The 53,839-nt window shown below is 61.5% G+C and carries 61 protein-coding genes (2 of these 61 only partly in view); 32 read left to right on the top strand and 29 right to left on the bottom strand.

Going from position 1 to position 53,839, the window contains the following annotated elements:
- Nucleotides 1–268: the final stretch of a 3-mercaptopyruvate sulfurtransferase gene (gene sseA, locus ACR0EZ_RS16655; protein ID WP_480615170.1), read on the top strand. The gene continues 587 nt to the left of window position 1, outside the view; 268 of the gene's 855 nt are visible here — the last part of the coding sequence; its start codon lies off the left edge, out of view; it ends in the stop codon at nucleotides 266–268.
- The gene (locus ACR0EZ_RS16650; protein WP_480615168.1) at nucleotides 268–1,452 is read left to right on the top strand and encodes an amino acid aminotransferase; all 1,185 of its coding nucleotides are present in this window, start codon (nucleotides 268–270) and stop codon (nucleotides 1,450–1,452) included. The genes sseA and ACR0EZ_RS16650 overlap by 1 nt, the downstream gene beginning before the upstream one ends.
- A 58-nt stretch (nucleotides 1,453–1,510) precedes the next feature.
- On the opposite strand, the gene ACR0EZ_RS16645 is transcribed toward ACR0EZ_RS16650, so the two are convergent.
- The 4 genes from ACR0EZ_RS16645 to ACR0EZ_RS16630 all read right to left on the bottom strand — a co-directional run bounded on the left by ACR0EZ_RS16645 (nucleotide 1,511) and on the right by ACR0EZ_RS16630 (nucleotide 3,923).
- The gene (locus tag ACR0EZ_RS16645) at nucleotides 1,511–1,897 is read right to left on the bottom strand and encodes a type II toxin-antitoxin system death-on-curing family toxin (protein WP_480615166.1); all 387 of its coding nucleotides are present in this window, start codon (nucleotides 1,895–1,897) and stop codon (nucleotides 1,511–1,513) included.
- Nucleotides 1,894–2,118: an AbrB/MazE/SpoVT family DNA-binding domain-containing protein gene (locus ACR0EZ_RS16640; RefSeq protein WP_480615164.1), complete on the bottom strand. Its 225-nt coding sequence runs from the start codon at nucleotides 2,116–2,118 to the stop codon at nucleotides 1,894–1,896. The genes ACR0EZ_RS16645 and ACR0EZ_RS16640 overlap by 4 nt, the downstream gene beginning before the upstream one ends.
- Nucleotides 2,119–2,236: 118 nt before the next feature.
- A complete protein-coding gene (locus tag ACR0EZ_RS16635; protein ID WP_480615162.1) occupies nucleotides 2,237–3,553 on the bottom strand; it encodes an ammonium transporter in 1,317 nt (438 codons plus the stop codon).
- Nucleotides 3,554–3,584: 31 nt separating this feature from the next.
- Entirely contained in the window at nucleotides 3,585–3,923 is a 339-nt protein-coding gene (locus tag ACR0EZ_RS16630; RefSeq protein ID WP_170336579.1) for a P-II family nitrogen regulator, read from the bottom strand.
- Between the two features lie 260 nt (nucleotides 3,924–4,183).
- On the opposite strand from ACR0EZ_RS16630, the gene ACR0EZ_RS16625 reads away from it, so the two are divergent.
- Nucleotides 4,184–6,370, top strand: coding sequence for a transglycosylase domain-containing protein (locus tag ACR0EZ_RS16625; protein WP_480615159.1), 2,187 nt, complete (start codon nucleotides 4,184–4,186; stop codon nucleotides 6,368–6,370).
- Nucleotides 6,371–6,415: 45 nt separating this feature from the next.
- Here ACR0EZ_RS16625 and leuB read toward each other — a convergent pair whose 3' ends face one another.
- Entirely contained in the window at nucleotides 6,416–7,519 is a 1,104-nt protein-coding gene (leuB, locus tag ACR0EZ_RS16620; RefSeq protein ID WP_480615157.1) for a 3-isopropylmalate dehydrogenase, read from the bottom strand.
- 90 nt (nucleotides 7,520–7,609) lie between these two features.
- Between leuB and ACR0EZ_RS16615 the strand changes: the two genes are divergently transcribed.
- Complete coding sequence (locus tag ACR0EZ_RS16615) at nucleotides 7,610–8,137, top strand: redoxin domain-containing protein (protein ID WP_480615155.1); 528 nt, start codon at nucleotides 7,610–7,612, stop codon at nucleotides 8,135–8,137.
- A 100-nt stretch (nucleotides 8,138–8,237) separates the two neighbouring features.
- On the opposite strand, the gene ACR0EZ_RS16610 is transcribed toward ACR0EZ_RS16615, so the two are convergent.
- The 6 genes from ACR0EZ_RS16610 to ACR0EZ_RS16585 all read right to left on the bottom strand — a co-directional run bounded on the left by ACR0EZ_RS16610 (nucleotide 8,238) and on the right by ACR0EZ_RS16585 (nucleotide 13,135).
- Nucleotides 8,238–9,182 (bottom strand): endonuclease/exonuclease/phosphatase family protein, encoded by a 945-nt coding sequence (locus ACR0EZ_RS16610; RefSeq protein WP_480615153.1) that lies wholly within the window; start codon nucleotides 9,180–9,182, stop codon nucleotides 8,238–8,240.
- On the bottom strand, nucleotides 9,179–10,009 hold the full coding sequence (locus ACR0EZ_RS16605; RefSeq protein ID WP_480615151.1) for a hypothetical protein: 831 nt from the start codon (nucleotides 10,007–10,009) through the stop codon (nucleotides 9,179–9,181). The genes ACR0EZ_RS16610 and ACR0EZ_RS16605 overlap by 4 nt, the downstream gene beginning before the upstream one ends.
- 332 nt (nucleotides 10,010–10,341) lie before the next feature.
- Nucleotides 10,342–10,947, bottom strand: coding sequence for a 3-isopropylmalate dehydratase small subunit (gene leuD, locus ACR0EZ_RS16600; RefSeq protein ID WP_480615150.1), 606 nt, complete (start codon nucleotides 10,945–10,947; stop codon nucleotides 10,342–10,344).
- 42 nt (nucleotides 10,948–10,989) lie between these two features.
- Nucleotides 10,990–11,544 carry an HdeD family acid-resistance protein gene (locus ACR0EZ_RS16595; RefSeq protein ID WP_480615148.1) on the bottom strand — a complete coding sequence of 185 codons (555 nt, stop codon included), beginning with the start codon at nucleotides 11,542–11,544 and terminating at the stop codon, nucleotides 10,990–10,992.
- 36 nt (nucleotides 11,545–11,580) lie between these two features.
- Nucleotides 11,581–12,984, bottom strand: coding sequence for a 3-isopropylmalate dehydratase large subunit (gene leuC / locus ACR0EZ_RS16590; RefSeq protein WP_480615146.1), 1,404 nt, complete (start codon nucleotides 12,982–12,984; stop codon nucleotides 11,581–11,583).
- Nucleotides 12,985–13,036: 52 nt separating this feature from the next.
- Entirely contained in the window at nucleotides 13,037–13,135 is a 99-nt protein-coding gene (locus tag ACR0EZ_RS16585) for an isopropylmalate isomerase (RefSeq protein ID WP_170455888.1), read from the bottom strand.
- Between the two features lie 228 nt (nucleotides 13,136–13,363).
- Here ACR0EZ_RS16585 and rsfS point away from each other — a divergent pair, with 228 nt between their 5' ends.
- From rsfS to ACR0EZ_RS16570, 3 genes are read left to right on the top strand one after another with little or no spacing between them, the layout of a single operon-like run.
- Nucleotides 13,364–13,726 carry a ribosome silencing factor gene (rsfS, locus tag ACR0EZ_RS16580; protein ID WP_171097805.1) on the top strand — a complete coding sequence of 121 codons (363 nt, stop codon included), beginning with the start codon at nucleotides 13,364–13,366 and terminating at the stop codon, nucleotides 13,724–13,726.
- A 44-nt stretch (nucleotides 13,727–13,770) separates the two neighbouring features.
- Nucleotides 13,771–14,241, top strand: coding sequence for a 23S rRNA (pseudouridine(1915)-N(3))-methyltransferase RlmH (gene rlmH / locus ACR0EZ_RS16575; RefSeq protein ID WP_480615144.1), 471 nt, complete (start codon nucleotides 13,771–13,773; stop codon nucleotides 14,239–14,241).
- 12 nt (nucleotides 14,242–14,253) lie between these two features.
- Nucleotides 14,254–14,739, top strand: coding sequence for a flavodoxin family protein (locus ACR0EZ_RS16570; protein WP_480615142.1), 486 nt, complete (start codon nucleotides 14,254–14,256; stop codon nucleotides 14,737–14,739).
- A gap of 2 nt (nucleotides 14,740–14,741) precedes the next feature.
- Here the strand turns inward: ACR0EZ_RS16570 and ACR0EZ_RS16565 are convergent, their stop codons facing one another.
- Entirely contained in the window at nucleotides 14,742–15,089 is a 348-nt protein-coding gene (locus ACR0EZ_RS16565; protein ID WP_480615140.1) for a hypothetical protein, read from the bottom strand.
- Between the two features lie 35 nt (nucleotides 15,090–15,124).
- Nucleotides 15,125–15,835, bottom strand: a complete 711-nt coding sequence (locus tag ACR0EZ_RS16560; RefSeq protein WP_480615138.1) for a DUF599 domain-containing protein — start codon at nucleotides 15,833–15,835, stop codon at nucleotides 15,125–15,127.
- An 82-nt stretch (nucleotides 15,836–15,917) separates the two neighbouring features.
- Between ACR0EZ_RS16560 and ACR0EZ_RS16555 the strand changes: the two genes are divergently transcribed.
- The 6 genes from ACR0EZ_RS16555 to ACR0EZ_RS16530 all read left to right on the top strand — a co-directional run bounded on the left by ACR0EZ_RS16555 (nucleotide 15,918) and on the right by ACR0EZ_RS16530 (nucleotide 22,155).
- Nucleotides 15,918–17,357, top strand: a complete 1,440-nt coding sequence (locus tag ACR0EZ_RS16555) for an FAD-linked oxidase C-terminal domain-containing protein (protein ID WP_480615136.1) — start codon at nucleotides 15,918–15,920, stop codon at nucleotides 17,355–17,357.
- Between the two features lie 64 nt (nucleotides 17,358–17,421).
- On the top strand, nucleotides 17,422–18,522 hold the full coding sequence (locus ACR0EZ_RS16550) for an FAD-binding protein (RefSeq protein ID WP_480615134.1): 1,101 nt from the start codon (nucleotides 17,422–17,424) through the stop codon (nucleotides 18,520–18,522).
- 4 nt (nucleotides 18,523–18,526) lie between these two features.
- Nucleotides 18,527–19,849: a glycolate oxidase subunit GlcF gene (gene glcF, locus ACR0EZ_RS16545; RefSeq protein ID WP_480615133.1), complete on the top strand. Its 1,323-nt coding sequence runs from the start codon at nucleotides 18,527–18,529 to the stop codon at nucleotides 19,847–19,849.
- A gap of 110 nt (nucleotides 19,850–19,959) precedes the next feature.
- Nucleotides 19,960–20,751: a trypsin-like serine peptidase gene (locus ACR0EZ_RS16540; protein ID WP_480615132.1), complete on the top strand. Its 792-nt coding sequence runs from the start codon at nucleotides 19,960–19,962 to the stop codon at nucleotides 20,749–20,751.
- Nucleotides 20,748–21,563, top strand: a complete 816-nt coding sequence (locus tag ACR0EZ_RS16535; protein ID WP_480615130.1) for a trypsin-like serine peptidase — start codon at nucleotides 20,748–20,750, stop codon at nucleotides 21,561–21,563. The genes ACR0EZ_RS16540 and ACR0EZ_RS16535 overlap by 4 nt, the downstream gene beginning before the upstream one ends.
- Before the next feature lie 124 nt (nucleotides 21,564–21,687).
- Nucleotides 21,688–22,155 (top strand): Hsp20 family protein, encoded by a 468-nt coding sequence (locus tag ACR0EZ_RS16530; RefSeq protein ID WP_480615128.1) that lies wholly within the window; start codon nucleotides 21,688–21,690, stop codon nucleotides 22,153–22,155.
- A 148-nt stretch (nucleotides 22,156–22,303) separates the two neighbouring features.
- Here the strand turns inward: ACR0EZ_RS16530 and ACR0EZ_RS16525 are convergent, their stop codons facing one another.
- Together ACR0EZ_RS16525 and ACR0EZ_RS16520 are read right to left on the bottom strand one after the other, a co-directional pair.
- Nucleotides 22,304–23,467: an SGNH/GDSL hydrolase family protein gene (locus tag ACR0EZ_RS16525; protein WP_480615126.1), complete on the bottom strand. Its 1,164-nt coding sequence runs from the start codon at nucleotides 23,465–23,467 to the stop codon at nucleotides 22,304–22,306.
- A 301-nt stretch (nucleotides 23,468–23,768) separates the two neighbouring features.
- Nucleotides 23,769–25,952 carry an esterase-like activity of phytase family protein gene (locus ACR0EZ_RS16520; RefSeq protein WP_480615124.1) on the bottom strand — a complete coding sequence of 728 codons (2,184 nt, stop codon included), beginning with the start codon at nucleotides 25,950–25,952 and terminating at the stop codon, nucleotides 23,769–23,771.
- Nucleotides 25,953–26,219: 267 nt separating this feature from the next.
- Between ACR0EZ_RS16520 and ACR0EZ_RS16515 the strand changes: the two genes are divergently transcribed.
- From ACR0EZ_RS16515 to ACR0EZ_RS16480, 8 genes are all read left to right on the top strand, one after another.
- Nucleotides 26,220–27,299, top strand: coding sequence for a hypothetical protein (locus tag ACR0EZ_RS16515; protein WP_480615122.1), 1,080 nt, complete (start codon nucleotides 26,220–26,222; stop codon nucleotides 27,297–27,299).
- Nucleotides 27,299–27,640, top strand: coding sequence for a hypothetical protein (locus ACR0EZ_RS16510; protein ID WP_480615120.1), 342 nt, complete (start codon nucleotides 27,299–27,301; stop codon nucleotides 27,638–27,640). Before ACR0EZ_RS16515 ends, ACR0EZ_RS16510 begins: the two co-directional genes overlap by 1 nt.
- Nucleotides 27,637–28,755, top strand: coding sequence for a hypothetical protein (locus ACR0EZ_RS16505; RefSeq protein WP_480615118.1), 1,119 nt, complete (start codon nucleotides 27,637–27,639; stop codon nucleotides 28,753–28,755). Before ACR0EZ_RS16510 ends, ACR0EZ_RS16505 begins: the two co-directional genes overlap by 4 nt.
- 56 nt (nucleotides 28,756–28,811) lie before the next feature.
- Nucleotides 28,812–30,746 carry an AAA family ATPase gene (locus ACR0EZ_RS16500; RefSeq protein ID WP_480615116.1) on the top strand — a complete coding sequence of 645 codons (1,935 nt, stop codon included), beginning with the start codon at nucleotides 28,812–28,814 and terminating at the stop codon, nucleotides 30,744–30,746.
- 417 nt (nucleotides 30,747–31,163) lie between these two features.
- Nucleotides 31,164–31,532: a hypothetical protein gene (locus tag ACR0EZ_RS16495; protein WP_480615114.1), complete on the top strand. Its 369-nt coding sequence runs from the start codon at nucleotides 31,164–31,166 to the stop codon at nucleotides 31,530–31,532.
- Nucleotides 31,529–32,866, top strand: a complete 1,338-nt coding sequence (locus ACR0EZ_RS16490) for a DUF6638 family protein (protein ID WP_480615112.1) — start codon at nucleotides 31,529–31,531, stop codon at nucleotides 32,864–32,866. Before ACR0EZ_RS16495 ends, ACR0EZ_RS16490 begins: the two co-directional genes overlap by 4 nt.
- A gap of 1 nt (nucleotide 32,867) precedes the next feature.
- Nucleotides 32,868–33,134 (top strand): hypothetical protein, encoded by a 267-nt coding sequence (locus ACR0EZ_RS16485; protein ID WP_480615110.1) that lies wholly within the window; start codon nucleotides 32,868–32,870, stop codon nucleotides 33,132–33,134.
- Nucleotides 33,135–33,144: 10 nt separating this feature from the next.
- Nucleotides 33,145–33,789 (top strand): DUF1523 family protein, encoded by a 645-nt coding sequence (locus ACR0EZ_RS16480; RefSeq protein ID WP_480615108.1) that lies wholly within the window; start codon nucleotides 33,145–33,147, stop codon nucleotides 33,787–33,789.
- A gap of 33 nt (nucleotides 33,790–33,822) precedes the next feature.
- Here ACR0EZ_RS16480 and ACR0EZ_RS16475 read toward each other — a convergent pair whose 3' ends face one another.
- From ACR0EZ_RS16475 to ACR0EZ_RS16450, 6 genes are all read right to left on the bottom strand, one after another.
- Nucleotides 33,823–34,917 (bottom strand): flagellar basal body P-ring protein FlgI, encoded by a 1,095-nt coding sequence (locus ACR0EZ_RS16475; RefSeq protein ID WP_480615106.1) that lies wholly within the window; start codon nucleotides 34,915–34,917, stop codon nucleotides 33,823–33,825.
- Nucleotides 34,914–35,921, bottom strand: a complete 1,008-nt coding sequence (locus tag ACR0EZ_RS16470) for a flagellin (protein ID WP_480615104.1) — start codon at nucleotides 35,919–35,921, stop codon at nucleotides 34,914–34,916. Before ACR0EZ_RS16470 ends, ACR0EZ_RS16475 begins: the two co-directional genes overlap by 4 nt.
- A 2-nt stretch (nucleotides 35,922–35,923) precedes the next feature.
- Nucleotides 35,924–37,375 carry a flagellar hook-associated protein FlgK gene (gene flgK, locus ACR0EZ_RS16465; RefSeq protein ID WP_480615102.1) on the bottom strand — a complete coding sequence of 484 codons (1,452 nt, stop codon included), beginning with the start codon at nucleotides 37,373–37,375 and terminating at the stop codon, nucleotides 35,924–35,926.
- A 33-nt stretch (nucleotides 37,376–37,408) separates the two neighbouring features.
- Nucleotides 37,409–38,704, bottom strand: coding sequence for a flagellar hook protein FlgE (locus ACR0EZ_RS16460; protein WP_480615100.1), 1,296 nt, complete (start codon nucleotides 38,702–38,704; stop codon nucleotides 37,409–37,411).
- Nucleotides 38,705–38,795: 91 nt separating this feature from the next.
- Nucleotides 38,796–39,635: a flagellar motor protein MotB gene (locus ACR0EZ_RS16455; RefSeq protein ID WP_480615098.1), complete on the bottom strand. Its 840-nt coding sequence runs from the start codon at nucleotides 39,633–39,635 to the stop codon at nucleotides 38,796–38,798.
- A gap of 87 nt (nucleotides 39,636–39,722) precedes the next feature.
- Nucleotides 39,723–41,042, bottom strand: coding sequence for a FliI/YscN family ATPase (locus tag ACR0EZ_RS16450; RefSeq protein WP_480615242.1), 1,320 nt, complete (start codon nucleotides 41,040–41,042; stop codon nucleotides 39,723–39,725).
- Nucleotides 41,043–41,148: 106 nt separating this feature from the next.
- Between ACR0EZ_RS16450 and ACR0EZ_RS16445 the strand changes: the two genes are divergently transcribed.
- The 9 genes from ACR0EZ_RS16445 to ACR0EZ_RS16405 are packed head-to-tail and all read left to right on the top strand — an operon-like array spanning nucleotide 41,149 to nucleotide 45,660.
- Entirely contained in the window at nucleotides 41,149–41,532 is a 384-nt protein-coding gene (locus ACR0EZ_RS16445; protein ID WP_480615096.1) for a FlgB family protein, read from the top strand.
- A complete protein-coding gene (flgC, locus tag ACR0EZ_RS16440; protein WP_480615094.1) occupies nucleotides 41,532–41,918 on the top strand; it encodes a flagellar basal body rod protein FlgC in 387 nt (128 codons plus the stop codon). Before ACR0EZ_RS16445 ends, flgC begins: the two co-directional genes overlap by 1 nt.
- A gap of 12 nt (nucleotides 41,919–41,930) precedes the next feature.
- Nucleotides 41,931–42,221, top strand: coding sequence for a flagellar hook-basal body complex protein FliE (gene fliE / locus ACR0EZ_RS16435; RefSeq protein ID WP_480615092.1), 291 nt, complete (start codon nucleotides 41,931–41,933; stop codon nucleotides 42,219–42,221).
- Nucleotides 42,222–42,225: 4 nt separating this feature from the next.
- The gene (locus ACR0EZ_RS16430) at nucleotides 42,226–42,498 is read left to right on the top strand and encodes a flagellar biosynthetic protein FliQ (RefSeq protein WP_480615090.1); all 273 of its coding nucleotides are present in this window, start codon (nucleotides 42,226–42,228) and stop codon (nucleotides 42,496–42,498) included.
- Nucleotides 42,498–43,208, top strand: coding sequence for a flagellar hook-basal body complex protein (locus ACR0EZ_RS16425; protein ID WP_480615088.1), 711 nt, complete (start codon nucleotides 42,498–42,500; stop codon nucleotides 43,206–43,208). The genes ACR0EZ_RS16430 and ACR0EZ_RS16425 overlap by 1 nt, the downstream gene beginning before the upstream one ends.
- Before the next feature lie 24 nt (nucleotides 43,209–43,232).
- The gene (gene flgG / locus ACR0EZ_RS16420; RefSeq protein WP_480615086.1) at nucleotides 43,233–44,018 is read left to right on the top strand and encodes a flagellar basal-body rod protein FlgG; all 786 of its coding nucleotides are present in this window, start codon (nucleotides 43,233–43,235) and stop codon (nucleotides 44,016–44,018) included.
- A complete protein-coding gene (flgA, locus tag ACR0EZ_RS16415; RefSeq protein WP_480615084.1) occupies nucleotides 44,018–44,434 on the top strand; it encodes a flagellar basal body P-ring formation chaperone FlgA in 417 nt (138 codons plus the stop codon). The genes flgG and flgA overlap by 1 nt, the downstream gene beginning before the upstream one ends.
- A complete protein-coding gene (gene flgH, locus ACR0EZ_RS16410; protein WP_480615082.1) occupies nucleotides 44,434–45,165 on the top strand; it encodes a flagellar basal body L-ring protein FlgH in 732 nt (243 codons plus the stop codon). The genes flgA and flgH overlap by 1 nt, the downstream gene beginning before the upstream one ends.
- Before the next feature lie 9 nt (nucleotides 45,166–45,174).
- Nucleotides 45,175–45,660 (top strand): flagellar basal body-associated protein FliL, encoded by a 486-nt coding sequence (locus ACR0EZ_RS16405; RefSeq protein WP_480615080.1) that lies wholly within the window; start codon nucleotides 45,175–45,177, stop codon nucleotides 45,658–45,660.
- Nucleotides 45,661–45,683: 23 nt separating this feature from the next.
- Here ACR0EZ_RS16405 and ACR0EZ_RS16400 read toward each other — a convergent pair whose 3' ends face one another.
- The 8 genes from ACR0EZ_RS16400 to ACR0EZ_RS16365 all read right to left on the bottom strand — a co-directional run bounded on the left by ACR0EZ_RS16400 (nucleotide 45,684) and on the right by ACR0EZ_RS16365 (nucleotide 52,736).
- A complete protein-coding gene (locus tag ACR0EZ_RS16400; RefSeq protein WP_480615078.1) occupies nucleotides 45,684–46,067 on the bottom strand; it encodes a hypothetical protein in 384 nt (127 codons plus the stop codon).
- Entirely contained in the window at nucleotides 46,064–47,152 is a 1,089-nt protein-coding gene (flhB, locus tag ACR0EZ_RS16395) for a flagellar type III secretion system protein FlhB (protein ID WP_480615076.1), read from the bottom strand. The genes ACR0EZ_RS16400 and flhB overlap by 4 nt, the downstream gene beginning before the upstream one ends.
- Nucleotides 47,152–47,922: a flagellar biosynthetic protein FliR gene (locus ACR0EZ_RS16390; protein ID WP_480615074.1), complete on the bottom strand. Its 771-nt coding sequence runs from the start codon at nucleotides 47,920–47,922 to the stop codon at nucleotides 47,152–47,154. The genes flhB and ACR0EZ_RS16390 overlap by 1 nt, the downstream gene beginning before the upstream one ends.
- Nucleotides 47,919–50,006 carry a flagellar biosynthesis protein FlhA gene (gene flhA / locus ACR0EZ_RS16385; RefSeq protein WP_480615072.1) on the bottom strand — a complete coding sequence of 696 codons (2,088 nt, stop codon included), beginning with the start codon at nucleotides 50,004–50,006 and terminating at the stop codon, nucleotides 47,919–47,921. The genes ACR0EZ_RS16390 and flhA overlap by 4 nt, the downstream gene beginning before the upstream one ends.
- Before the next feature lie 9 nt (nucleotides 50,007–50,015).
- Nucleotides 50,016–50,708 carry a transglycosylase SLT domain-containing protein gene (locus ACR0EZ_RS16380; RefSeq protein WP_480615070.1) on the bottom strand — a complete coding sequence of 231 codons (693 nt, stop codon included), beginning with the start codon at nucleotides 50,706–50,708 and terminating at the stop codon, nucleotides 50,016–50,018.
- 72 nt (nucleotides 50,709–50,780) lie between these two features.
- Nucleotides 50,781–51,209 carry an Lrp/AsnC family transcriptional regulator gene (locus ACR0EZ_RS16375; RefSeq protein ID WP_480615069.1) on the bottom strand — a complete coding sequence of 143 codons (429 nt, stop codon included), beginning with the start codon at nucleotides 51,207–51,209 and terminating at the stop codon, nucleotides 50,781–50,783.
- Between the two features lie 51 nt (nucleotides 51,210–51,260).
- On the bottom strand, nucleotides 51,261–52,481 hold the full coding sequence (locus ACR0EZ_RS16370; protein ID WP_480615067.1) for an MFS transporter: 1,221 nt from the start codon (nucleotides 52,479–52,481) through the stop codon (nucleotides 51,261–51,263).
- A gap of 3 nt (nucleotides 52,482–52,484) precedes the next feature.
- A complete protein-coding gene (locus ACR0EZ_RS16365; RefSeq protein ID WP_480615065.1) occupies nucleotides 52,485–52,736 on the bottom strand; it encodes a metal-sensing transcriptional repressor in 252 nt (83 codons plus the stop codon).
- Between the two features lie 132 nt (nucleotides 52,737–52,868).
- On the opposite strand from ACR0EZ_RS16365, the gene ACR0EZ_RS16360 reads away from it, so the two are divergent.
- Nucleotides 52,869–53,483, top strand: a complete 615-nt coding sequence (locus tag ACR0EZ_RS16360; protein ID WP_480615063.1) for a ribonuclease D — start codon at nucleotides 52,869–52,871, stop codon at nucleotides 53,481–53,483.
- On the top strand, nucleotides 53,480–53,839 hold the 5' end (the start) of the coding sequence (locus ACR0EZ_RS16355) for a KpsF/GutQ family sugar-phosphate isomerase (protein ID WP_480615061.1). Its footprint extends 603 nt past the window's final position; the window shows 360 of its 963 coding nt (coding positions 1–360); it begins with the start codon at nucleotides 53,480–53,482; its stop codon lies off the right edge, out of view. Before ACR0EZ_RS16360 ends, ACR0EZ_RS16355 begins: the two co-directional genes overlap by 4 nt.

Here is a 53,839-nt window from a genome sequence, read left to right as displayed (position 1 = left end):
CATCCCCGGTGCGCGCAATGTGCCCTTCGGCGGTTTGCTGAACAAGGATGGCACGATGAAATCGCCCGAGGATTGCCGCGCTGTGTTCGAGGCCGCAGGCGTGGACCTGTCGAAACCGGCGATCACATCCTGCGGGTCGGGTGTGACCGCCGCGATCCTCAGCCTTGCGCTGGAGCGCATGGGCAAGAAAGACCACTCGCTTTATGACGGCTCCTGGGCTGAATGGGGTGCCTTCCCGACCCTGCCCGTCGCAACCGGAGAGACCTGATGTTCGAGAACCTCAAACCGCAGCCCGCCGACAAGATTCTGGCGCTGATGCAGATGTACCGCGACGACCCGCGCGATCAGAAGATCGATCTGGGCGTGGGGGTCTATAAAAACGCCGAGGGCGTGACCCCGGTGATGCGCGCGGTGAAAGCGGCGGAAAAGCGCATTCTGGAAGAGCAGGAGAGCAAGGCCTATACCGGGCTGGCCGGTGATCCGGCCTATGCGGATGCGATGATCGGCCTGATCCTTGGCACGTCGGTGCCGCGCGGCAACATCGCCGCCGTGGCAACCCCAGGCGGCACCGGTGCCTGCCGTCAGGCGTTCGAGATGATCCGCATGGCCAACCCCTCGGCCCGTGTCTTTGTGTCCAACCCGACCTGGCCGAACCACCTGTCGATCCTGAACTATCTGGGGATGGAGATGGTTTCCTATCGCTATTTCGACGGTGAAACCCGTGGCGTCGATTTCGACGGCATGGTCGAGGACCTGAAAACCGCCAAACCGGGCGACGTGGTTCTGCTGCATGGCTGCTGCCACAACCCGACCGGCGCGAACCTGAACCTGGTGCAGTGGCAAGAGGTGGTGAACCTGATCAACGCGCAGGGCCTCGTGGCGATGATCGACATTGCCTATCAGGGCTTTGGCGACGGGCTTGAGGAAGACGCGCAGGCGACCCGTCTGGTGGCCTCGTCCGTCAAGCGCTGCCTGATTGCGGCGTCGTGCTCGAAGAATTTCGGCGTCTATCGTGAACGTACCGGTCTGCTGATGGCAATCAGCGACGATCCGGCGCAAACCGCGCTGAATCAGGCAACCTTGGCCTTCCTGAACCGCCAGAACTATTCCTTCCCGCCGGACCATGGCGCGCGCGTTGTGACCACGATCCTGAACGACGACGCCCTGCGCGCCGATTGGGCGGCAGAACTGGAAGAGGTCCGCTTGTCCATGCTGGGTCTGCGCCAGAACCTGGCCGACGAATTGCAACGCCTGAGCGGGTCCGACCGGTTCGGATTTATCGCCCAGCACCGCGGCATGTTCTCACGCCTCGGGGCCGCGCCGGAACTGGTCGAGCAACTGCGCAACGATCACGGCATCTACATGGTCGGCGACAGCCGGTTGAACATCGCCGGTCTGAACGCCACGACCGTGCCGATCCTGGCCAAGGCGATAGTCGACGTTGGGGTGTGAGCACGCCACGGAACACACGAAAAAGCTGCGCCTCGCAGCGCGGCTTTTTTCTACCCGATCAAATGGGCTGCGCGCCCGCTTTGAGCCACCCGGCAAACCGGGCTTCGGAAATCTCTCCGGCAGCCAGACCTTCCATCATGTGCACGCCTTCGACCGGGTCGGGTCGGAAGGACAGCCCGTTCAGGCGCAGGAAGGTGATCGCGGTCACAAACGCCGTTCGCTTGTTGCCGTCGACAAAGGCATGGGCCTTGGCGATGCCAAAGGCATAGGCTGCGGCAATCTCGGTCAGATCCGCCTCGGAATAGGCGGCAAGATTCATGGCTCTGGCTGCGCCCATCTCGATCAGGGCCTTGTCCCGCAATCCGGGGGCACCCCCGTGGCGGGCGATTTGCCGATCATGAATGATGATGACGGCTGCCAACGGCACCCAGACAACAGCGGTCACGCCAGCGCCTGAAGCAGATCGCGGTTTTCGTCCATCACGATCTCAGCGGCGTCAAGCGCCTCGGCCAGCGACGGATCATGCGCCATGATCTTCAGCGCACCGTCATCGCCGCGCACAACGAACAGGGTATCCCCCTCTTTGGCATCCAGAATGGTCAGCATTTCCGTTGTCAGAGTCATAACAGCCGAATTGCCGACTTTTCGAATTTTGGATGTGATCATCGCCGCGCCTCCGTATACTCATTAGTATATACACCTTTGAGCCCAAGGAACAACAGGGCGGTGTGCAACAAAAAAAGCCGGGCGCGAACGCCCGGCTTTGCGTTGGGGTTCTCAGGTCTTAACCCTTCGAGAATTCCGGATAGGCTTCCATACCCAGTTCCGCCATGTCCAGACCGTTGATCTCGTCCTCTTCGCTGACACGGATGCCGAGGGTTGCTTTCAACACGATCCACAGGATCAGCGCGCCGGCAAAGGTGAAGATGCCGTAGGCGATGATGCCCAGCAGCTGCGTGCCCAGGCTGGCCTCGCCATAGAAGATCACGGCGATGGTGCCCCAAATGCCGGCGAACAGGTGAACCGGGATGGCACCCACGACGTCGTCGATCTTGAACTTGTCCAGCATCGGCACCGCGAAGACCACGATGATGCCGCCAACCGCACCGATCCACAGCGCACCGAACAGGGTCGGGGCCAGCGGTTCGGCGGTGATCGAGACCAGACCGGCCAGCGCGCCGTTCAGCACCATGGTCAGGTCAGGTTTCTTGTACAGGACCTGGGTCATGATCAGCGCAGCAACAGCGCCCGAGGCTGCGGCCATGTTGGTGTTGGCAAAGATGCGCGACACGTCGGATACGTCACCCACGGTGCCCATCGCCAGCTGCGAGCCGCCGTTGAAGCCGAACCAGCCCAGCCACAGGATGAATGTCCCCAGGGTGGCCAGCGCCAGGTTCGAACCGGGCATCGGGTGAACCTTGCCGTCCTTATACTTGCCGATGCGCGGGCCAAGGATCAGACAGCCCGCCAGAGCCGCCCAGCCGCCGACCGAGTGCACAACGGTCGAACCGGCGAAATCCGAGAAGCCGCGCGCGTCCAGCCAGCCGCCGCCCCATTTCCACGACCCCGAGATCGGGTAAAGGATACCGGTCAGCACGATGACGAAGATCAGGAAGGGCCACAGCTTGATCCGCTCGGCCACGGCGCCGGACACGATCGACGCGGTCGCTGCAACGAAGACCAGCTGGAAGAAGAAGTCCGACCCGATCGAGGCGTAATCCAGCGCCGCATCCGCAGGTGCCACACCCACCGGATCCAGAGTGGTGGTCGAAAAGAGCGGACCCAGCCAGCCTGCGATGGACCAGCTGTCGCCGGGATACATCAGGTTGAAGCCGATCAGCCAGTACATGATCGCGGCAAAGGAAAACAGCGCCACGTTCTTGATCATCTGCATGGCCACGTTCTTGGACCGCACCAGCCCGCCTTCGAGCATGGCAAACCCTGCTGCCATGAAGAAGACCAGAAAGCCCGCCATCAGAAACAGCAGCGTCGTGAAGATATAGCCGACATCTTCCATCGAAGACGGCGGGTCATTTGCGAAAGCCGCCGCAGGAAAGGCGATCAGCACGGCGGCTGTGGGTAGAATTCGGTTCAGTTTCATCTGTTGTCAGTCCTCTTGCGGGTGGCGCTGTTTACAGCGCTTCCTCGTTGGTTTCCCCGGTCCGCACGCGCAGCGCCTGCTCGACATCGAGGACGAAAATCTTGCCGTCGCCGATCTTGCCGGTCTTGGCGGTTTTGGTGATGGTTTCGACGATCTGGTCAGCCATCGTTGCTGGCACCACGATCTCGAGCTTGATCTTGGGCACGAAATTCACTGCATATTCGGCGCCGCGATAAATCTCGGTGTGACCGGATTGCGAGCCGAAGCCCTTGATTTCAGTTACCATCATGCCGCGAACGCCCGCATCGGTCAGTGCCTCGCGCACCTCCTCGAGCTTGAACGGCTTGATTGTCGCTATGATCAGTTTCACGCTAGTCCCCTCTGCTTCCCCGGTCGGACCGGTCTACTTTGCACCTGCAGAAAAAAGCGCGATGAACTGACCAAAGGAACGGTTTCGGGGCGGGAACGGGGGGTCAAATAGGTCTATGTTGCATAATTTTTGCACAAATTGCGCGCAACGGCTAAAAAACAGGCAGAATATTATGGGGCAAATACCGGTATTTCACACCTCAACACCGGCGCGTCGCCACGGTATGGTGACGCAAAAGCACAATCGGGCAGAGTTTGAGCATGACTGAGTCCAAGCGCCGCAAACCGACACTGGTCGCGGATAAAAGATACCCGCCGAAGGGGCGCAAGCCTTCGGCGTCGAAACGTGCTGCAAACCCCGCAGGCAATAAATCCACCGCCCGGAAAAAGGCCACGCGCAAGGCCCCGCGGAAAAAGGCGCGCAGGCGTTCGGGCGGCAGTGGCGGGGGCATCTTCCGCCGCCTGTTCCGCTGGATCTGGCGGCTGATCTGGGGCGTGACCTGGCGCGTCGGCGCGGTGGCCGCGCTGCTGATCGCGCTGGCGGTGGGTGTTGTCTACACCTCTCTGCCGGATGTCGATTCGCTGCTGGACGGGCGGGCGCGGGGGTCGGTCACGCTGCTGGATCGCGACGGCAAGGTCTTTGCCTGGCGCGGCGATCAGTTTGGTGGAGTGATCACGGCGGATACCGTCTCACCCCATCTCAAGAACGCCGTGGTCGCGACCGAGGATAAGCGGTTCTACCGCCATTTCGGCGTCAGCCCGCGCGGTGTCGCCAGTGCGGTGCGCATCAACCTGAGTGAAGGGCGCGGGCCGCTGTCGGGCCATGGCGGGTCGACCATCACCCAGCAGACCGCCAAGCTGCTGTGCCTTGGCGTGCCCTATGTGCCCGAGGAGTGGGATTCCGAGGCTGCGTATGAGGCCGATTGCCGTCAGGGCTCGCTGTGGCGCAAGGCCAAGGAAGCGATCTATGCCATGGCGATGGAGGTCAAGTATTCCAAGGATGAGATCCTGACCATCTATCTGAACCGCGCCTATCTGGGATCGGGCACGCGCGGGTTCGAGGCCGCCAGCCAGCGCTATTTTGGCAAATCTGCGGCCGAGGTTTCGCCGGCTGAGTCGGCGATGATGGCGGGGCTTCTGGTGGCCCCCACGCGCTATGCACCCACGAACAGCCTGCAACGCTCGCAGGACCGGGCGCGGCTGGTGGTCGGGTTGATGGAGGATCAGGGCTATCTGACCCCGGCGCAGGCCAGCGAGGCGCGCAGCCGCCCGGCAGTGTTGTCCGAGGCCGCAGCGGCGCGCGCAGGCGGGTATTTTGCCGATTGGGTCATGGCCAGCGGGCCAGAGTTCTTTACCCGCAACACCACCGAGGACGTGGTGATCCGCACCACGCTGGATCAACGCATCCAGCAATCGGCGGAAGAGGCGCTGCAATTCATCTTTCAGGAAAAGGTGCGCGAAGGGTCCAAGGCACAGGCCGCCATTGTGGTGATGTCGGCAGATGGCGCCGTGCGCGGGATGGTCGGCGGGCGCAAAACGCGGGTGTCGGGCGCCTTCAACCGCGCGACGCAGGCTTTGCGGCAGACCGGGTCGTCGTTCAAACCCTTTGTCTATGCGACGGCGCTGGAGCTGGGCTATTCGCCGCTCGATATTGTGGTGGACGAGCCCTATTGCATTAACATCCCGGGATCGGGCCAGTGGTGCCCCAAGAACTACACCAACAAGTTCTACGGGCGCGTGACTTTGGCGGATGCGCTGAAAAACTCGCTGAACATCCCCGCTGTGAAAGTGGCCGAGATGTCGGGTCTGGACAATGTTCGTACGGTGGCCGCCGGGTTCGGCATCGCCAGCGATCTGGCCGAAGGCCCCGCGCTGGCGCTGGGCGCATCTGAGAGCACGCTGATCGAGATGACCGGGGCTTATGCCGGCATCCTGAACGGTGGCTCGGCGGTGGAACCCTATGGGCTGACCGAATTGAAACTGCTGGGCGATGACGCCCCGCTGATGGTGACGACAACCGGCATCGGCGAGCGGGTCATCAACGACCCCGCAGCCCGGCAACTGACCTGGATGATGGAGCGTGTGGTGTCCGAAGGCACCGGCCAGCGCGCAAAACTGCCGGGCTGGCAGGTCGCGGGCAAGACCGGCACGACGCAGGCCGCGCGGGACGCCTGGTTCATCGGCTTTACGGCAGACTACGTGGCGGGCGTGTGGATGGGCTATGACGACAACACGCCGCTCTCGGGTGTGACGGGCGGCGGACTGCCTGCGGAAATCTGGAAGGAAACCATGCTGCGCGTGACCGAGGGGATGACACCCTCGCCCCTGCCCATGGTCGCCCCGGCCCCGCCGGTTCAGGTCGCCCAGCCCAAACGGCAGCAGCGCCGCCGTCAGGGCGGGTTCGAACGGGCGGTGAATCAGCTGATCAAGGATATTTTCGGCAACTGAGGCCGGTCGGTCAGGCGGCGCACGGAACGCCGCCTGATTTCAAATTCAAAGGCTTTCGTCCAGCGCCGCAATGATCGCGTCGCCCATCTCGGTGGTGGACACAGGCTGAACGCCTTCGTCGGCCAGCAGATCGGCGGTGCGGACACCATCGGCCAGCACTTTCTCGATCGCGGCTTCCAGACGGTCGGCCTCTTCCCCCTGATCGAAGCTGTAGCGCAGCGCCATGGCAAAGCTGAGGATACAGGCGATCGGGTTGGCCTTGCCCTGACCCGCGATATCGGGGGCCGAGCCGTGGACCGGTTCGTACATCGCCTTGGGGCGGCCATTGGCCATCGGTGCGCCAAGGCTGGCCGAGGGCAGCATGCCCAGCGACCCGGTCAGCATCGCCGCCGTATCCGACAGGATGTCGCCGAACAGGTTGTCAGTGACGATCACGTCGAACTGTTTCGGTGCGCGGACCAGCTGCATCGCGCCGTTATCGGCATACATGTGGGTCACTTCGACCTCGGGATAATCCTTGGCCACACGGTCCACGACCTCGCGCCACAGGATGCCCGATTCCATCACATTGGCCTTCTCCATCGAGCAGACCTTTTTGTTGCGGCGCATCGCCAGCTCAAAGGCCGAGCGCGCGGCGCGTTCGATCTCGGATTCGGCGTAGCGCTGGGTGTTGATGCCGACGCGCTCGTTGCCTTCTTCGAAGATCCCGCGCGGCTCGCCGAAATAAACGCCCGAGGTCAGCTCGCGCACGATCATGATATCCAGACCGGCGACCACATCCTTTTTCAGCGAAGAAAAATCAGCCAGCGCGTCAAAGCATTGCGCCGGGCGCAGGTTGGAATACAGGTCCATTTCCTTGCGCAGGCGCAGCAACCCGCGTTCGGGCTTTAGGCTGAAATCCAGATCGTCGTATTTCGGGCCGCCCACGGCCCCCAGCAGCACGGCGTCGGCCGCATGTGCCTTTTCCATGGTCTCATCCGACAGCGGCTTGCCATGGGCGTCATAGGCCGCGCCGCCGACCAGATCCTCGCTCACGTCATAGTGAAGACCGCGATTGGTGCCGAACCAATCGATGATTTTGCGCACTTCGGTCATGACTTCTGGGCCAATTCCGTCTCCGGGCAGGATGAGGAGCGAGGGGTTGGACATGAACGGTCTCCTTGCGTTTCGTCGCAAAGGCCCTAGCGTCTGAGCCGCATCGGGTCAATGAGACGAACCCGCCAAATCACGAGGAAACACATGTTGATACCCGGAAACCCCGTCCCCGCGCTGAAAATCGAAACCGTGGCGCATGGCGAATTCGATCTGGACCGCGATGCGGGCGAAAACGGAACGCTGGTGATTCAGTATCGCGGGTTGCATTGCCCGATCTGCGTCAAACAGATGACCGAGGTCGACGCCGCGCTGGACGATTTCGCCGAACTGGGGGTCGAGGTTATCATGATCACCACCGACACGGGCCCGCGCGCGGCAGAGACCGCCGAAAAGGCCGGAGCGTCACGTGTGCGGATCGGCCACAGCTTGCCGCTGTCAGTGGCGCGTGAAGGTTGGGGGCTGAATATCTCAACCGCGCGCGAGGGCAGCGCCGAGCCGGATTTCTTCGCCGAGCCCGGACATTTCTACATCGCGCCGGACCGGACGCTGTATTACGCGTGGCAGCAGACCACCCCGTTTGGCCGCCCCGTAACGTCGGATATCGTTGGTGGTCTGAAATTTACCCTTGGCAACAATTATCCCGCGCGCGGAACCTATACCGGGGCGCTCTGACCCGGCCCGTGCGTCAGTCACCGATCCGAATATCGACCCAGACCAGCCGGTGACGGCTGGCGCGTTCCGCGCTTGGGCGGTGTTCAGACCCGGCGTCGGGCTAGAACACGCCCGACCCGACAACCGGCAAATCCGCCGAGGGCAGCACATAGTCGACGCGCATATCCCCGACCGCTTTCCAGTGAACGGTTGTCACCGAGCCCGCCGCGTCTGCTGGTTGGGGGTCCTGCAGGTTCGGATCGGACAGCAGGGCGTGGATGGCCGCTTTATGCCCCTCGCCCTGCTGCGGGTCCAGATTGGCATCCCCCGCGATCACGAAGGGGCCGGTCGGGGCCGGACCCAACTGGCCGTCCAGCAGCAGCGACCAGAACCGGATTTCGTCCCGGTTGCGCAGCCCGTTCCGATCCTCGGGCCCGTCAAAGACCGGCGGGGCGGCGTGAAAGGTCATCAGGTCCAGTTGCCCGCCCGGGGCCCGGATCGGCACGATCCAATGGGCGGTCGAGGACAGGCGCTGATGGGCCTGCGCCTCAGCCGACGGAAAGGGTGCGCCGTCCTGCGTGGGCAAACTCGCCTCGGGCAGGTCGCGCCACAGCAGTGCGGTATGGTTCTGAACTTCGGGCGTCAGGATTTCGTGGCGCGACAGAACCGCCAGCCCGCCCTGTCCGGTGAACTGCCCCCAGCCCTGCGCATCGCCCGGCCCCTGCGTGCGCTCGTCGCCGTCCAGATCAAGGGTGGTTTCAAGCCCGGAATTGGGCTGCGCGGTATAGCTGTAACGGTAATCCAGCCCCGCGTCGCGCAGCTTGTCTGACAGGGCGGCGACAGCCAGACCGTCATAATCCCAGTCGATGCCCTGCAAGGCGACGATATCGGGCTGCACGGCGGCCAGCACCTCGACCACCGCCTGAACCTGCGCATCGCCGCGCTGGATATCGCGCAGCAGCAGGCCGGGGCCCTTGCGGCTGAGTTCGGTGTTGAATGTGGCAACGCGCAGCACGTCGGCCTGCGCTGCAAAGGGAAGCAGCAGCAGGAAAAGGGTGCGGATCATGCGGTCTGAGTGGACTCGGTTGTGGAGTAGGCCCGGCGCTTTTCGACGATCAGGTTCGCGATCCGCAGGGTCGCCATGCCGCGCATGATCATGCTGGCGGGCAGGAAGGCCCAGGCGCTCATGGCCCAGATCAGGGTTTGCGGATTGTTCAGCGAGATCGGAACGAACACGCTGGCCAGCAGTTTCGTCACCGCCGGGATCAGAAACGGGATGAGGATCCCGATGCAGATATTCAACCGCCCGTCCCGCTGCAGGCGTGCCACAACATCGCCGCCCTTGGTCGGGTCGAACAGCGGCAGGTTGGTCCAGACATTGAACGCGCCGTTGCCGGTCGGCCAGCCGCGCAGCTTCACCGCATAGGCAAAGGTGGCGATTGTCACCAGGGCCGCGACATAGGCGACGCTGGCGGAAATCCGCACCAGTTCGACCAGCGGCGGGCTGGCATCCGCAGGCAGCATCAGCACGATCAGGCGGATCGGCGAATAGGGGAAATCGGCCAGATTCGCGACACCCAGACCCATCGCATAAAACATGGCGGTCAGGTTCGACGGCTCATAGACGTTTTTGCAGATCAGTGTCAGGAAGGTGATCATCGACATCAGACCGACAAAGCGCAGGCGGTTTACCGGTGGCGCGTCGCGGAATTCGATGAAGCTGGGGAAGGCAGAGTTGTATTCGGCAAAGGTCAGGATAAACGCAAAGATCGCGAGGAAGACCACGATCTCGGTCCCGTTCGTCGATGTTACCGGCAGGTACAACGCAGGGGTCAACACCATCAGTGCAACCAGTATTCCGCGTATCGCCGCCCCAGTTGTGCGCGCAATCACTATCCGAACCCTTTTCAAACCGGAGCGGCCGGTTCTGTGCCGACTCGCTTCCAACCTGTGCCCGCCGTGTCTTTTCGTGTGACGGTTGCCTCTGTTACCGCCAAGATGGACGATAAGCGGCATTTCGCTCAAGCCGGGGTGCAGAAAACACGGGATTTCGGGCAAAATGATGGCGCAACTGGTGCGAGATTGCATCATTTTGGACGCAAATTCGACGTGTATCTCAAAATGATACCCAGATGTTGTGGTTTTTAAAAAATCAACCCCAAGAATGCGAACGGGGCCGGAAGGCCGACCCCGTTAGGTTGAGTATCCACAGATTCGTTTGAGAATCACACCCACGGACGGGCTTGACTTGCGTGATCCTCGAACTTGTCGATGTGATGGTCTTTTTCCATCGTCAGCCCGATATCGTCCAGACCGTTCAGCAGGCAGTGCTTGCGATGGGGGTCGATGTCGAACCCGATCACCACTCCATCAGAAGTTGTAATCTGCTGATCTTCCAGATGCACGGTCATGCGGGCGTTTTCGCCCTTGTGCGCGTCTTCCATCAGGATCGTGTGATGTTCTTCTTCAACCACGATGGGCAGGATGCCGTTCTTGAAGCAGTTGTTGAAGAAGATGTCGGCGAAGCTGGTCGAGATAACCACCTTGATGCCGAAATCCTTGATCGCCCAGGGCGCATGTTCGCGCGACGAGCCGCAGCCGAAATTGTCGCCTGCCACCAGAATCTCGGTGTTTCGGTAGGCAGGCTTGTTCAGAACGAAATCCTCGTTCTCGCCGCCATGGTCGTGATAGCGCATCTCGTCAAACAGCACGACGCCAAGGCCGGACCGCTTGATGGTTTTCAGATGCACTTTCGGAATGATCATATCGGTGTCGATATTGATCAGCGGCATCGGGGCAGCCACCCCGTGGACTTTTTCAAACTTTTCCATGTCTACACTCCTGCAGGAGAGGGCTGCGCCCGTGTCCCGCGTTTAAGCCTCTTTGGCCTCTGTTGTTTCGTCCTTGGGTGCGTTCTTGATGAAGAACGCCATGAAGACCAGCCCGAACCCGTTGAACAGCATCTCGATGCCCAGCAGGATACCCAGCAGCTGCAAAAGAACCGCTTTCTCCTCTGCCGCGTAGCTCCAGATGATGCCTGCGAGAATGATCGACAAGATGCCCGAGATCAGCGTGGGCCAGAAGAACTGAGTTCCCCGCATTTGGAACGACAGGATGACCCGCGCAATGCCGCCTGCCATGAACAGGATCAGCATCACAATCGCCAAAGTGATGGTGCCTTCCAAAGGCTGAGACCAGAAGTTCCAGCCCAGGAACAGCATCACCGCACCCATGATCAGTGACAGGACCTTGTTGCCGATGCCTTCAATCGTGAAGCCACCGACGACCTGAAATGCACCCGCGATCAGCAGCAACATACCGGTCACCAGTGTCACCGCAAGCGATGCCGCGATGGCATTGCCAAGCGCAAACACACCAAATGCTATGGACAGAAGCCCCAGCAGCAGCCATTTGACCCAGTCACTCATGTCTTTATCCCTCAAATATCTAGATATGAGGGGAGCTTACATCAATTCACGGACGTCTGTCAGCCGTCCTGTGATTGCCGCTGCGGCAGCCATGGCCGGGCTCAGCAGATGGGTGCGCCCGCCCCGGCCCTGACGGCCCTCGAAGTTGCGGTTCGAGGTCGCGGCACAGCGCTCGCCCGGTTGCAACTGGTCGGGGTTCATCGCCAGACACATCGAACATCCCGCCAGACGCCATTCGAACCCGGCCGCTTTGAAGATATCCGCCAGACCTTCTTCCTCGGCCTGAGCGCGGACCAGACCGGAACCGGGCACGACCATGGCGCGCATGCCGTCCTTGATCTTCTTGCCCTTCAGAATCTCAGCCGCAGCGCGCAGGTCTTCGATCCGGCCATTGGTGCAGGAGCCGATGAAGACGGTGTCAATCTCAACGTCACTCAGCTTCTGACCAGCTTCCAGCCCCATATATTCGATCGAGCGGCGGGCCGCGTCGACCTTTCCGCCTTCGAAGTCTTCGGGGTGGGGCACGGAAGCGGTGATCGGCAGCACATCCTCGGGGCTGGTGCCCCATGTCACGACCGGCGCGATGTCTTCGCCGCGCAGGGTGACGACCTTGTCGAAATGCGCGCCCTCATCGGTATAGAGCGTCTTCCACCAGTCCATCGCGGCCTCCCACTGGGCACCTTTCGGTGCATGGGGGCGGCCTTTGACATATTCGAACGTGGTTTCATCCGGTGCAATCAGACCGGCACGGGCACCGCCCTCGATGGCCATATTGCAGACGGTCATGCGGCCTTCCATCGACAGATCCCGGATCGCTTCGCCGCAATATTCGATGACATAGCCGGTGCCGCCAGCGGTGCCGGTCTCACCAATCACGGCCAGAGTGATATCCTTGGCGGTCACGCCCGGCTGCAATTTGCCGGTGATCTCGACCTTCATGTTTTTGGATTTCTTCTGGATCAGGGTCTGCGTTGCCAGAACGTGCTCGACCTCGGACGTACCAATGCCGTGGGCCAGCGCGCCAAACGCGCCGTGGGTGGCGGTGTGGCTGTCGCCGCAAACCACGGTCATGCCGGGCAGGGTCCAGCCCTGTTCGGGGCCGACAATATGAACGATGCCCTGACGGACGTCATGCACCGGATAGTAATGAATGCCAAAATCCTTGGCGTTTTTGTCCAGCGCTTCGACCTGAATGCGCGATTCGGGGTTTTCGATCCCGTGCACCCGGTCGTCGGTGGTGGGCACGTTGTGGTCCGGCACCGCGATGGTCTTTTCCGGCGCGCGCACCTTGCGGCCCGCCATGCGCAGGCCTTCGAACGCCTGCGGGCTGGTCACTTCGTGGACCAGATGGCGGTCGATATACAGCAGGCAGGTGCCATCGTCGGCTTCATGCGCGACATGAGCATCCCAGATCTTGTCATAGAGTGTTTTGGGGGACATTGGTCCTCTCCCGTATCAAATGAGAAATAGCTGGCGAGTGGCTGGACGCCGCTTATAGGCGGGCCAGAACCGTGCGGGCAGCCCCAAAGAACCGTTCGCGCAGGCGCGCGCGGTCTTGCAGGTCGATATTCGGGGCCGTATGAGGTCTCATAACCGGTCAGATATAGATACTGACCGAGTCTATCAAGGTCCTGTGCGCCCCCGCAGATGCCGTCAGGGCACATTCCTGCGAGCGCTTGGGGGCCTTCATTGAAATGTCATGGGGTGCTTGTTACCTTATAAGTATCCCTGCGCCGGGGATTTGCGGCGCGCAACAAAGGAGGACTATGTCCTGTCTCTACATACCCAGGCGGGTTTGCCCGCCGATGACGGGGCCAAAATGATGGCCCACTCTCAGTCAATCAGCGACAAGCTGCTTGAACGTATCCTTTCCTCACTTTCCGATGACAAGGCCGAAGACGTCGTGCAGATCAACCTGCAGGGCAAATCCTCGGTTGCGGATCACATGGTGATTGCCTCGGGTCGGTCGACCCGTCAGGTCTCGGCCATGGCGGAAAAGCTGACGGATCGAATCAAGCAGGAATTCGGTTTCACCTCGAAGGTCGAAGGCAAGGATGCCGGCGACTGGGTGCTGATCGATACGGGCGACGTGATCGTCCATATCTTCCGCCCCGAAGTGCGCGAATTCTACCAGCTGGAAAAGATGTGGCTGCCTGCGGGCGGCAGCGCCTCGGCGAACTGAGGCACCATCCCGGCCCGTATTGAAGGGCCGGAGGCGAGAGAAATATGCGTATCAGCATAGTTGCGGTCGGGCGATTGCGCGCCGGACCGGAGAAATCCCTGCTTGACGATTACCTGACCCGATTTGACCGGACCGGCCGCGCGCTGGGCCTTGGTCCCGCGCGGGTGATCGAGGTCGAAGACAAGAAAAACGCAGGGATGGGGGCCGAGGCCACGTTGCTGCGCAAGGCGCTGCCCAAGGGGGCTGTTATCTGTACGCTGGATGAGCGCGGGCGGGTGATGTCCTCGCCCGATTTTGCGCAGAAGCTGGGCGGCTGGCGCGATGCGGGGCGGCAGGATCTGGCGCTTATCATCGGAGGGGCGGACGGGATCGACCCTGCTCTGCGGGCCGAGGCGGATTTTTCCATCTCATTCGGATCGATGGTCTGGCCCCATATGCTGGTCCGTGTGATGCTGGCCGAGCAACTCTATCGGGCCGCGACCATCCTGTCGGGTGGCCCTTATCACCGGGTCTGAAACGGGTTTGATATGGCGCAGCTTCTGATCGTTTACCATTCGCGCACCGGCGGGTCCCGGCAGATGGCCGAAGCCGCGGCCGAGGCTGCGCGGGGTGAAACGGAAACGGTTCTGAAGACGGCTGACCAAGCAGGTCCCGACGATCTGCTGGCCGCCGATGGCTATATATTCTGCGCGCCGGAAAACCTTGCGGCGATTTCCGGGGTCATGAAGGATTTCTTCGACCGCAGCTATTACCCCGTGCTGGGCCGGATCGAGGGCCGCCCCTATGCGCAGATGGTCTGCGCCGGGTCCGACGGTGAAAACGCCGCCCGCCAGACCGCGCGGATCGCAACCGGCTGGCGGCTGAAAGAGGTACAGCCGCCGCTGATCCTCTGCACTCATGCGCAAACGCCCGAGGCGATTCTGGCCGCAAAGACCATTCCCGCCGACCAGTTGGAGGCGTGCCGCGAAATCGGGCAGGCGCTGGCCGCCGGGTTGGAACTGGGTGTCTTCTGAGGTCAGTTCAGGGGGACTACAAAGGTCTCTTTGGCCCAGCCATCCGCGTTGGTCCGGGCCTGAACCTGCACCTGAGTTGTACCCGCCGGGATCGCGACGCCACTGAGTGACCGGGTAAAGGGCTGTTCGTTCTCATGCGGGTGATGCAGCACGCGCATCCCCAGTTCCGTCCCATCCATATCCAGCACCCGCCAGCCATCGGCATAGTCGTCCCAACCGGTTTCAGGATGCGAGACCGTCACGTCGAACCGCCACGTATCGCCGCTTTGCCGGGCGGTGACGTTTTCGATCACAGGGTCATCGGCAAGGGCGGGGCTGGCCAGAAGGGCGGCAAGAATCACATATCGCATCTGCCAACCATAGGGGGCGAGGCCGGGGCCCGTCATCACGTGTCTGTGTCGGGCGGCAGGTCCAGCAGCACCGTGCGGGAATGTGAGGCAAATTCGCGCCGATAGAGAACTCCGACGGTGATCGCCGTGCCCAGAAGCAGGGCGACCGGCCCCAATATCCAGCTCAGCGAGGCCAGGGCGAAATAGGTGGCGCGCAAACCGCGATTGAAATTGCGGGCGGCGGTGACGCATATTTCGGCGGCTTGCTTGGCCCGGGGATAGGCCTGCGGATCCTCGGGGTCGTTGGGGACGGCGGCCATCAGCACGGCGCAATAGCCGAACAGGCGATGGGCCCAGACATATTTCAGAAAGGCATTGGCCAGAAACAGGATCACGACCAGTATCTTGACCTCCCACACCAGCGCAGGCGCGCTGCCGATGGCCAGATCGCTGGCCACACCCGCCAGCCGTTCCGTATTTCCCAGCAAGGCAAGCCCGCCGCCGATGGCGATCATCGTGGTCGAGGCGAAGAAGGTGCTGCCCTGCCGCATCGCCGCCACCACCTGCGCGTCGAACATGCGCGGCTGGCGCGTCACCATCTCGCGCATCCAGCTGCGCCGGAAGGCGTCCATCATCATCGCGACGGATTGTCTGCCCGGCGACGGATGTTCGATCTTCCAGCCGATCCCCTGCCAGGCTGCGATCAGCAGCAACAGGGCAGCATAATCCATCGTAGAAAACAGCAGGGCGCGGTCGATCCAGGTCATGGGCCGAACACTAGGGTTAGGAATGGAAACTTGCCAGATCGGAAAATTGGTAATATTATTTTACCAAATTGGAGGATCGATGATGGAAATGCCCCGTCCAAACCCCGCCGTGCTGTCCCGCAAGCACAGCGTGCTGGCGCGCTTGCTGCAGGTTCTGCCCGAAGACGCCGTTATCCACGATCCGGCGGAAACCCGCGCCTATGAATGCGATGCGCTGACGGCCTATCGCTGCCCGCCGATGCTGGCGGTTCTGCCCGCGACCACGCAGGAGGTCTCGGACGTTTTGCGCATCTGCCATGAGGAAGGCGTGCCGGTTGTCCCGCGCGGGTCGGGCACGTCGCTGGCGGGCGGGGCGCTGCCGACGGCGGATTGCGTCATTCTGGGCGTCGCGCGGATGAATGAGGTGCTGGAGGTCGATTACGACAACCGATTCATCCGCGTTCAGACGGGCCGCACCAACCTGAGCGTCACCGGTGCGGTCGAGGAAGAGGATTTCTTTTACGCGCCTGACCCCTCGTCTCAGCTTGCCTGTGCGATTGCGGGCAATATCGCGATGAACTCGGGCGGTGCGCATTGTCTGAAATACGGGGTGACGACCAACAATCTGCTGGGCGTCAAAATGGTCCTGATGGACGGCAGCGTGGTGGATATCGGCGGCGCGCATCTGGATGCGGGCGGGCTGGATCTGCTGGGCGTGATCTGCGGCTCCGAAGGGCAGTTGGGCGTCGTGACCGAGGCCACCCTGCGCATCCTGCGCAAGCCCGAAGGCGCGCGGCCCGTTCTGATGGGGTTCGATGACAACGAGGTCGCGGGGCAATGCGTGTCGGACATCATCAAATCGGGCATTCTGCCGGTGGCGATCGAGTTCATGGATACGCTCTGCATCAGGGCCTGCGAGAACTTTGCCCATGCGGGTTATCCGGACTGCCACGCTTTGTTGATTGTCGAGGTCGAAGGCTCTGAGGCCGAGATCGACGATCAGTTGGCGAAAATCATCGAGATTGCCAAACGCCACAATCCGGTCGAACTGCGCGAAAGCCAGTCCGCCGAGGAAAGCGCGAAAATCTGGCTGGGGCGGAAATCGGCCTTTGGCGCGATGGGGCAGATGAACGATTACATGTGTCTGGACGGTACGATTCCGGTGTCCTCGCTGCCCGAAGTGCTGCGCCGGATCGGTGAGTTGAGTGCCGAGTACGGCCTGCCGGTGGGCAATGTGTTCCACGCGGGCGACGGCAACATGCACCCGCTGATCCTGTTCGATGCCAACAAACCCGGCGATCTTGAGAAATGCGAGGCGTTCGGGGCGGATATCCTGAAGCTCTGCGTCGATGTGGGCGGCTGTCTGACCGGCGAGCATGGGGTGGGCATCGAAAAGCGGGATCTGATGTCGCATCAGTACACGCCTGCCGATCTGGAGGCGCAGATGGCGGTGAAGGATGTGTTCGACCCCAAATGGCTGCTGAACCCGGCCAAGGTGTTTCCGCTGGATGTGTCCGAGACACGCAGGGTCGCGGCAGAATAGGGGCGCTGCCCCCGTCGCGTCGGGGCGCGACTCCCCCGGAGTATTTAGGAAAAGATGAAGCGAGATGAGACCTGAGACTGAGGCCGAACTGGCCGAGATCGTGGCCGGGCTGACCGGACCTGTGCGTATTGTTGGTGGTGGGACGCGGGGCGTGACCGGGCCGGGCGCGGCGCTTGAGACCACCGGGTTGAGCGGCATAAGGCTTTATGAGCCCGGTGCGCTGACCCTGGTGGCGCGGGCGGGTACCCCGGTGGCTGAGATCGAAGCTGCGCTGGTGGCAGAAGGCCAGCAGCTTGCGTTTGAGCCTGCGGATTATCGGGCGCTGCTGGGCACGTCCGGCGAGCCGACCATCGGCGGGGTTGTGGCGGCCAATATCTCGGGTCCACGCCGCATTCAGGCCGGGGCGTGCCGCGATTTTCTGCTGGGCGTGCGCTTTGTCGATGGGCGCGGGCAGGTGGTCAGAAACGGGGGGCGGGTGATGAAAAACGTCACCGGGTACGATCTGGTCAAGCTGATGGCCGGGTCCTGGGGCACGCTGGGAGTGTTGTCGGAAGTGTCTTTGAAAGTGCTGCCCAGGCCTGAGGCGGTGGCGACGCTGGGCATTGCGGTTACACAAGCGGCAAAGGCTGTTCAGGTGCTGTCGGCAGCGCTCCGGTCGCCATTTGAGGTCAGCGGTGCTGCATATGATGCCGGGGCGGGGCAAGCGTTTTTGCGGCTTGAAGGATTTGCGGACTCGGTCGCCTATCGTGTTGGGCAATTGCGGGAGGAACTGGCGGGGTTTGGTGAGGTTTCGGAAATCGACGATCCGAATACGCTGTGGTCGTCCATTCGCGACGTGGGTGGTTTTCAGGGGCGCGATGGGGATGTCTGGCGTATTTCGGTCAAACCCGGTGATGCCCCGGAAATCGCTGCGCGGTTGGAAGCGGAAAAGCTTGTTTTCGATTGGGGCGGTGGTTTGATCTGGGCTCTGGTTTCCAAGGGTTCGGATGTGCGGGCGCGGCTGGGCGCTTTCGCGGGGCACGCGACACTGGTGCGGGGAGAGGCAGAGACGGTTCAGGCGCATGGCCGGTTTCACCCGGAACCCGAGGCGATTTCCGCATTGACGCGAGGCGTGCGGCAAAAGTGCGATCCGCGCGGGCTCTTCAATCCGGGACTGATGGGGTAGGGCGATGCAAACCACATTCACCGAAAAGCAGTTGCAGAACCCGGCGATCCAGCGCTCGAATGACATCCTGCGCAGCTGCGTGCATTGCGGGTTCTGTACCGCGACCTGCCCGACCTATCAGGTGCTGGGGGACGAGCTGGACAGCCCGCGCGGGCGTATCTATCTGATCAAGGACATGCTGGAAAACGAGCGTGTGCCGGATGAGAAAACCGTCAAACATATCGACCGTTGCCTGTCCTGTCTGGCCTGCATGACCACTTGCCCCTCGGGCGTGCATTACATGCATCTGGTCGATCATGCGCGGGAATACATCGAAGAGAAATACAGGCGTCCCTTCTCGGACCGCGCGCTGCGGTGGGTTCTGGCGCAGATCCTGCCCTATCCGATGCGGTTCCGCTGGGCCCTGATCGGAGCCCGGCTGGGCCGCCCGTTCCGGTTTCTGATGCCCGATGCGCGGTTGCGGGCGATGCTGGATATGGCGCCGAAACATATCCCTCCGGTCAGTCGCAATGACGACCCGCAGAGCTTTGCGCCCGCGATCCCCCGCAAGAAACGCGTGGCGCTGATGACCGGCTGCGCGCAAAAGGCGCTGAACACCGATATCAACGATGCCACGATCCGGCTGCTGACCCGGTTGGGGTGCGAGGTTGTGGTGGCCGAAGGGGCGGGATGCTGCGGTGCGCTAACGCATCACATGGGCAAAAGCCGTGACAGCCATGCCGCAGCGGCGGCCAATATCCGGGCCTGGACGCGCGAGATGCAGGGCGAGGGGCTGGATGCCATCGTCATCAACACATCGGGCTGCGGCACGACCGTCAAGGATTACGGGCATATGTTCCGCAACGATGCGCTGGCAGATGATGCCGCGCGGGTGTCGGCAATTGCCATGGATATCAGCGAAGTGCTGATGCAACTGGACCTGCCGGAACAGACGGATCAGGGCCTGACCGTCGCCTATCACGCGGCCTGTTCCCTGCAACATGGCCAGCAGATCAAGACCTTTCCCAAGGACCTGCTGAAACGCGCCGGTTTCAAAGTTGTCGAACCTGCCGACAGTCATCTGTGCTGCGGCAGTGCCGGCACCTACAACCTGATGCAGCCCGAGATTTCGGGGAAGCTGAAACAGCGCAAGGTCCGAACGCTTGAGGCGAAACAGCCCGACATCATAGCGGCCGGGAATATCGGGTGCATGATGCAGATCGGCTCGGCCACGAAGATCCCGATTCTGCACACGGTCGAAATGCTGGACTGGGCCACCGGCGGCCCCGAACCGCGCGCGTTGCGGCAGGGTGGCGGGCACGATCCGCAGGTTCCGATCCTGCGCTGATGCGGGCGGGCATCAGGTGCCGCTAATTTCGGGCGGCGCCTTGCCTGCCCTATTTTTGCCGCAGGCGGCGCATAAGGCTGGTGTCTCGGATTGAACACCGGAGAAACCGCGTGCGCCACTGGATCATGGCTGTCGCGCTGAGCGTGCTGCCCCTGGCGGCCACAGCGCAGGATACCGGGCTGGAAAGCCTGGACACCACCGATTCCGGCCGAGACTGGATGGCCGTCGGGCGGCTGGATATCGAAGGTGACGCGTTTTGTACCGGTACTCTGGTCTCGCCCACGCTGGTTCTGACCGCAGCCCATTGCCTGTTCAACAGGGCGACCGGCAAGCCTGTGGACCCGGCGGAAATCGAGTTTCTGGCGGGCTGGCGTCTGGGGCGTGCCCTTGCCTATCGCACCGCGCGGCAGGCGGTCATTCACCCGGATTACCGGTTCAGCGCCACGGCGACCCCCGACGTTGTCAGCAGCGATGTGGCCCTGATCGAGCTGTGGCAGCCGATCCGGAACACATCTGTTGTGCCTTTTGAAACCGGAGATCAGCCGACGCGCGGCGAAGATGTGGGCGTCGTGTCCTACGCCCATGACCGGGCCGAGGCGCCGTCGCTGCAGCAGGTCTGCTCGGTCATGAACCGCTATCCCGGCGTTCTGGTGATGTCCTGCAATGTCGATTTCGGCTCGTCCGGCGCGCCGGTGTTTTCCTTTGACGGATCGCGCCCGCGCATTGTGTCGGTCGTGTCGGCCAAGGCCAGTCTGGACGGGCAGAGCGTGGCCATCGGGACGGTGGCCGACAACTCGCTGCAATTGCTGCGGGCCGAGCTGGATGCAGGGCGCGGGTTCGGCGCGTCTTCGGGCGGGCAAAGGGCAGGCAAAAACGTAGGTGCAAGGTTCATTCGGCCATGACGAGATTATTCCTTGGCCTGCTGCTGGGCCTGTCCATCGCCGCAACCGCCGTTCATGCCCAGGCCGGAAAGCGCAAGCTGACCGACCGCGAGGATCTGTACGGGTGGGAAGCCATCGGGCGGCTGGATGTGGGCAACCGGTCCTTCTGCACCGGCACCCTGATCGCGCAGGATATCGTTCTGACCGCCGCCCATTGCGCCGTCGACAAAGGAACCGGGAAACCTTACCCGCCCGGCGATGTCACCTTTCGCGCCGGACTCAGCAACGGCACCGCGCTGGCCGAGCGCAAGGTCGTCCAGATTGCGGCGCATCCGAAATACGGGGCCAACGATCCGCTATCGCCCGCAAGCATCCGGGTCGATGTCGCCCTGATGCGGCTGGAAGAGCCGATCCCCTATTCCATCGCCAATCCCTTTGCCCTGCACAGCGGCCGGGTTTCGGGGACGGAAATCAGCCTTGCCTCATACGGGCGCGGGCGGTCCGAGGCGATCACGCGCGAACGGTCCTGCCGCATTCTGAACCGGCGGCTGGGTCTGATCATTTTCGACTGCGATATCACCTTCGGCTCGTCCGGCTCGGCCATTCTGGCCAAAAACGGCCCGCGCTGGCAGATTCTGTCGGTGGTCTCGGCAGTTGCGGTGCACGAAGGCATAAAGGTCGGATTCGGAATGGAATTGTCCAATGTGGTGTCCGAACTGAAAGCCATTCTGCGCCGCGATGCCCCCCAGCCCAAGGCCGCGATCCGCCGGTTGCAGGTGGGGACGGGCAAGTCCAGCTCGGGCGCGAAATTCATCGGTGCCGGCGGGTCTTGAACTAGGCCAATTCGTTCCCCATGTCAGATTTACCGGATCGCCACGAACGGGGTCCGGTATTGATCACCGCCCGTCCGTTTGGAGGGCACATATCGTAAATCGCTCAAGCATGAGGATACGACACATGCGTACTTTTGACTTTGCACCGCTGCACCGCGCCACCATTGGGTTCGACCAGATCGCCGACATGATGGATCGGGTTCTGACCAACGACGTGGCCCAGCCCAGCTACCCGCCCTACAACATCGAAAAAACCGACGCCGATACTTATCGCATCTCGGTCGCCGTCGCCGGATTTTCCGAGGCCGACCTGTCCGTCGAAGTGAAGGAAAACGCCCTGATCGTCGCCGGTAAGAAAGCCGCCGAGGACAAGGACCGCTCCTATCTGCACCGTGGCATCGCCACCCGCGCGTTCGAGCGCCGCTTTGCTCTGGCCGACCACGTGCGCGTCACTGGTGCCAGCCACGAAAACGGCATGCTGAACATCGACCTGAAGCGCGAAGTGCCCGAGGCCCTGAAACCGCGCCGGATCGAGATTTCCTCGGCCAATGCCATCGAAAAGGATGTGGTTGATGCCAAAGCCGTGAACTGAGGCTTTTGACCGACAAGCGACAATCCTCTCCTCCCTGGATTGTCGCACCAAACGCCCCGCGTTCCTCCAGACGCGGGGCGTTGTGTTCTTTGGAAGCAGCCCAGATTGTTTGCGGCGCGAAGTGACTTCGCCGCACGTATTTCGCGGACTAACGGCTGCTTACTTCATCCCAAAACTCGTGGGCTTTCAGCGCTTCAAGCAACAATCTGGCACGTTCCCCGTTTCCTTCGGCGTCGAAGTGGACATCGTCGAGGAACAGCTCCGGCCTCGAGTTCATATCCGCAAGTTCAACGACAAGAACTCCGAACTTTTTTCCCAGTTCGCGGACGACCTGATTGTTTTCTTCGACTTGTGAGGCAAGTGCCTCGGAGAATGCGGCCCGATCTTCGGGCGTTTTTGCGATAACGTGTGCCCGCAGAATACCGCTGTCGAACTTCTCGGGTTGGAAAGCCATTGTTGCCAAAACCACCCTGGCACCGTTTGCCTGCGCCATAGCGATCATTGACGCCGTATTGGCGCGAAAGGTTTCAGTGTTCGCGGGATCCTTCAGGTTGGTAATCAGTTCTTCCAGATTTGGCACGTTTTCGTACCGGTTCTGACCATAGCCAGGATGCTCTTCATAACGTTTCCACCCAAATGACTTTGGCCGTATGGAAACCACAAGCAATGCCAGTCTGGACATTTTGAAGATGCGCTTCAGTTCGGTATTGGTATGAAGAAAACTGTAGTTTGACGTTCGAAGATGCGAATAGTCAGGTTTGAAATTGTTGAACGCTTGTGCAAACAGCTCATTTCTGCCGTGAAACAGAATGATTATGTCAGGGTCCAGCGGAAGAACGCGGGTCTGAAGATTGATCAGGTGTTCGGTTGAAACCCAGCCGGGAACACCTGCATTTACAACCTCGAATCTCTGGTCTTCGGCGTTCAGCAGAGCTTCGAGTTGCGCCGGATACGACTGGGTATAATCGTTGACATGAGAACCGTAGGTCGTGGACCCTCCAATCGCCGCGATTCTCGTAACGCCGGTCGGTTTCTCTATGTCGATTTCCTCACCCCTGAACCCAAGAGAATTGTGGCGGTTCGTATCGGTCACGTAGTCAGGTGCAGGGCGATACGGCAAATAGGTGTGACTGGCCAATCGTCCGCGAATCTCGCCGCTATCCATAAAGTAGGACTTCTTTTCTTCGGACCAGAAGTTACTTACATACAGGCGCGCAAAGACTTCCAGGATCAATAGACAGATCAGGCACAGGGCCAGCAGTTGTAAGAGTTTAACTCCTAATGCATTGGCCCGTTTGTTTTGAAACTTCATGCGACATCCTCCGGACGTCGTTCATTTCACTGGGTAGAGAACAACAAACGTAACGAGCCCAGTTTAATGAAAAAACCCTGTTGCGGCAAACGGATGTACTTCCAATGCAAGCGCAGCAAGCCGGGTAATTTGGTTTTGACAGCGTGCAGCCCGCTCCAATTCGTTGACGCACATTCACGTCAACGTGTTTGCGATACGACCTTAAAATGAAAAAATGTGGTTGGCCCGCTATACATTTAAGGCTTAAATGTCTGGCTCCGCGCGTGTCCGCACGGAGCCATTTTTTGAGGTTTGGTTTTGATCAATTCCCAGCCGAAACCGACCCGATCGACCAGAACATCGTCTCTCCTGACGCGTCATCGACGCCGTCATTATCGGTCATCACAAACGCCTCGCCCGAGGGCAGGATCGCCAGACCTTCGATCTTGTCCAGAACGTAGCCGCCGGTCGCGGTCAGGTCGGGCAGCAGGTCGCGAACCTCTTGCTTGCTGACCACGGGCAGATCGCCACCCAGCGGGGCCGGGGTCATGTCTGACAGCGGAATGCGGTAGATCTTTTTGGTCACGGCACGGTGGTCATGCTGGTTGTCGCGTTCGATGACATAGACATGGTCGCCGAAAGCCACGATTTCCGACAGGCCAACCCAGCCTGTGTCCGGGTCTGCCTTGGGATAGAGTACGGCGCCCCATTCCTTGGTCTCCAGATTGTAGGCAACCAGTTTCACGTGGTTTTCCGGGTCGTCCTTCCATTCGCGCTGAACCGCTATCCACAGGGTGTCGCCGACCTTGGTGATGCCTTCGAAACCAAAGCGCTTTTCGACCGCCATCAGTTCCGGCGGCAGGCCGATCTCGCCCTTGCGGTCCTTGATCAGACCATCCGCCGAGACGTGGTAGATCGCATGCGGGATGACGCGGTCAGTGCGACCTTCCGAGGCGACGTAGAAGCCGCCCTTGCCGTCCAGCGTGATGCCCTCAAGGTCCAGTTTCTGGGCCGGGTTGCCATCCTGACGGTGGATGCGGATCACGTCGACGATGCGGGCGGGCTGCTGGCTGGGGTCGATCTTGAAGATCGAGGGCTGGAAACCGTAGAAGCTGTCATTGACCGCATAGATCATGCCATCCTCATCCGCGACCAGACCGGAGAGGGCACCCCATCCGATCAACTCATCCGCGCCTGCGGAGGTCAGATGCGGGTAAGCGGCGGGGGCGTTCTGATATTCAAAGATCGAGACATGCGCCCGCGGGCCGCCATCTTCGATCAGGTCTTTTTCGTTGGCCGAGATCAGCAGATTGCGCTCGGGGATGGCAACATAACCTTCGGGGCCAACACCCGAGGGCAGCAGTTGCTTCAGCACCGGGTTCGCCGGGTCGGTGGCGTCATAGACCCCGACGACCGAGGCGCGCTCGGCCCCGACAAAGATCATCGGCGTGCCGCCAAAACTGGCTGCGGTCACGCTTTCCGGTTCAACCCCTTTGGCATCCGAGCGTTTGTCGGGATAATGCCCGATCTGGATGATGGCTTTCTCGAAATCGGTGCCGTTTTCGTAAACAACGGTGCCGTCCTTATGGAAGATGGTCCAGCCACGCGACCCGCCCTGATAGTCGCCTTCATTGGCGGTGGCGAAGTGGGTGTCGTCGATCCATTTCACCGCGTCCGGCTCGCGCAGGCGGCCCGGCTGGCTTTCGGTGAAGATCAGCGCGCCGCGCTCGTCGGTGCCATCAATGCCTTCCAGGTCCACGCTGCCTGCCGAGAAATGGCTGATCACATTGCCGTCCTTGTCCACAACCGCGATGTGGTTGTTTTCCTGCAGGGTGATGACGGTTTCGCCAAGCGCGTTGATGTCCACGAATTCAGGCTCGGGGTCGGTCGGTGCAACCTCGGCCAGACCGGTCAGCGACGCCATTGTCATGCCCGCGCAATCCAGCGCGCCACCTTTCAGCGGCACCAGCGCCAGCGACCCGGCAGGCAGTTGCGGGATGATGCCGTCATTCAGGTCTTCGTCGCGTTCATTTTCGATGGCCACGGCGACAAAGCTGCCATCGGGGGCGATGGCGACGCTGTCGGGCTGACCGCCCAGATCACAGGCACCGGTTTCCGCCTTGCCCGCGATATCGACCGAGATCAGCTTGCCCGAAGGCGCGGTGTAGCTTTCCGAGGTGTTCACACCCACAAAAGCCGTCGCGCCGACGATTCCAACCGAGGTCGGCTCACCGCCCACCTCCATCGCACCCAAGGGCGCGGGTTTCGCGGGGTCGGTGATGTCGACCATGCCGATCACGCCCAGCGGGCTGTCGGTATAGACCAGCGTCATGCCATCCGCGGTCGCCGCAATGATCTCGGGCGAGGTTTCGCGGCTGGTATCCGCCCCCTCGGCCATGTTTTTCACGACGGGGAAAGACGCAATTCGGTTGAAATTCATCTCTGCCACGGCCTGACCGGCGGTCAGGGCAACGGCAGATGTCAGGCAGACACAGCGCAATGACATCGGGATTATCCTCTCCTGTTTGGACGCAAGTGGGATGGACCGGCTTTGTTGCGGGACTGTGACGGTTTTGATTCAGTTTGGTGACAAACAGCGCCGGGCGTTGCCGCGAAACCGCGCCCGTCCGAAACCACTCGCCACGTGGTTGTTGCCGCTATCTTTTACCGGGTGAATTTGCCAGTCTTTGCGGGAATTTAGCCCCCGAGGGGATGTAAATAGGCGTAACATTACCTATCTTATTGGGTAGATAAAACAAAAAAGGGATAGCAGATGTCGAACCAGCAATTTGAGGCTTTGATTCAGGAAACGCAGACCAAGGTGCGTGAAAGCCAGTCGCAAATCGAAGGGCTGACCTCGCGGATCGAAGCGGCGCGGGCCAAGATCGGCACGGCTGAGGCCGATATCGACATCGAAAACGCCACGCTCGAGGACGTGCACGCCCATACCGAGGTGATGAATGCCAATATCGCCGAGCTGATCATGGGGCTGGACGACGTGACCAACGCGTTTTCCAAGGATTTCGACGAGATGCGCTCGAAAACCGGGTGGGAGAGCTTTGTGGGCGTCTTCTCGAAAGGCAAATCCGAGTCGATGCGGCAGGAACGCATGCGCACCGCCAATATCGACGACAAGCTGCAGGATCTGATCGCCAAATCCGACGTGATCGTGAAGCTGCTGCAAGGGCAGTTGTCGGTGCTGGAAGAACAGCGCGTCAAAGTCGAGGACAACCTGACCGTCACGCTGGACGACCGCGAGGCGACTGTGGCCGAACTGGAGGCTTTGCGGTCCGAGATTCAGGGCATGGATCCGGCGATCATCACGCTGGAAAACAAGATCAGCGTCGAACAGGATGCCGCCGCGCGGACGCAGTTGGAAACCGAACTGGCCGAGCTGAACAAGCAATACAACGCCAAGGTTCAGGAAGAACAGGTCAAGCTGGCCAAGTCTCAGACGCTGGAGCGCTACATCGAAAAGGGCAAAACCTGGGTCGATTCACTGCAAAACCAGGCGGCGACGCAGATGGTGCTGATCAACAAGCTGCAGACAGACACCCAGCAGCGCGTGGTGCTGTATGACGCCCTGACCAAATCGCTGAAAACCGCGCAGCAGCAGGACGTTGCCCACCGCATCAACGAGATCGGCGTGCAGACGGATCAAGAGGCGCAAACCGCCATGGCCGCCATCGGCACCGCGACCAACCAGAAAATGGCCGACATGCTTGAGGCGCATGAGGACCACATGGTCTTCGCCCGCGACGTGCTGGAGAAAAAGGCCAAGGCGGATGAACGCTTTGCGCGCCGGTTTGCCTCGATTGTCGAGAAGCATGATAAGAATTTGTATGGTGGGTGATGCAATTCGGTATCAAGAACTTCTATCGGCCTACAAAAATCAAAAGCCTGAAAGAGCTTGAGCCTGAATTTGTGCCAAAATGGTTCAAGTATTGCCTACGCGCCGTCTTGGTGTGTTTCGCTTCCTTGGTGTTGATCGCAGTAGCGCAGCTTTTAGAAGTAGAAGTTTTGTTCGTTATTGGTGCGCTAGGTGTTCTGCTGGGCATGATTTCATTCTTCTTGATCTTTCTGATCCCCGCTTTGCTTTCATTTGGTGGGTTCTTTTGGCCTTGGTTGGGTAAAAAATCGGCACTTCTAGATAAGTGGTTGGAGCGCGATCTAGACTGGGGGTTCCGTAAGTGACTAGCCCAACCCAAGACCATGTCGGCCTGACCGACACTTTCGCCTCGCGCCGCTATTTCCGCAAATTCGAGGTGATCACCGTCCACCTACTGCGCGTGGCTGCGACGATGGAGGCCGAGGGCGCGATCAGCAAGCAAGAGGTGCGGATCGTGTCGCGCTACCTCTCGGGGCTGCTCTACACCTTCCGCGCGCTTTCCATGAAGTACCTGCTGGTCGGGCGCGATACGGGGCGGTTCTTTGGCAGCCTCGCCATGGACAAGCGCGACAGTGGGTTTCCTGTAGCGGCCGAGCTGCTGACCATGGCCAATGACGCGCAGCAGGCGCAGGTGCATCTGGCCAATATGCCGTCAGAGGATGATCTGAAAACCGACATGGTCCGCACCATCATTGGCGATCAGGAAATTCCCACCAAACTGCAGTTCGCGCTGTCACAAAGGCTCTATTACGAGGAATTGCTGAAGGGTCAGCTGTTTTGGGCCCGCAATGATCCCGAATGCCACTGGATCGGGAATGAGGGCGAACGGCGCAAGTTCCTGATCCACTGGGCGGTCTATGACAGCCAGATCAACCTGCCGGTCATCTATCTGATGCAGTTGGAGGACAGCGGCAAAACGGCCTTGCCCAAGGATCAACGCCGCTGGCCCGAAGTGCAGGCGCATCTGATGGCGCAGTCTTTGGGCGGGCTGAAACTGGTGACCATTGCCAAAGGCTTCGATCAGGATTTCGACGACCTGCATCCCAAGCACCTTCGCCGCATTCATGTGGGGCCGATGTATTCCTCGGCCTATACCGAGCAATCCGGCCCTTTGCGGCAGGTATTGGAGGACGCACAAGCGCCCGAGGGGCAGGACTGGGCGCTGGCCTGGACCACGGAAGAGCTGGAAAGCGAAGAGGTGATCGAAGAGCGTGCCGGGTGGTTTTCCACCGTCGAGCGCGAGGTCTTTGCGCTGGACCCGTTCGGCGGGCAGGGGGCCGAGACCGGGGCCACGCGCACCCAGCGGTCGATCATCCTGCCGCAGGGTCCGTTTCAGGTATTGGCCGAGCGCAATCCGCCGGGTTTTGGGGATGTGCGCAAGTTTGTGGTCAGCAAGGCGGGGCAGGTGTTGCGCTATTAGTATTTTCGCCTCCGGCGGAAGTATTTTTGAACAGAAGAAGCAAGGGCGATTGTGATATGAGTTTGACGTCAGATCAGATGGAATTGCGCGAAGACGACATTCGCAAGCATTATCCGGCGGCAACCGCTTTGCTGAACGGGTTCGAGCACGCGCCGCGGGTTGCGAAACCGGCTGATGCGGTGGTTGAGCGGTCACCCGGTGTATCGACGGGACGGCGGTTCCGGTCGACGACGCCGGGTTTGGTAACGCGCCGAACTGCGCGGGCAGATGGCGTGCATCTGGTTGAACGGATTGAGGCGTCGGATGATGGGGATACGCTGGTTTCGCCACCGCAGGCCACTACACAGCAGGCCATTCGCCGCGCCATCGCCATCGCTCTGGCCGTGGCTGAGGCATATGCGGAACAGACCCCGCTGGCCGATCTGAAACGCGCCAATCTGGCGGGGGATTTGCCTGCCGCGCGCAAGACCGAGTTTTCCGGGTTGCTGACGGCGGAGGCGCTGATTTCCCTGCATGTCTTTGGCAATGCACTGGCCTATCTGATGTCCTCGCATCTGAGCGAAACGACGGTTGATCTTGGCGAGATCGAGGAGGTTCTGACCGACAATGGCCAGCTTGCCCTGCACGGCGCGCTGTGGGAGCTGGATCAGGTGCTGGCCAAACATGCCCCGGACGATGCCAACCTGATCGCGGCCACCAGCGCCTATGCTGAACAACTGATGGACAAGGCCGCCCTGCGCGCAGGGTCCGCAGGCCATCTCGCCCCGTTCCAGACCGCCGCCTGGCATATCGAGGCTGACGATCTGACGATCCGGGGGTTCGAACCGGCGTCCAAGGCGAAATCCACCACCCTGACCATGACGTTCAAGAAACCGAACGAGGTGGTCGGCAACCATATCGCCAAGTATCAGGCGATGAAGCTGGCCAAGATGGTCATGGCCTACGACTTCGACCGCCGCCTGAACCCGTTTGCGGAACTCGGCGGGTTCATCTTTACCTTCATGGGCGACGGCAAACCGGGCACCGGCAAGACCACCCTGATCCAGATGATGGCCGGGCTGATCAACGACTATTGCCAGAACGCGGGCTATCCGTTTCGCTATCAGAACCTGAGCACCGACAATATCGACAGCTATCAGGGCAAATCCGGCCAGAACGCCAAGGCCTTTATCAACACGATCATCGACCCCTCAGTCATCGGTTTCGGCACCATCGACGATATCGACCAACTGGCGGGCAAACGAGGCGACCGGCAGTCCAGCGCCGGGCAGCTAGAAATCACCGCGGTGCTGATGGAGAGCTTTGCGGGCGCCAACACTGTCGTGCGCGGCAATTGCACCTTTGGCATGTTCTCGAACTACCCCGAGAATGTGGACGACGCCCTGCGCCAACGCGCGGGTGCACGGTTTCTGGTGGACGGGCCGCAAACGCGCGAGGATTACATCGACATCCTGCACCTGCTGATGGGCCGCAACCACGACATACCCTTGGGCGAACACGACGCCTATGCCGCGCAGGAGATCAAAAAGGCCGTCGCCGCCAGTTTCGAAAGCCACTCCCGCCCGCATGAGGACGCGCTGCTGCAGGTCTATGACCGGGTGTCCGGCGAGATCGGCCAGATGGACACGATCGCCAAGCTGGGCACCTACCTCAAGGCGATCCAACAGGCCGATGAGCGCTTCACGGGCCGCGCCATCAAGAACATCACCGACGCGGTCAAGGTCCGCGCGATGGATTTCGAACTGCCGGATGAGTGGATGGAAAACCCCGACCTGTTCCTGTTCCGCGACTACGACACCAAGAAGGCGATGATCGAGGACCTGCGCCAGCCGATCACGGTGGAGATGGTGATGCAAGAGATCAACCGCTACGCCGACAGCGAGTTCCGCTATGCCGACAAGAGCGACGAGGTCGCCATCGAAAACGCGGTGCGAGAGATGGGTCGGATGGAAGAGGCCAAGCGGCGGTATCTGGAGGGGAAGGGGTCGTGATTGCTAACTTTGTAATCTTTGCGCTTCCCGCCAGTTTGAGTTTGTCTGCATGTTACGTGGTCATTCTAAAGGCACCGCGTTCATCTCTTTGTCTTCGTTTTCTGGCGGCGTGGGTAGTGGCGTTGTTGGTATCAGCGCTCTGCCTTTCTCTGATCGGGATATTGTTCGATATGGGTCTTGGGCATCTGTTGCGTGTCCATGATCGAACGAGCTACGCAGCAGCAGGCTGGGCGTCGATTGCGCTGAGCATTTGCTTATCAACGATTGTCATAGCCTTGTTCGCGGGTCTCTTGGCCAAACGGCGGTATCCGGAGGGGAATGGGTGACGAACAGCGGAGGAATACACCACAAGATAATTGGCGACCTTAGAACACGAGGTTTGGCCAATTGATTTCAGGTTTGTTGATTGCTGGATTCATGGCGGACTATTCCTGCGGGGTAGGTGTTGAAGTGCATGTCGCTTTGGCAATCACTTTGATTGCTATTGGCGCATTTGCAGCCGTCTTTCTCCGAAACGCAACAACACGAACTTTCTGGTCAGTCGTTTTACTATCTTCCATCGGTTTGTTCGTTGCCAGTGCGGTTTCCTACTGGGCAATATACACTTGCGCAGATTTGCATGACGCCGCTCCTTGGACCAGTGGACTTGGCGACAATAAACTTGACTACGTGGTCTTCAGGAGTGCCTTGTTACTTCCCTGCTGGGCTATACCGCTGGTACTTATCTGTGGATATCTGAGAGCAAATGGCGGGGGACTAGAAATTCCGAAAGACCCAAGAATATGATCCGCCTCATCGAAAAAGGCCTGATGTTTGGCAACCTCGTCCACATCTCCAGCCCGGCTCTGGTCGAGCGGTATAACCGTGCGCTGCTGCATCTGGCGGGCAAGACCACTCAGCTTTCGGATTTCCATGTCGATATCTCGGGCTATTCGCCGGAGGTGGGGATTGAGCTGGACGATCCGCTCTACCTCAACCCCAACGGGGTCAACCGGCAGTTCATCCTGCTGACGACCGAACAGAAACGCGCGCCTTTGCTGAACGTCAAATTCTCGACCTCGCGCGATATCCTGCGCGAGTTCATCGAGATGAACGAGGCGCAGCTGTTCGCCCTGACCGCCACCGATGCGGTGGCCGGAGAGCTGGTGAACTCGGTCTTCAAACTCACTACGCCCGCCGACCTGCTGAACCTGCGCAAGATCGAGATTGAGGCCGATACCGTCGGCGGCACCCTGCGCAAGGCCGACCAACTGGCGGGCATGGTCGAGCGGTTCAAAACCGAAGAGGACGCCTGGTTCGACGACGTGCTGATCGCGAAGATGATCGAAACCGCCAAAGACACCGGTGACGTGACGCGCAATCCGGTCCACCTGCGCCACACCGCGTTCGAACAGCCGAATTTCTGGACGGCGCATTTCGGCGGGCTGTATCTGTTTCCCGACCTCGATCACCCGGCGGCGATTTGCATGGGCGACACGCCCGACGATCTGCCGATGGAGTTCGTCTTCCACAAATCGCAGCGCAACCGGATCGCCAAGTTTCTGGACTACAATGGTCTGGTCGAAACCATCATTGAAGCGCGCGGTGTGGATTCCGCCGCGATCCTGCAGCAGAAGATGGATTTTCTGACCGTCTCTGCCGCTGCGGATGCCGATATCGACCTGACCACGCTGGATCGCAGCGACATGCGGCGTCTGGCGCGCAACCACGCGGATCGCCTGCCCGACGCCTTTCACGGGTTGGCGGACTTGTTGCGCTGGGCGCGGGATGGCGGGCCGTGGCCGCGGATCACCTCGGACCATCCGGCCTATTTCTACACTCTGCGCGCGGCGGATACGCCGCACCGGGATCTGGTGAACATGCTGCTGGCCGAGCTTGCGCCGCTGGACCCGCGCCAGATGTTCATCTGCCATAAAGAGCTGTTCTACAGCACCTACGCCACATGGCCCGAGGCCAAGAAAGCCTATGTTGCCGACTTCCTCGCGCGCGAGTATCAGGTGGACAAGGCCGGGGCCCGCGCGGCGCTGTTCGGGCACGAACCGGATATGAGCGGCGAGGATCGGGTCAGCGATGCGGTGATTGCCCGCGTCGGCCCCTGGGGCGCGGTTGGAAAGGGTTGATATGATCGGAGCACTGCGCCTTATTCTGATCCTGCTGTTTCTCCAGACCGTCGCCTATTTTGCGCTGTCGATCTATTCGCGCTGGGTGCGGCGCCGCAAGCTTGAGGACTGGTGGGACGAAAAGGGCAAACGGGGCGATAAGGACGCATTTGTCGCACGCGGATTGCATGTCTACGACAATTCGTTCCGGCGCAAACTGATCCTGGGTGTCTATATTGTACCCTGGGTGGCGATTGGCGCGCTGATCTATTTTGTGAATTATATGTGAGGACGACAGCATGGCCTATGTGAAATGGGCGTTCATTATCATCTTCTGGGGCACGATTGCCGTGGTGCTGCAGTATTCCCTGCCGCAGCGCGACATCGTGCGGATCGTCAACACCTATGAAGAACGTCAGGACCTGAACGACTGGACCCGTATCTTCTGGTCCGAGCCCGAGGATCAGTCGGCCAGCCTGTCGAACCGCGATGTGCAGTTCATTCAGGCGGTCCGCGCCAATGGCAAACCGATTGTCTATCGCAACGAGGATACCGGCTGGGGCTGGCCCCCCTATTTCAAGTTCGACACCGCCAACCTTTATACCGAGGCGAACGACGCCAAATCGACCAAGGATGACCCGGACTGGGTTGCTGTCACTCATTACGGGTGGCGCAATGAGTTCATGTCGATCTTTCCCAATGCGGTTCTGATCAAACATGTCGAGGGGCCCGATGTTCGGCTGATCCCGTGGTTCAACATCATCTTCCTGACGGTCTTTGCAGCCTTGATCTGGGCGCTTTGGGTGCGCTGGCGGCGATTCCGGCAGCGCCGGATCGATCCCATGCTCGAAAATGTCGAGGACGGGCTCTATGCGGCGGGTGACGCGATTGAGGAAAAGCGAAACGGGTTCCGCCGGTGGATCGATAGCTGGAAGTCGAAATAGTCCCGGCATTGCCTGAGTCCTAAAGGGCCGGGTTCATCTGACGATGAACTCGGCATGCAATGCGCCCGCCGCCTTGATCGTTTTGAGAATATCGATCATGTCACGCGGCGATACCCCCAGCGCGTTCAGCCCCGCCACCACCTCGGACAGGGTGGTTGCTTCGGGGATTTCGGCCAGACCGGTGCCTTCCTCTTCCTCGATATTCGCAAGCGTTCTTGGCACGACGACGGTTTCGCCTTGCGCGAACGGGTTGGGCTGCACGGCAATCGGGGCTTCCTCAACCGTCAGGGTCAGGTTGCCCTGTGAGACTGCGACGCGCGAGATACGCACCTCTTGCCCCATGACGATTGTACCTGACCGTTGATCGACCACGACACGGGCTTTAGTTTCCGGTTCAACAAGGATATTTTCGATCCGGCCAATGGCATGGGCGGTCGACACGGATTGCGTAGCCTCGATGTTCAACTGAACCGTGCCGGAATCGCGCATGATCGCGACGGCGCGGTTGAATTCGGTGTTGATGGCCCGCTCGATCCGGCTGGCGGTGGTGAAGTCCGGCTCGCGCAGGGCCAGCCGCATCTGGGTCAGGGTCGACAGGTCAAAGTCGATTTCCTTTTCCACCCGCGCGCCCGAGGGGATGACCCCGGACGTGGGCACCCCGCGCACGACCGAGGCGGCCTCGCCCTCGGCCACCGCGCCGCCGGCCAGAACGGTGCCCTGGGCCACCGCGTAGATCTGGCCATCGGCGGCGTTCAGCGGCGTCATGATCAGGGTGCCGCCCAGCAGGCTGCCGGAATCCCCGATGGCCGAAACCGTCACGTCGATCTGGCCGCCGACCCGCGCAAAGGGGGGCAGGCTGGCCGTGACCAGAACCGCCGCGACGTTTTTGGGCCGGAAGTCCTCACCCGTGACATTGACGCCCAGCCGTTCGAGGATGTTCGACATGATCTCTTCGGTGAATGGCGAATTCCGCAACCCGTCGCCGGTTCCGTTCAGGCCGACAACAAGGCCGTAACCGACCAGATCGTTGCCGCGAACCCCGTCGAAATTCACCAGATCCTTGAGCCGGATCGCCCCAGCCGAGGCCAGACCGGGCAGCAGCATCAGAAGAAAAACCAGAACCCTCATCTCAGGAAGTTCACCAGCGACAGGCTCGCGTTCCGCACGGTGACGGAATACAGGCTTTCCAGTTGGAACTGGACGGTTTGCAAACTGGCCGCCGTTTCATAAGGGTCCGCTGCGACCAGCGTGTTGCGGCTGTGTTCAAGGCTGGTCCGCGCGGCCGCGTTGCGGATGGCCGCCTGTTCGACGCGCGCCTCAGCAGCCCCGACCTGTGCCCGCAGGTTCACCGTGTCGTTCCGCGTATTGGCCAGATCGACGCCCAGTTGCGTGAACAGGGTTGCCCTTTGGCCCGGCGGCAGGGCCAGCGCAGTGTCCGAGGCCAGCACGGCCAGCGCCACATCCCTGAGCGCGTCTTTGAATGTCGGGTCGGTTGCGGTGATGGGCACGTCGATCCGCTCATTTTCCGAGATGTTCATCGGGGCCAGCGGCGCGTTTGACCCTTGATAAATCACCGTGTCAAACCCTGCGGGATTGTTGAACCAGGCCTCGGCGGCAGTGCGAATGTCTGTCACCGTTGTCAGGCCGGTCAGTTCCGTCTGCAACGCCGTCAGAAGCGTGTCCGCGGACGGCAGCGGAGAGACATCCGTTGCCACACCCGCAAACAGGCTGCGCCCGCCCGCCCGCGTGTTCAGGGCGGACATCATCGTATCAAGCTCATTGCGGGCCTGGACCGAGGCCTGTTCATGTGTGACCGTGTGGATCGACATTCCGAACGACAGCAAAGAGGCGGTGATTTCGCCCAGCGAGCCGTCAAAGGTCGTCAGGCTTTGCTGCATGGCGTCGGTGAACAGACCGGCCTCGGCGGTGGCGATCCGGAACGCGTCGAGTCGGGCAAGGCTGTGGTCCAGATCCAGCAGTTGCGAATAGTCGCCGCCCAGATGGCCGGATACATCCTGCACTTTGCCGGTCGACATCTCATAGGACAGGGTTTCGATCTGGGTTTTGATCTCGGTGGCGCGGGTCCGAAGGGTCATGCCCCGGGCCAGATCGCCAATGGCATTCAAGTTCATGGTCACAACCTCAGCAGGGTTTGCAGCAGTTCATCGACGACGGTGATGACCCGGGCATTCGCGGCATAGGCCTGTTCGATCTGCATCAGGCTTTGCAGTTCCTGATCGGTATCCACGCCCTGTTCAGCCTCGATCTGGGCCATGTGCACCTGCGCCGTGTTGGCGAAGGTTTTGCGCTGCGCGGCGACATGGGCGTTGGCGCCCGCTTTCGATTGCAGCGCCTCGGTCAGTTCGGCGGCGCGCAAATTGCCGGTGCCGAACAGCGCGCCCGGGACAGGGCGGGCGTCGTTCAGAATCGCACCAAAGGCCTGCAGTTGGGTTGCGTCCCCCGGGTTTCCCGGCGTTGCCGCGCCAAGGCCCGCACGCAGTTTCCAACTGTCACCCCCGGCGTCGGGGTCGACCACCGGATTGAGCGCGATGCGGGAAGCAATCCCGGTCATGGTCGCCGGATCGAACCGGTTTCCGGCATCCGTGAACAACCCCGGATCGGTTGCGCCAGCGGTTGGGTCCAGTCCGGGGGTTTCAAACCGCTCGACAAGATCGCGGGCCACGGTGTCCAGTTGGTCCTGCGCGGCAATTGCCAATTCGTCACGAATGGTGAACTGCGCGGCCAGCGCTCCGCCCCTGATCTGGGCGGTGTCGCCACTGGTGCGGACCGGCTTGCCGTTCATCTCCAGCCCCGACAGCAGCCCGTTGGCGACTGTCATGTGTGGTTTGGTCTCGCCGGTGGTCGAAAAGGTGAACTCTGCAGCCTTGCCCTCCAACAGGATCAGCCCGCCATCGGAATAGAGCGAGACCTGATCGTTGCTACGCGCCACGACATTGACCGGAATCAGCTCGTTGACCTGATCAATCAGAACCTGCCGCTGATCCAGCAAAGCGCCGGTGTCGCCGCCAGAATTGCGAATGGCGGGGATCTTGGCGTTCAACGCCTCGATATCCTGCAGCGTCTGGTTCAGGCGGTCGATCTGTGTGCCGATTGTGCGGTCGGCATCCGACCGTGCCTGCCGCAAACCCTCGGACGCGGTGTTCAGGCCGGTTGCAAGATCCGCGCCTGCGCGGGCCACCTGAGTCAGACGTTCGGCGGAATCGGGCAGGCTGGCGGCGGTGATCAGACTGCCCTCAAACGCGGACAGCCGCGCCGTCAGCGATGTGGGGTCATCGGCAGAGCCGACCAGTCCTTCGAACCCTGTATGAAAGTCGGACAGCGCCGTCTGCCGCGCCAGATCGGCATCGGTCGTGCGCCTGTTGGCGGTCAGGACAGGGTCCTGATGCCGGATCACGCCGACGGTGCGCACCCCGTTGCCCGAGATCGGGCTGGTGGCCAGTTCAAGAGACCGGCGTGCATAGCCCGGTGTCAGGGCGTTGGCGATATTCCCTGACACCACTGCCGCCCCGCGGCTGGCGGCGGTCAGCCCGCCCAAGGCGTTGTTCAAGGCCGTCGACATGTTCATGATACCGCTCCTTTCCCGCGTTCAAGACCCGGATTACCGTTTGATATTCGTGGTTTCCTGCAACATCTCATCCACCGTCTTGATGACCGTGGCACTGGACGAATAGGCGCGCTGCGTCTGGATCAGCGAGGTCAGCTCGGTCGCGACATCAGTGGTCGATTCCTCGCGCGCGAATGAAACGAGGTCTCCGGTCGGGCCTTCCCCTGCATTCCACAGAAAAAACGTGCCGCTTTCCCGTGAGGGCGCATAGGTCTGGCTGTCGAGCGCGGTCAGGCCGTTGGGGTTTGGCACATCCGCCAGCGGAATCTGGTACATGCGGCGGCTGATGCCGGTATCGTAGAAGGCGTAGACATATCCGTTTTCATCCACCTGCACGCTGGTCATTGTGCCCACGGCGGAACCGTCGCGAGTGATCGAGACCGGCGCGAACGTGTCGGAGAGCTGTGTGATGCCGTCCGCGTCGCCGATCAGGCCGATGTTTACCTCCATCGGGCCGCCTGCGACGTTGACCACGACGCTGCCGGTGGCCGGGTCATAGGCGCCGCCGGATACAGGCGTGACGCTGGCCAGAGTGCCCCCGGCGGTGCGGCTGTCGGTGAAAGTCAGCGTGTATTCCCCGATCGCTGCACCGCCCGATGCGGAATCGCGCAGGATCATTGTCCATTCATTGCTGGACCCGGTCGCGGGGACTGTCGGAACCAGTTCGATGTCGACACTTTCGGATTTGCCCAGATTGTCGAAATACTCGACCGAGAGCGGCTGCATGTCGCCGGGTGCACCTGCGTCGGTCGCGGTTGCGGGCAGGTTCATCCGCAGGTTCATCTGCGTGGTGGGCGCGCCGGACAGTTGATTGACACTCAGCTGAATGGGCTCCAGCGCGGCGGGGGTGTCGCGCGACACGGCAGGGATCGACCCGTCCGCCGCCGCGCGCCATCCCAGCAGGACAAGGCCGGATTCGGTGACAAGATACCCCTCATCATTGGTGCGGAACGAGCCCGTGGTGGTCAGCAGCATCTCGTTCGAGCCGCCCGCGATTTGCGAGCTTGGGCGCACCGGCAGCATCCCGCGCCCGCGCACCGCCAAATCGGTAGAATTGTTGGTGGTCACCAGCGATCCGCGCTGGTCGATCAGGCGCTGGCTGGTTGTCCGGACGCCGCCCGCCGAATAGCTGCCGCCCTGACCGGACGTGACCATGGAATGAAAATCCGTCTCGACCCGTTTGTAGCCGAAGGTGGAGGAATTCGCGATGTTGTCCGAGATCGTGGCCAGCCTGTTGGCATTGGCCTTCAACGCCGCCACACCTGCATTCAGCGAAGAGGAAATTGTCATCGGCACGCCCTTCTGTTGCGTCAATCGTTGATGCAACAGGTAACGCGCCGGGCCTTAACAGCGCGCTAACAGGTAAAATGCGTTCTACTCTTCATGGGGCGCGCAGGAAAATGACCTCGATCCTGTTGTTGCGCACATCCATCGGGTTTTGGCTGGACAGGTCGCGGTCGGCATGGCCGGTCACGCGGTCGAACCGCTTTGCTGCAACGCCCTTGTCCTGCAGCAGTCGGCGCACCACCCGCGCGCGGTCGGTGGACAAGACCCAGGCCGGGTTGCGGGCCAGCACGACCGGAGAAGCGCTGACATGCCCTTCGACCGACACCGGATTTGTCACCAGATCCGAGGCGCGGGCCACGAACAAAGCCAGCGCGCGCATCATCGGCGTGGGCTTGTCCGAACCCGATTCAAACAGCGGCTGGTCGTCGGTATCGAACAGCTCGACCACCAGCCCTTCGTCGGTGACGCGCGTGACGATATGTTTGAGGATCTTGTCAGAGACCTCGCTTTCTCCGGTGCGACCAAGCAGTTCCGCCTGAAGCGTTGCGAAATCTTCTGCCGGCCCGTCGCTGCCGTCTTTCGCGGCCACGCCGGTCGCACCGCGCGCACGCTTGGCTTCAGTCGGGTAGCGGCTGATGGCACCGGTGCCGTTTTTGACCAGCACCTCTTCCGAAAACATGCTGTCGCCGCCAAAAACGCCATCGCCGCCACCCGAATTCGGGCTGAGCGGTATTGTCGGCGAAAAGTAATCCGCCAGACCCTTGCGTTGTTTTTCCGTCGTTGCGTTCAGCAGCCACATCAACATGAAGAAGGCCATCATGGCCGTTACAAAGTCCGCATACGCGACCTTCCACGCGCCGCCATGGTGGCCATCGCCCCCTGACACACGCTTCTTCTTGATGATGATTGGCGCCGCATTGGATTGCGCACCCATCTCCACCACCTTTTTATCACCCGATTACAGGCATAGCAGCGGAGGCGTTAAGGCAGGCTTAACACTTAAAACTGTCGCGACTTTAGCCTAGCGCGGCAAACCGGCTGAGGCGCGGCGCAGGATCAGAGACAGGCGGTTGAAACTGTTTTCGATCCCTTCAGAATCTGGTTTACCAAAGAAGGTGTCCAGTTCCTCATGCACGCGCACCGCCTGATCCAGAAGCGGGTCCGCGCCTTCGGAATAGAGCCCGGCCTTGATCATCACTTCGGATTGCTCGTAACTGCCGACCAGTTTGCGCGCCTCGGCGATCATCTGGTTCTCGGCCTCGGTCGCCGCCCCCGGCAGGCTGCGCGAAACCGACCGGCTGAGGTCGATTGCCGGGAACCGGCCCCGTTCGGCAATCTCGCGGCTGAGGACGATATGCCCGTCCAGCACCCCGCGCAGAATATCTGCGATAGGTTCATCCATGTCCGATCCTGCGACCAGCACGCTGAACACCGCGGTGATGTCGCCCTGATCCTGCGTTCCGGGCCCGGCCCGTTCGCACAGATTGGCGATTAACGGAGTGACCGAGGGCGGAAACCCCCTTAGCGACGGCGATTCGCCCATCGCCACGGCGATTTCGCGATGCGCCTCGGCAAACCGGGTGACCGAATCGGCCAGAAACAGGACGTTCAGCCCCTGATCGCGCAGATATTCGGCCACCGACATGGCCGACCAGGCGCACCGCCTGCGCGACAGAGCCGACTGATCCGACGTAGCAGCCACGACAACCGAGCGTTTCATCGCCTCGGGTCCGATGGCCTGTGCCACGAACTCATTCACCTCGCGCCCGCGTTCGCCGATCAGGGCCACCACAACAGCGTCCGCCTGCATCGACCGGGCCAGCGTGGCTAGCAGGGTGGACTTGCCGACACCCGATCCGGCAAACAGCCCCACCCGCTGCCCGCGCACAATGGGCAGCATGGTATTGAGCACGGACAGCCCGGTAGGACTGCGCTGGCCCAGAGCTTTGCGCTGAACCGCGGGCGGCGGGGGTTGCATGATATCCCGGTCCTGCACCCCGCCCAGCAGGGGCTTGCCGTCCAGGGGCTGTCCGAACGGGTCGATCACGCGGCCCAGCCAGTGCATCCCCGGCGCAAATCCGGGCGTTGGGGTCAGGGTCACACAATCGCCAAGACTGACCCCGTCCGGGGCCGCGCCGGGCAACATATGGATGTGATCAGCGCCTACATGCAGCACCTCACCCGCCAGATCGGGACCCGCGCGGCGCTGCAGCGACAGCAGATCACCGATTCGCGCCTGTCCGGTCAGGCCGCTGACCTCGATCACGCCATGGGCGACGCCGGACACAAGCCCGACATGCCGGATCGCGGACAACCGGTCGAATTCGCATTTCAGACGCATCGGGTCGAGATCGGACATCGTGGGTTCTCCAACTGAGTTTCTGAAAACGCTTTCTAAAGGAATCGGAGTTAAGCCTTGATTGAAATTGATCGAGGGAGAAGCCCCGATGTTCTATGACCTGAACGTCTTTAAAACAGCGTACGCCATGGCAACCCATGCCGGGCAACGGCAGGCCGTCATCGCGCGCAACATGGCCAATGCGGATACGCCGGGCTATCAGCCCCGCGATCTCGAACCCTTTCAGACCGCTTTCGAAAATGCAGGCCCTGCGACCGGCATGACAGCCACCCGGCAGGGGCATCTGAACGGCGATACCGCGGCGCGCTGGGCGGAACAGGCTGCGGCCCCTTCGGGGGACCCCAACGGCAATGGTGTCTCGCTTGAGGAGGAGATGCTGAAAGCGGTCGATGTGAAACGCCAATATGACCGCGCTCTGACCATCTACCGCTCGTCCATCGGCATTTTGCGCACCAGCCTGGGTCGCGGGTGATGAGCGACTTTTCCCATTCCCTCACTGCCTCGGCCAGCGGTTTGCGCGCGCAGGCGGCGCGGTTGCGCCATGTGTCCGAGAATATCTCAAACGCCGATACGCCCGGATACCGGCGCAAGACCGTGCCGTTTGAAACGATCCAGAAGGATGGCAAATCAGTGGTTCAGGCAGGTCGCGTGCAGCTTGACCGGCGCGCGTTGTCGCGCATCCACGACCCCAGCCATCCGATGGCGGATGAAAGCGGGCACTACCTCGGCTCGAATGTCGATCTGATGATCGAGATCGCCGACGCGCGCGAGGCCCAGCGCAGTTATGAGGCCAACCTCAAAATGTTCGACCAGACCCGGCAGATGTCGTCGTCGCTGATGGATTTACTTCGCAAATAAAGGACAGCCAGAATGGATATCCGATCACTTACCGCCGCGCAGAACTACGCGGTCGCCCGCCCGGCCACGCAGGCCGACCCGGATCACGCCGGACTTGGACAGGGGCTGCGGTCCACGTTTCAGGATTTCGCCGCCACCCTGAAACACAGCGAGCAGATGGCCCAGACCGCGATGACCGGTCAAGCCGATCCGCATGCTTTGGTGCAGGCGCTGGCGCAGACCGAACTGGCGGTGGAAACCGCAGTGATCGTCCGCAACAAGGTGGTCGAGGCCTATCAGGAAATCCTGCGGATGCCGGTCTGACCCGATGCTGAGCGAAGGTCTGTTCTACGACATCATGCGCCAGGCGCTGTGGGTCGCGGTTATCACCTCGGTCCCGATCCTGGCGGTGGCGCTGATCTCGGGCCTGATTGTGGGTCTGTTCCAGGCGCTGACCTCGGTGCAGGAAATGACGCTGACCTTTGTGCCCAAGCTGATCGCCATCGTCATCGTGTTCTGGATTTCGATGGGCTTCATGACCCAGACCTTGGTTACGTTTTTTACAGGAACGTTGGTTCCATTGATCGCAGGAGGCCGCTGATGGACACCGCCTATGTCACCCTGTCCCGCCAGTCCGGGCTGATGAATGAAATGCGGTTGGTGGCGAACAATATCGCCAATGCCAGCACCACCGGATACCGGCAGCAGGGGCTGGTGTTTTCCGAGTTCATTCAGGACATGCCGAACACGCCGTCCCTGTCGATGAGCCGGGCCGAGGTGCGCAACACCTCGATGCAGCAAGGCGTGCTGACCGAGACCGGAGGCCAGTTCGACTTTGCCATCGAGGGCGACGGGTTCTTCATGGTCGAAACCCCGGAGGGCAACCGCCTGACGCGCGCGGGCCGCTTTACCCCCAACGCGCAGGGCGATCTTGTGGCGATGGACGGAGCGCGTGTGCTGGACAGCAACGGTGCCCCGGTGTTCATCCCGCCCGATGCCGCGTCGATTGATGTGGGCAGCGACGGCACGCTCAGCGTGAACGGGCAGGCGCTGGGCCAGATCGGCGTCTACCGCGTTACTGAGCCGGGGGAATTGGTGCGCGAAGGCAATACGCGGTTTCGTCCCGGCGGCGATGTCGAGCCGGTTCCGGAATCGGTCGTCGTACACCGGTTTCTGGAAGGCTCGAACGTGAATGCCATCGGGCAGGTATCGCGGCTGATCGAGATTCAGCGGGCCTATGAACTGGGTCAAAGCTTTCTTGAAACCGAAGACGAACGGGTTCGGGCCGCTGTCAAGGCGCTGATCCGCTGATCTGCCGAAACAGGAGAATTTCACATGCGTGCATTGAAAATCGCAGCGACGGGCATGACCGCGCAGCAGATGCGGGTCGAGACGATCTCGAACAACCTCGCCAACATGAACACCACCGGCTACAACGCCCGCCGGGCCGAGTTTGCCGATCTGCACTATCAGCAGATGGCGCGGGCGGGGACGGTGAACGCCTCGGATGGGACGGTTCTGCCGACCGGCATTCAACTGGGCCTTGGCGTGCGTCCGTCTGCGGTGACGGTGCAACTGGCGCAGGGCGGGCTGTCGGCGACCGGCAGCGATCTGGACGTCGCCATCGAAGGGCGGGGCTATCTGGAGGTGACGCTGCCCGGCGGCCAGTCGGCCTTTACGCGGGATGGCAGCCTGAAACGGTCGGCTGAGGGGCTGATCGTCACTTCGGACCGCTTTGCGGTTGCACCCGCGATCACCATCCCCGACGATGCGCGATCCATTTCGATCAACGCCTCGGGTGAGGTGTATGCCTATTTCGACGACACCCCCGAAGGGCAGTTGCTGGGTGAATTCACACTGGCCAGCTTCTCGAATGCCAAGGGGCTCGAGGCGATTGGCAGCAACCTGTTCAAGGAAACCGAAGCCTCTGGCGCGCCGGTTCCGGGTGTGCCGGGTGAAGATGGGTTGGGAACGCTGCGGCAGGGCTACCTCGAGGACAGCTCGGTCGATGCCGTGCGCGAAGTGACCGAACTGATCGAGGCGCAGCGGGGATATGAAATGAACGCCCGCGTCATCTCGGCCGTCGATCAGATGATGAGCGCAACGACACAGGTGCGCTGATGCGGTTGACGGTAGTGTTCCTGACTTTGATTGCGCCCGCGATGACCTTTGCCGACATCGTGGTGCCAACACGGACCATTCGAGCGAAAGAGGTCATCCTGGCCGCCGATCTGGAAACCAAACCCGAGGATTTCCCGGGGGTCGTGACCGAACCAGATAGGTTGATCGGGCAGGAAGCGCGTGTGGCCCTGTATCCCGGCCGCCCCATTCGTGACGCAGATGTCGGGCCGCCAGCCATCGTGGACCGCAACGATCTGGTTCTTCTCGTTTTCAATCGCCAGCCCCTGTCGATCACCACCGATGGCCGGGCCTTGGGGCGCGGAGCCGCCGGGGACAGGATCCGCGTGATGAACCTGTCCTCTCGCACAACTGTCACCGGGCGCATCCGGCCCGACGGAAAGATCGAGGTAAAGTAATGTCCGGACTGTCAAAAACCCTGTTGTTAACCGTTTTGGCCGTATCCGCCTGTGGCCGGTTCGATCACCTTGGAAAGCCCCCCAGCCTGACGCCCAACGATCAGTCGCCCGAGCAGGTTGCCATGTTGTGGCCGGGCTTGCCTCTGCACACGCAACCGCAGCGGACCGTTGACGGATCGTCGCTCTGGAGCGGCGGCCAGCAGTCGCTGCTGGGGGATCAGCGGGCGATCAAAAAAGGCGACATCCTGACGGTTGTGATCGAACTGGATGAAAAGGCCGAGATTTCCAACAACACCAACCGGTCCCGGTCCGCCTCTGAAAGCCTTGAGGTTCCCAGCCTGTTCGGCCTGCCGCAACGGCTTCAGGACAAGCTGCCCGAGGGCGCGTCGCTGGATGAAGCGGTCTCGGTTGAATCGGACGCGTCGACCGCGGGGCGCGGATCGGTCCGGCGCAATGAAAAATTGACCTTGCGGGTGGCGGCAACCGTGCTGGATGTGTTGCCAAACGGGGTTCTGTCGATTTCCGGCTCGCAGGAGTTGCGGGTCAATTTCGAACTGAGGGAGCTGCTGGTCGCCGGCTATGTCCGCCCGCAGGATATCTCGCGCCAGAACGAGATTACCTATGACAAGATCGCGTCGGCGCGGGTGTCGTATGGCGGGCGCGGGCAGATCACGGATGTGCAGCAGCCGCGATACGGCCAGCAGATTCTCGATTCCCTTCTGCCGTTCTGAGGTGCCGACATGTTGAAGATCGTGATGCCTGTCGTGTTTCTGTGCGCCGGACTGGGCGTTGGTGTGGGTGCCGGGGTTTTCCTGGCCCCTTCGGACACGCCCGAGGCGAAGGAGAAGCCTAAGGGCAAAGAGGCAAGCGTAGAGCCCAAGGTCAAGAAAGACGGCGAGGGGGAGTACGAATATCTCAAGCTGACCAAGCAATTCGTCATCCCCGTTGTCGAGGACGATCAGATTTCGGCCATGGTCACCGTGTCGCTGAGTCTGGCGGTGAAACCCGCCGCGACCGAGAGGTTCTATGCCATCGAACCCAAACTGCGCGACAGTTTCCTGCAGGTTCTTTTTGACCATGCAAACACCGGCGGGTTCGACGGCGCTTTCACCCAATCCGGCAATCTGAATGTCCTGCGCAAAAGCCTGTTTGAGGTGGCGCATAAGGATCTGGGCGATGATGTGTCTCAGGTGCTGATCATGAGTATCAATCGTCAGGACACCTGAACCCCCGCGTCCCGCCCCAGCCGTCACCCTGTCTGCTTCTTGATTAGCGCGCGCCGGAGGTCCTGTTTTTGCGTCTCCAGCAGGCCCTCGACGGCCTGTTTGCGGCCAAACGCGTGCCGCAGCTCTGCAAGCGCCTCGTTCTTGCGGGCCCGCAGCCGGGCGAGATCGGTGTTAAGGTGCCGGCGCGTTGCGGATTCCCACCCGTTCCAAAGGATATCTGTGCCTGTGACCCGGTAACCCTCGGCCCCGGCACCGTTGGCGCGCGCCATTTGAACCTGTGCGTCCAGCCGGGCCAGATCTTGCTGCAGTTTGGCTTCGGCCTCGAGCACTGGGCGAAGGGCCTGGTGTTTTTGCTGAAACACGGCCTCGGTCGCCATCGCGAGATTTGCCAATCTGGTTCGGTTCATCGGATTTGCCCTTTGACCCGTTTTTGCATCGCCTCGGCGAACCGGATCGCCGCGGCGACCGGGCGGTAGAGGTTTTCGGGTACCTCCTGCCCGATCTCGACCGTTGCATGCAGTGCCCGTGCGGTCGGGGGATCGGAATGGATCGGAACGTCGGCCCCCACGGCAGCGGACCGGATCGCCGCCGCCACTTCGTCCACACCCTTGGCGACGCAGACCGGGGCGGTACCGGCAGCGCGTGACCATTTCAGGGCAACGGCAAAATGGGTCGGGTTCACGATCACCACATCCGCCTTCGGAACATCAGCCATCATCTGATTGGTCGCGATGTCCTGCGCCCGTTGCCGCCTCTGCTGTTTCACATGCGGATCGCCCTCGGCATCCTTGGTCTCATCCTGGATTTCCTTGCGCGACATCCGGTTCTTGCGCACGTGCTCGGCCTGTTGCCAGAGGTAATCGACCACGCCGATGGCCAGCGCGACGGCGATCACGATGAAGAGAAAGCGAAACAGCAGGTTCATCATCAACAGGATCGATGAGCCGGCGGGTGCCGCGCTGGCCGACAGGATTTCGGTCAGGTTGGCGTGCAGAAACAGCGCAAGGCAGGTGCCGTAGATCACGAGTTTGAAAAAGCTTTTGGCAAATTCGAACAGGCCGCCGCGCCCGAATTTGTTCTTTGCGTTGGACACGATGGAGATGCGCGACAGTTTTGGTTTCAGCTTGCCGGGCGCAAAGATCAGGGCGCGCTGGGCGATCAGGCTCAGCAAAACGGCGGCCATCGGCAGGGCAAACAGAATAACCGCAGGCACCAGAGCGCCGGTCAGCATACCGGCGACCGGAGCGGCGGCAGGCCCCGAAGATACCAGTTGCGCAATGGCATCGGATTGATCGATCAGCACAACGAACAGGGTGCCAAGGCGATCCGCCACATAGTTTCCGGCGGCCAGCAGGGCGATCAGAAGGCCGGAATAGGCGGCCACGGCGGACAGGTCGTTGGACTTTGCGACCTCACCCTTTTCGCGCGCTTTCAGCAGCTTCTGAGGGGTCGGCTCAAAGGATTTGTCGCTGTCGTCTTCCGTGGCGCTCATCATCGCCCCCCGGTCGGGTTCAGGATGAAGGCAAACAGGGCGTCCGACCAGACCGACAGGATCAGCGGCGTTCCGGCGAACAGCAGAAACAAGCCCGCGAAGGTGATCGCAGGGGCGCCGACAAAGGCCACCATCAGTTGCGGCATGGCCCGGTTGATCACCCCGAGCGCCAGATTATAGATCAGCGAGGCGATGACAAACGGGGTCGCAAGCGCAAAGGCCAGCCCGAAGCTGTACGAAATCCGCTGCACACCCCATTGCGACAGATCCGCCGCTGCCGGGGCCAGCCCCATGGGAAACAATGTGTAGCTGTGGATCAGGAACTGCGCCGCGCGGATGTGCAGCCCCATCAGCGCGGCCAGCGCCAGCCCCGCGATCGTCAGCAGATATCCCATCGCCGGAACCGGATCGACCGCCGCGCCGCCCAGAATCTGCGAGAGCGAGGTCGATTGCGCGGCGATGGACCCCGCCGTCTGCAGCGCAAGCACAAACAACCGCAAGCCCATGCCCAGGGCCATCCCGATCAGCACCTCGGTTATAACGAGACGCACCATGTGCAGCACTCCGGGCGCGAGTGCCGGGGGCGGAACTGCCGGGATCACGATCAAGGTGAACGCCACGGCAATTCCAAGTTTGACCCGCACCGGGATGCTGCGCTCACCAAAGGCGGGCAGCAGGGACACCAGCGCCGACACCCTCAGAAACACAGCGAAGGCTTGCCAGAGCCCCGCGCCCAGTTGCGACAGCAATTCGGGCGGCAGGGCGATCACGCGGGTACCGTTCCGACAAGGGCCGGTCGCGCCTCGAGCCCGATTTCTTCAAAAGACAGGACCGGATTTGCAACGCCGCGCGCCTGCATGATCGTGCGCAGCATGCGGCGGCGGCGGGTCGAGGTGACGACCGCCGGAAACAGCCCGTGATCGGCCGAGCGGCTGACGCTTTCAACCATGCCGTCCGCCAGCTTGTTGAACAGGTTCGGGGGCAGGGCCACGTCGACCCCGGCGGTCTGGGTGTCGATCTGGTAGGTGGCAAACGTATCCTCCCACTCAGGCGCAAGCTGGATCAGGGGGATCGACCCGTCCTCGCGTTTCATGTCGGCAACAAGTTGAAAACCCAGTCGCTGCCGGACCAGTTCGCAGATGCCTTCGGGCTGGGTGGTGGTCAGCCGCGCCTCGGCCACGCTTTCCAGGATCAGCGCCATGTTGCGGATCGAGACACGTTCGTCCAGCAACAGGCGCAGCACGGCGTGCAGCGTGTCGATGGGAACCTTGTCGGGGATCAGCTCGTCCAGCAGCTTGCGGTTCGCCTCGGCCCGGACCGGATCGCTGAGCCGGGTCATCTCCGACAACAACCGGCGCAGGGATTTCAGGGTCAGCAGGCGCGAGAAGTTCTGTTTGATAATCTCAAGCAGATGGGTCGCAAGAATTTCCGGCGGCGACACGATGGTTGCGCCGTTCAGCGTCGCCTCCTCCTGATCCTTGGGCAGAATCCAGCGCGCGGGCGCGCCGTAGACGGGTTCGGTGACGTCATTGCCGTCGGGCAGCAGGTCCGCGCCGTCCTGAACCAGCGCCAGCACAAGATCCGGGTTCAGAACGCCGCGTGCCTGTTCGACGCCCTGCACCTTGACTACGTAAGTGCCGGTGGGCAGGTCTGCGCGGTCGGTCAGTCGGATTTCGGGCAGGATCAGGCCGAAGGTTGAGGCGACATAGGTGCGCATATTGGCGATCCGCGCGTCCAGACCGGTGCCGGGGTTCAGCACCATGCTGACAAGATCGGGGGCAAACTCCAGATGCACATCGTCCAGATCAAGGATGTCGCCGATGGCCTGAGAGACGGGTGCGTCGGTCTGGGCCTCGGGTTTCAGCGCCTCGGCTTGGGCCGTTTTTTGGCTCTGAAACACCGTGTAGGCGGCATAGCCCAGCACGGCGGCCCCCAGAATGAAAGGCAGGAACGGCAGGCCGGGCACCAGTGCGAACAGCACCATCAGCACAGCCACCGTCCCCAGCGCCGCCGGATGCCGCCCGAGTTGCGAGAAGATCGCGCTGTCGGTTGCGCCTTGCGTGCCACCCCGCGCCAGCAGCAAGGCCGAGGCAATTGAGATGATCACCGCCGGAAACTGCGACACCAGCCCGTCGCCCACGGTCAGAATCGCATATGTCTCAAACGCCGAGGCGACGGGCATGCCGTGCACGATCACGCCCATGACCAGACCCATGACAAGGTTCAGCAGGGTGATCAGCAGACCGGCAACCGCATCGCCCTTGACAAACTTTGACGCACCATCGAGCGAGCCGAAAAACGTTGTCTCCTGCTGTTCACGCTCGCGCCGTTCCTTGGCCTGTTGGTGGTCGATGGCCCCGGCGGACATGTCGCTGTCGATGGCAAGCTGTTTGCCCGGCATCCCGTCCAGCGCGAAACGCGCGCCGACCTCGGCCATGCGGGCCGCCCCTTTGGTTATCACCATGAAATTGACGATCAGCAGCACGCCGAACACCACGAGGCCCAGGAAGATGCTGCCGCCCATGACGAAACTGGCAAAGCCTTCGATCACATCCCCGGCGGCGTTTGGCCCGGTATGGCCCTGACCGATGATCAGCTTGGTCGAGGACACGTTCAGCGACAGCCGCAGCATCAGCGAGGCCAGCAGGATTGTCGGGAAGGACGAGAAATCCAGGGGCCGCTCGATGAACAGGGTCAGGGTAAAGATCAGGATCGCCAGCGCGAATGAGGCCGCAAGCCCCACATCCAGCACCCAGGCGGGCATGGGCAGGATCATCATCACGATGACCGTCATCAACGCCAGCGCCAGCAGAACGGTGGGCGAAAACAGGGACCGGGCGTCGATCTTGGGCACGGTAGGCTCCTAGTTGAAGGCGATAAAGGCGATGGCGGTGTCGGCGGCAGGCATCAGAGAGCCCAGCGAACCGCTTCGGGGTTGCGCGGTTTGCAGCGGGATCAGTGGCGCTGCTCCGGTAAAAGGATCGCGCGGCGCAGATGCGGTTTGCCGGGTGGGGTTGTCATCCAACTGCGCCATTACCGCCCGAAACCGACCTTTGTAGGCCTGCGCAAGGCTGTCGGTGCGCGAATGATAGGCCCCGGCGGCAGCGGGCCACGAGCCAAGCTCGGCATGCAGGTCTTTCAGGAAGCGGGCGGCATAGGTGGCGTTTTCATCCGGGTCGAACATGGCGTCGATCGAGCGGAACGCCTTGCCGTGCCAGCGGTAATTGATCTGAAAGCAGCCGATATCGAAACTGCGCTGACCCGCCTTGAAAATCCGGAACAGATAGGATTTGGCCTCGATCTCGGATTTGAACCAATAGCCTTGCCCTTCGACATTGATCGTCCAGGGCCACGGGGTCAGGCGGCCATTCTGCGCCCGCCCGGTTTCCACCCGCGAGATTGCGCGCAACACGTCCAGCGGAACCCCCTCATGAACAGCGGCGCGACGGGCCGCGTGATCGCATATCTCGCCGGTTCGGGCGTCCGGCAGGGCAAACCCGGCCTGTGCGGCAAGCACAAGCATCAGGGATACAAAAACGGTCTTGCGATAGGGCATTCTGCCGGTCCGGGATTCTGATCAATCCGGGCCAAGCTAGTCACTTATGGGTTTACAGAGGGTTAGCGCTGGTTATTTCCGGTCAATCCGCCGGCCAAAAACAACGCTGGTATTGGTGCGCAGCACGCCGGGGATTTTGGCCAGATCGTCGACCAGTATGTCCAGATCCTCGATCCGGGGGGCCTCGGCGGACAGAAGCAGGTCGAACTCGCCATTGATCGACAGGCAGCGTTTGACCTCGGGGTAGGTTTCCAGCCGTTTGATGATGCGGGTGGTTTCCTTTTGCTGCACCTCGAGCAGGACAACGACCTGAACCTTGGGGGCATCCTCGGAACGGTTCAGAATGACCGCATAGCCTGCGATGTCGCCCCGGTCTTCCATCCGTTTGATGCGTTCATGCACCGTGGTCCGGGCCACGCCCAGTTTCGCTGCGATTTTCGTGGTCGACTCGCGGGCGTTGTGTTGCAGGGCGGCGATGATGCGGCGGTCAAGCTGATCCATTAGGTCTCCGGCATGGGGTCGCTCTGGTGTAGAGCAGATGGGTGCCGGGGCTCAAGGCTTGTGCGCGGCCTGTGCCGTTTCCGACCGGGGCCAGAGCGCCAGCGCGGCCACCAGCCCCAGAACCGCAGCACTTGTCATGCCCGCCAGCGCCACGGTTGCGCCGAACCGGGTCATCAGCCATCCGGCCAGCGGGTAGAGCAGCAGCCAGCACGCGTGCGACAGCGTGAACTGGGAGGCAAAGACCGCCGGTCGATCCTCGGGCCTGGCCGAGCGGGTCAGCAGGCGGCCCGATGGCGTGACCGTCGTCGCATAGCCAAACCCCGCACAGGCCCAGAACGCGGTCAGCAGGGGAAGGGACAAGGGGGCAACGCCGCTCAGCAGCGCTGCGGTGGCCATCGTTGCGGTCCCCATCGCCGCCCCGGTGAGCATGACCCGGCGGTCTTCGAACCGGTCCAGCAGCGGCGGCAGGGCAAAGGCCGCCACCATCGACCCGCCGCCGAACCCGGCCAGCGCAATCGCCACGGCGCTTTCGGACAGGCCCAGATTGGCGCGGACAAGGACTACCGTATTGACAATAACCATCGCGCTGAGCGCCGCGGCGGTCCAGTTGAGCGCCAGCAAGCCCCGCAGGCGCGTTGTGGACAGATAAATACGAAGGCCGCGCGTTGTGCGGTCGTACACCCCCCGCCGCACAGTTGCCTTGGGCGATGGCAGGGTGACCGACACAACCAGAACCGCCGAGGCGAGGAAGCCAAGGCCGGTGCCCACAAACAGCGTGTCAAAGCTGACGAACACCAGCAAAGCCGCCGCCAGCATCGGGCTGAGCAGGCTTTCCAGATCATAGGCCAGCCGCGACAGGGACAAGGCGCGGGTATAGTCGTGCTCATCCGTCAGAACATCCGGGATCGTGGCCTGAAACGCGGGTGTAAACCCCGCCGAGGCGGATTGCAGCACGAAGATCAGAACATAGACCTGCCAGATTTCGGTGACGAAGGGCAGGCACAGCGCCACGGCGGCGCGCACCACGTCCAGCACCACCAGCATCCTGCGCCGGTCGATCTGTTCGGCAATGGCAGCCGCCAGCGGCGCAACGCCGACATAAGCCACCATCTTGATGGTCAGCGCTGTGCCCAGCACCATCCCCGCCGCGTCCCCGGCCAGATCATAGGCCAACAGCCCCAAGGCAATCGTGGCCAGACCCGTCCCGGTCATCGCAACCACCTGCGCGGCCAGCAAATGGCGGTAGGTTCGGTTTTGCAGGACGCTCAGCATCGGTCACAGGTATTTGGTGATGGTTTTGAAATCGTCGACGCCCGCCCCGTCCGGCGACAAGCAGTGATCGATATGGTCGTGGATCAGAACGCGCTTGGCGTTGGTGATCGCTTTTTCCACCGCAAACAGTTGCTGGGCAATGTCCGGGCAGGGGGCCTGATCCTCGAGCATGGCGATGACCTTTGCCAGATGCCCATGCGCGCGTTTGAGCCGTGCGGTGATCTGAGGGTGGGATTCGTGGGTGTGGTTGCTCATGGACTATCCCTATCCCCCCCATGAGGATAATGTCAAGCTAAGCACCCCTGCGATGCAGTGCCACAGACAGAGCGTTGAGTTTGGCGGGCAAACCCCCTATCTCGGGGTCGATACCTTACAAAGGACAAATCCGTGGCGAACCACCTGTATAAAAACGACCTGCCGCACGGGCTGGACCTGGGCCCCGTCGTGGCTATCGATTGCGAAACCATGGGGCTGAACCCGCATCGGGACCGTCTATGCGTGATCCAGATGTCGGGCGGCGACGGCAACAGCCATATCGTTCAGGTGGAACAGGGGCAGACCAAGGCCCCGAACCTCTGCGCCATGCTGGAAAATCCGGATGTGCTGAAGCTGTTCCATTTCGGCCGGTTCGACATTGCCGCGATGTATCACACCTTTGGCGCGCTGGCCGCGCCGGTCTATTGCACCAAGATCGCCAGCCGTCTGGTGCGCACCTATACCGACCGGCACGGGCTGAAGAACCTGTGTCAGGAACTGATCGGGGTCGATATCTCGAAACAGCAGCAGATGAGCGACTGGGGCGCGGAATCCCTGACCGACGCGCAACTGGAATACGCGGCGTCGGACGTTCTGTACCTGCACCGCCTGCGCGAGGCTTTGGACGGACGCCTTGCCCGCGAAGGCCGGACCGAGATGGCGCAGGCCTGTTTTGATTTCCTGCCGATGCGTGCGAAGCTGGACCTCGCCGGTTGGCCCGAAACGGATATATTTGCGCACTCATGACCGATACCGAAGCATTCCTGAAAACCGCCCGACAGGTCGTAACCGATGAAGCCCGCGCGCTGGACGTGCTGGCCGAAGGGCTGGACGACCATTTTGCCGAGGCCGTGCAGCTGATCCTGCAGGCCACGGGCCGCATCATCATCAGCGGCATTGGCAAGTCGGGCCATATCGGCCACAAGATCGCGGCGACGCTGGCCAGCACCGGAACGCCTGCTTATTTCGTGCACCCGGCCGAGGCCAGCCATGGCGATCTGGGCATGGTGTCCAAAGGTGACGTGGTGCTGGCGATCTCGAACTCGGGCGAAGCGCCGGAGCTGCTCAACCTGCTGGCCTTTACCCGCCGCTTTGGCATTCCG

It is taken from the genome of Ruegeria sp. AK4 (assembly GCF_056541025.1).
This window is presented reverse-complemented; position numbering and strand designations above follow the sequence as displayed.

What these genes read in the sequence shown, in the direction of transcription:
- ACR0EZ_RS16425 (WP_480615088.1), top strand. Translation starts at nt 42,498, where the DNA reads ATGGACACCGCCTATGTCACCCTGTCCCGCCAGTCCGGGCTGATGAAT.
- ACR0EZ_RS16560 (WP_480615138.1), bottom strand. Translation starts at nt 15,835, where the DNA reads ATGACCTGGATCGACCGCGCCCTGCTGTTTTCTACGATGGATTATGCT.
- ACR0EZ_RS16365 (WP_480615065.1), bottom strand. Translation starts at nt 52,736, where the DNA reads ATGAGCAACCACACCCACGAATCCCACCCTCAGATCACCGCACGGCTC.
- ACR0EZ_RS16530 (WP_480615128.1), top strand. Translation starts at nt 21,688, where the DNA reads ATGCGTACTTTTGACTTTGCACCGCTGCACCGCGCCACCATTGGGTTC.
- leuC (WP_480615146.1), bottom strand. Translation starts at nt 12,984, where the DNA reads ATGTCCCCCAAAACACTCTATGACAAGATCTGGGATGCTCATGTCGCG.
- ACR0EZ_RS16535 (WP_480615130.1), top strand. Translation starts at nt 20,748, where the DNA reads ATGACGAGATTATTCCTTGGCCTGCTGCTGGGCCTGTCCATCGCCGCA.
- ACR0EZ_RS16650 (WP_480615168.1), top strand. Translation starts at nt 268, where the DNA reads ATGTTCGAGAACCTCAAACCGCAGCCCGCCGACAAGATTCTGGCGCTG.
- ACR0EZ_RS16470 (WP_480615104.1), bottom strand. Translation starts at nt 35,921, where the DNA reads ATGAACTTGAATGCCATTGGCGATCTGGCCCGGGGCATGACCCTTCGG.
- ACR0EZ_RS16635 (WP_480615162.1), bottom strand. Translation starts at nt 3,553, where the DNA reads ATGAAACTGAACCGAATTCTACCCACAGCCGCCGTGCTGATCGCCTTT.
- ACR0EZ_RS16615 (WP_480615155.1), top strand. Translation starts at nt 7,610, where the DNA reads ATGTTGATACCCGGAAACCCCGTCCCCGCGCTGAAAATCGAAACCGTG.
- ACR0EZ_RS16515 (WP_480615122.1), top strand. Translation starts at nt 26,220, where the DNA reads ATGTCGAACCAGCAATTTGAGGCTTTGATTCAGGAAACGCAGACCAAG.
- flgG (WP_480615086.1), top strand. Translation starts at nt 43,233, where the DNA reads ATGCGTGCATTGAAAATCGCAGCGACGGGCATGACCGCGCAGCAGATG.
- rlmH (WP_480615144.1), top strand. Translation starts at nt 13,771, where the DNA reads ATGCGTATCAGCATAGTTGCGGTCGGGCGATTGCGCGCCGGACCGGAG.
- ACR0EZ_RS16400 (WP_480615078.1), bottom strand. Translation starts at nt 46,067, where the DNA reads ATGAACCGAACCAGATTGGCAAATCTCGCGATGGCGACCGAGGCCGTG.
- ACR0EZ_RS16495 (WP_480615114.1), top strand. Translation starts at nt 31,164, where the DNA reads ATGGCGGACTATTCCTGCGGGGTAGGTGTTGAAGTGCATGTCGCTTTG.
- ACR0EZ_RS16640 (WP_480615164.1), bottom strand. Translation starts at nt 2,118, where the DNA reads ATGATCACATCCAAAATTCGAAAAGTCGGCAATTCGGCTGTTATGACT.
- glcF (WP_480615133.1), top strand. Translation starts at nt 18,527, where the DNA reads ATGCAAACCACATTCACCGAAAAGCAGTTGCAGAACCCGGCGATCCAG.
- ACR0EZ_RS16480 (WP_480615108.1), top strand. Translation starts at nt 33,145, where the DNA reads ATGGCCTATGTGAAATGGGCGTTCATTATCATCTTCTGGGGCACGATT.
- ACR0EZ_RS16375 (WP_480615069.1), bottom strand. Translation starts at nt 51,209, where the DNA reads ATGGATCAGCTTGACCGCCGCATCATCGCCGCCCTGCAACACAACGCC.
- flgA (WP_480615084.1), top strand. Translation starts at nt 44,018, where the DNA reads ATGCGGTTGACGGTAGTGTTCCTGACTTTGATTGCGCCCGCGATGACC.
- ACR0EZ_RS16445 (WP_480615096.1), top strand. Translation starts at nt 41,149, where the DNA reads ATGTTCTATGACCTGAACGTCTTTAAAACAGCGTACGCCATGGCAACC.
- ACR0EZ_RS16585 (WP_170455888.1), bottom strand. Translation starts at nt 13,135, where the DNA reads ATGAGACCTCATACGGCCCCGAATATCGACCTGCAAGACCGCGCGCGC.
- flgC (WP_480615094.1), top strand. Translation starts at nt 41,532, where the DNA reads ATGAGCGACTTTTCCCATTCCCTCACTGCCTCGGCCAGCGGTTTGCGC.
- ACR0EZ_RS16485 (WP_480615110.1), top strand. Translation starts at nt 32,868, where the DNA reads ATGATCGGAGCACTGCGCCTTATTCTGATCCTGCTGTTTCTCCAGACC.
- ACR0EZ_RS16490 (WP_480615112.1), top strand. Translation starts at nt 31,529, where the DNA reads ATGATCCGCCTCATCGAAAAAGGCCTGATGTTTGGCAACCTCGTCCAC.
- ACR0EZ_RS16500 (WP_480615116.1), top strand. Translation starts at nt 28,812, where the DNA reads ATGAGTTTGACGTCAGATCAGATGGAATTGCGCGAAGACGACATTCGC.
- fliE (WP_480615092.1), top strand. Translation starts at nt 41,931, where the DNA reads ATGGATATCCGATCACTTACCGCCGCGCAGAACTACGCGGTCGCCCGC.
- ACR0EZ_RS16595 (WP_480615148.1), bottom strand. Translation starts at nt 11,544, where the DNA reads ATGAGTGACTGGGTCAAATGGCTGCTGCTGGGGCTTCTGTCCATAGCA.
- ACR0EZ_RS16550 (WP_480615134.1), top strand. Translation starts at nt 17,422, where the DNA reads ATGAGACCTGAGACTGAGGCCGAACTGGCCGAGATCGTGGCCGGGCTG.
- leuD (WP_480615150.1), bottom strand. Translation starts at nt 10,947, where the DNA reads ATGGAAAAGTTTGAAAAAGTCCACGGGGTGGCTGCCCCGATGCCGCTG.
- ACR0EZ_RS16405 (WP_480615080.1), top strand. Translation starts at nt 45,175, where the DNA reads ATGTTGAAGATCGTGATGCCTGTCGTGTTTCTGTGCGCCGGACTGGGC.
- leuB (WP_480615157.1), bottom strand. Translation starts at nt 7,519, where the DNA reads ATGTCCAACCCCTCGCTCCTCATCCTGCCCGGAGACGGAATTGGCCCA.
- ACR0EZ_RS16430 (WP_480615090.1), top strand. Translation starts at nt 42,226, where the DNA reads ATGCTGAGCGAAGGTCTGTTCTACGACATCATGCGCCAGGCGCTGTGG.
- ACR0EZ_RS16625 (WP_480615159.1), top strand. Translation starts at nt 4,184, where the DNA reads ATGACTGAGTCCAAGCGCCGCAAACCGACACTGGTCGCGGATAAAAGA.
- ACR0EZ_RS16380 (WP_480615070.1), bottom strand. Translation starts at nt 50,708, where the DNA reads ATGCCCTATCGCAAGACCGTTTTTGTATCCCTGATGCTTGTGCTTGCC.
- rsfS (WP_171097805.1), top strand. Translation starts at nt 13,364, where the DNA reads ATGATGGCCCACTCTCAGTCAATCAGCGACAAGCTGCTTGAACGTATC.
- ACR0EZ_RS16525 (WP_480615126.1), bottom strand. Translation starts at nt 23,467, where the DNA reads ATGAAGTTTCAAAACAAACGGGCCAATGCATTAGGAGTTAAACTCTTA.
- ACR0EZ_RS16510 (WP_480615120.1), top strand. Translation starts at nt 27,299, where the DNA reads ATGCAATTCGGTATCAAGAACTTCTATCGGCCTACAAAAATCAAAAGC.
- ACR0EZ_RS16460 (WP_480615100.1), bottom strand. Translation starts at nt 38,704, where the DNA reads ATGACAATTTCCTCTTCGCTGAATGCAGGTGTGGCGGCGTTGAAGGCC.
- ACR0EZ_RS16570 (WP_480615142.1), top strand. Translation starts at nt 14,254, where the DNA reads ATGGCGCAGCTTCTGATCGTTTACCATTCGCGCACCGGCGGGTCCCGG.
- ACR0EZ_RS16455 (WP_480615098.1), bottom strand. Translation starts at nt 39,635, where the DNA reads ATGGGTGCGCAATCCAATGCGGCGCCAATCATCATCAAGAAGAAGCGT.
- ACR0EZ_RS16475 (WP_480615106.1), bottom strand. Translation starts at nt 34,917, where the DNA reads ATGAGGGTTCTGGTTTTTCTTCTGATGCTGCTGCCCGGTCTGGCCTCG.
- ACR0EZ_RS16370 (WP_480615067.1), bottom strand. Translation starts at nt 52,481, where the DNA reads ATGCTGAGCGTCCTGCAAAACCGAACCTACCGCCATTTGCTGGCCGCG.
- ACR0EZ_RS16555 (WP_480615136.1), top strand. Translation starts at nt 15,918, where the DNA reads ATGGAAATGCCCCGTCCAAACCCCGCCGTGCTGTCCCGCAAGCACAGC.
- flgK (WP_480615102.1), bottom strand. Translation starts at nt 37,375, where the DNA reads ATGAACATGTCGACGGCCTTGAACAACGCCTTGGGCGGGCTGACCGCC.
- ACR0EZ_RS16520 (WP_480615124.1), bottom strand. Translation starts at nt 25,952, where the DNA reads ATGTCATTGCGCTGTGTCTGCCTGACATCTGCCGTTGCCCTGACCGCC.
- flgH (WP_480615082.1), top strand. Translation starts at nt 44,434, where the DNA reads ATGTCCGGACTGTCAAAAACCCTGTTGTTAACCGTTTTGGCCGTATCC.
- ACR0EZ_RS16610 (WP_480615153.1), bottom strand. Translation starts at nt 9,182, where the DNA reads ATGATCCGCACCCTTTTCCTGCTGCTGCTTCCCTTTGCAGCGCAGGCC.
- ACR0EZ_RS16565 (WP_480615140.1), bottom strand. Translation starts at nt 15,089, where the DNA reads ATGCGATATGTGATTCTTGCCGCCCTTCTGGCCAGCCCCGCCCTTGCC.
- flhB (WP_480615076.1), bottom strand. Translation starts at nt 47,152, where the DNA reads ATGAGCGCCACGGAAGACGACAGCGACAAATCCTTTGAGCCGACCCCT.
- ACR0EZ_RS16450 (WP_480615242.1), bottom strand. Translation starts at nt 41,042, where the DNA reads ATGCGTCTGAAATGCGAATTCGACCGGTTGTCCGCGATCCGGCATGTC.